Below are 45,969 nucleotides of genomic sequence, written 5' to 3'. Positions count from 1 at the left end.
CGAGCGCAGCGCCTCGTAGGCCATCGCGGGGCCCAGGTCGGAGCCGCCGATGCCGATGTTCACCACGTTCTTGATGCGCTTGCCGGTGTGACCGGTCCATTCGCCCGAACGGACCCGCTCGGCGAAGCCGGCCATCTTGTCCAGGACCGCGTGCACGGCGGGCACCACGTTCTCACCGTCGACCTCGACGACCGCGTCCCGCGGGGCACGCAGCGCGGTGTGCAGCACCGCCCGCCCCTCCGTCACGTTGATCTTCTCGCCCCGGAACATGGCGTCCCGCAGCCCGAACACGTCCGTCGCGGTGGCGAGTTCCTGGAGCAGGGCCAGGGTCTCGTCGGTGACGAGGTGCTTGGAGTAGTCGATGCGCAGATCGCCGACCTGCACGACGTACCGTTCCGCGCGACCGGGGTCGGCGGCGAACAGCTCTCGCAGCCGCGGGTGCAGCAGAGCGCCCGCGCGATGGTCCTCCAGGGCCACCCACTCGGGGCGCCGGGTGAGCTTGGGGTGGTCAGACATGACGGGAGGTCTCCTTGGTGCCCTCGCCCCGCAGGGCGACGGCGTACATCTCGTCCGCGTCGAGGCGGCGCAGCTCCTCCGCGATCAGCTGAGCGGTGGAGCGCACCTTCAGCGCGAGGGTGCGCGAGGGCTGGCCCGGCAGGGTGAGCGTGGCCAGCGGGCCCTCGGGGCGGTCGATGACGATCTCGCCGTTCTCGGTGCCCAGCCGTACGGCGGTGACCACGGGCCCCGCGGTGACGACGCGTTCGACGGGGACGTCGAGGCGCGCCTCCAGCCAGCGGGACAGCAGTTCGGCGCTCGGGTTCTCCGCCTCGCTCTCGACGGCCGCCGAGATCACCTTGGTGCGGGCCTGGTCGAGCGCGGCGGCCAGCATGGACCGCCAGGGCGTCAGCCGGGTCCAGGCGAGGTCGGTGTCACCGGGCGCGTACGAGGCGGCGCGGGCCTCCAGGGCCTGGAGCGGGGCCTCGACGGCGTACATGTCGGTGATCCGGCGCTGGGCGAGCGCGCCCAGCGGGTCCTTGGCGGGGACTTCGGGCGCGTCCACCGGCCACCAGACGACGACGGGCGCGTCGGGCAGCAGCAGCGGCAGGACCACGGAGTCGGCGTGGTCGGACACCTCGCCGTACGTCCGCAGGACGACCGTCTCCCCGGTGCCCGCGTCCGAGCCGACGCGCACCTCCGCGTCCAGCCGTGAGTTGGTCCGGTCGCGCGGTGTGCGGGCGACGCGCTTGATGACGACCAGGGTGCGCGAGGGGTGCTCGCGCGAGGCCTCCTCGGCCGCCTTGATCGAGTCGTAGGCGTTCTCCTCGTCGGTCACGATGACCATCGTCAGGACCATGCCCACGGCGGGGGTGCCGATGGCCCGGCGCCCCTGCACGAGCGCCTTGTTGATCTTGCTTGCCGTGGTGTCGGTCAGATCGATCTTCATGGCCTGCGCCAGCTCCGTCCGTCTCGTGCGAGCATCTCGTCGGCTTCCTCGGGTCCCCAGCTTCCCGAGGGGTACTGCGCGGGCTTGCCGTGCTCGTCCCAGTACCCCTCGATCGGGTCGAGGATCTTCCAGGACTCTTCCACCTCCTGGTGACGGGGGAAGAGATTGGCGTCGCCGAGCAGGACATCCAGGATCAGCCGTTCGTACGCCTCCGGGCTGGACTCGGTGAACGACTCGCCGTACGCGAAGTCCATGGTGACGTCCCGGATCTCCATCGACGTACCCGGCACCTTGGAACCGAAGCGCACGGTCATGCCCTCGTCGGGCTGGACCCGGATGACGATCGCGTTCGCGCCGAGTTCCTCGGTGGCGGTGGAGTCGAAGGGGGAGTGCGGGGCGCGCTGGAAGACCACCGCGATCTCGGTGACCCGGCGGCCCAGACGCTTGCCGGTGCGCAGGTAGAAGGGGACGCCCGCCCAACGGCGGTTGTCGACCTCGAGCTTGACGGCCGCGTAGGTGTCGGTCGTCGACGCGGGGTCGATGCCGTCCTCCTGGAGGTAGCCGCGCACCTTCTCGCCGCCCTGCCAGCTCGCCGCGTACTGGCCGCGCACGGTGTGCTCGCCCAGGTTCTCCGGCAGCTTCACGGCCTTGAGGACCTTGAGCTTCTCGGTGAGCAGCGACTCGGCGTCGAAGGCGGCGGGCTCCTCCATGGCGGTCAGCGCCATCAGCTGGAGCAGATGGTTCTGGATGACGTCACGGGCGGAGCCGATGCCGTCGTAGTAGCCCGCACGGCCCCCGATACCGATGTCCTCGGCCATCGTGATCTGGACGTGGTCGACGTACGACCGGTTCCAGATCGGCTCGTACATCTGGTTCGCGAAGCGGAGCGCCAGGATGTTCTGGACGGTCTCCTTGCCGAGGTAGTGGTCGATGCGGAACACCTGGTCCGGGTCGAACACCTCGTGCACGATCTTGTTCAGCTCGCGCGCGCTCGCCAGGTCGTGACCGAAGGGCTTCTCGATGACCGCGCGCCGCCAGGAACCCTCCGGCGCGTCCGCGAGCCCGTGCTTCTTGAGCTGCTGGACGACCTTCGGGAAGAACTTCGGCGGCACGGACAGGTAGAAGGCGTAATTGCCGCTGGTGCCCCGTGAGGCGTCCAACTCGTCGACGGCGGAGCGCAGTTGCTTGAACGCGGTGTCGTCGTCGAAGTCGCCCGGGATGAACCGCATGCCCTCGGCGAGCTGCTGCCAGACCTCTTCGCGGAACTCGGTGCGCGCGTGTTCGCGCACCGAGTCGTGGACGACCTGCGCGAAGTCCTGGTCCGCCCACTCGCGGCGGGCGAAGCCGACGAGCGAGAAGCCCGGCGGCAGCAGCCCGCGGTTGGCGAGGTCGTAGACGGCCGGCATCAGCTTCTTGCGGGACAGGTCGCCGGTGACGCCGAAGATGACCAGTCCGGACGGTCCCGCGATGCGCGGGAGACGGCGGTCGCGCGGGTCGCGCAGCGGGTTGTCCCAGTCGGCGCCCGCGAGACCGAGCGCCTCGGCGACGTCCTGGTGCGCCGCGTCGCCCGTGCCCGCGGCGGCCGTGCCCGGCTCCGCGGCCGGGCCTGCCTGTGCCGTCGTCACGTCACCCGGTTCCACGGTCTGGTCAACGGATCCCTCCGGCGCGGCGGCCGCATCCGCCGTCCTGTCCTCGGCACGCTGTCGACTCCTGGTCATTCCCCTTCAACTCCCTTGCCGCGCAGCGACTTTGTCACCGCTTCGAGCAGGTCCTCCCAGGCCGCCTCGAACTTCGAGACGCCCTCGTCCTCCAGCTGCCCCACGACCTCGTCGTAGGAGATCCCGAGCCTCTCGACGGCCGCGAGGTCGGCCCGGGCCTGGGCGTAGCCGCCGGTCACCGTGTCGCCGCGGATGTCGCCGTGGGCGGCGGTGGCGTCCAGTGTCGCCTCCGGCATGGTGTTGACCGTGCCCGGCGCGACCAGCTCGTCGACGTACAGCGTGGCCTTGTACGCGGGGTCCTTGACGCCCGTCGAGGCCCACAGGGGGCGCTGCTTGTGGGCGCCGGACGGGGCGAGCGCGGTCCAGCGGGCACCGCCGAAGACCTCCTCGTACGCCTCGTAGGCGAGCCGCGCGTTGGCGAGCGCCGCCCTGCCCTTGAGCGCGAGCGCCTCGTCCGTGCCGACCTTCGCCAGCCGCTTGTCGATCTCGCTGTCGACGCGGGAGACGAAGAAGGACGCCACGGAGTGGATCTCCGACAGGTCCAGACCCCGCTCGCGGGCCTTCTCCAGACCGGCGATGTAGGCGTCCATCACCTCGCGGTAGCGCTCCAGCGAGAAGATCAGCGTGACGTTGACGCTGATGCCGAGGCCGATGACCTCGGTGATGGCGGGGAGGCCCGCCTTCGTCGCCGGGATCTTGATCATCACGTTCGGGCGGTCGACCAGCCAGGCGAGCTGCTTGGCCTCGGCGATCGTCGCGGCGGTGCGGTGGGCCAGCCGGGGGTCGACCTCGATCGAGACCCGGCCGTCCCGGCCGCCGGTCGCGTCGTACACCGGGCGCAGCACGTCGGCCGCGGCGCGCACGTCGGCGGTCGTCATCATGCGGACGGCCTCGTCGACCGTCACGCCGCGCTCGGCGAGGTCGGCCAGCTGCTCCTCGTATCCCTCTCCGGAGCCGATGGCGGCCTGGAAGATGGACGGGTTGGTCGTGACACCCACCACGTGCCTGGACGCGATGAGTTCGGCGAGGTTGCCGGACGCGATGCGCTTGCGCGAGAGGTCGTCCAGCCAGATGGAGACGCCTTCGCCGGAGAGGCGCTCGAGGGTTGCCGCGGTCGCGGTTGCTTCGGTCACAGTGATCATCTTCCTTCGTGCGAACGGATCAACCGCGGAGGGCGGCAAGGGATTCCCGCGCGGCGGCGGCGACGTTCTCGGCCGTGAAGCCGAACTCGGTGAACAGGGTCCTGGCGTCGGCGGAGGCACCGAAGTGCTCCAGCGAGACGATGCGTCCGGCATCACCGACGTACCGGTACCAGGTCAGACCGATGCCCGCCTCGACCGCCACGCGGGCCTTCACCGACGGCGGAAGCACCTGCTCCCGGTACTCTGCGGGCTGCTCCTCGAACCACTCGACCGACGGCATCGACACGACACGGGTGCCGACGCCCTCGGCCTCCAGCAGCTGCCGTGCCTCGACGGCCGGCGCGACCTCGGAGCCGGTGGCGACGAGGACGACGTCGGGCGTTTCGGTGGAGGAGTCGGCGAGCACGTAACCGCCGCGCGCCGCGTCCGGGTTGACGGGGTAGGTCGGTACACCCTGACGGGTGAGCGCCAGGCCGTGCGGCGCCGGGTTCGTGGCATGCCGCTTGAGGATCTCGGCCCAGGCCACGGCGGTCTCGTTGGCGTCCGCGGGACGGACGATGTTCAGGCCCGGGATGGCGCGCAGCGAGGCGAGGTGCTCGACCGGCTGGTGGGTGGGGCCGTCCTCACCGAGGCCGATGGAGTCGTGCGTCCACACGTACGTCACCGGCAGCTGCATCAGGGCCGACATGCGGACGGCGTTGCGCATGTAGTCGGAGAAGACCAGGAAGGTGCCGCCGTAGACGCGGGTGTTGCCGTGCAGGGCGATCCCGTTCATCTCCGCGGCCATGGAGAACTCGCGGATGCCGAAGTGGACCGTACGGCCGTACGGGTCGGCCTCCGGCAGAGGGTTGTCCGCCGGCAGGAACGACGACGTCCTGTCGATGGTCGTGTTGTTGGAGCCGGCCAGGTCGGCGGAGCCGCCCCACAGCTCGGGGATGACGGCGCCGAGCGCCTGGAGGACCTTGCCGGAGGCGGCACGGGTCGCCACGGACGTGCCCTCCTCGAAGACGGGAAGGTGTGCCTCCCAGCCCTCGGGGAGCTGGCCGGCCACGATCCGGTCGAACAGCTTCGCGCGCTCCGGGGAGGCCGTGCGCCACTCGGCGATCCGCTTGTCCCAGGCCGCGTGTGCTTCGGCTCCCCGGTCCAGCGCGGTGCGGGCGTGCGCCAGCACCTCCGGCTCGACCTGGAAGGTCTGCTCCGGGTCGAAGCCCAGGAGCCGCTTGGTGGCGGCGATCTCCTCGGCGCCGAGCGCCGAGCCGTGGGAGGCCTCGGTGTTCTGCGCGTTCGGGGCGGGCCAGGCGATGATCGTGCGCATCGCGATGATCGAGGGGCGCCCGGTCTCGGCCTGCGCCGCCCTGAGCGCCGCGTACAGCGCGTGCACGTCGACGTCGCCGTCGGCGGACGGCTCGATCCGCTGGACGTGCCAGCCGTAGGCCTCGTACCGCTTCAGGACGTCCTCGGAGAACGCGGTCGCGGTGTCGCCCTCGATGGAGATGTGGTTGTCGTCGTAGACGAAGACGAGGTTGCCGAGCTTCTGGTGGCCCGCGAGGGAGGAGGCCTCGGCGGAGACGCCCTCCTCCAGGTCGCCGTCGGAGACGATCGCCCAGACGGTGTGGTCGAAGGGGGACTCGCCCGCGGGGGCCTCCGGGTCGAACAGGCCGCGCTCGTAGCGGGCGGCCATCGCCATGCCCACGGCGTTCGCGACACCCTGGCCGAGCGGTCCGGTCGTCGTCTCCACACCGGCGGTGTGTCCGTACTCGGGGTGCCCCGGGGTCTTCGAACCGTGCGTGCGGAACGCCTTCAGGTCGTCCAGTTCGAGTTCGTAGCCCGAGAGGAAGAGCTGGGTGTACAGGGTCAGCGAGGTGTGGCCGGGGGAGAGGACGAAGCGGTCGCGGCCGGTCCACTCGGGGTCCGCGGGGTCGTGTCGCATCACCTTTTGAAAGAGCGTGTACGCGGCCGGGGCGAGCGCCATGGCGGTGCCCGGGTGACCGTTCCCGGCCTGCTGGACGGCGTCGGCGGCCAGGAGACGTGCGGTGTCGACGGCACGCCGGTCGAGCTCGGTCCACTCCGGACCGTCCGTGGAGCCGTCAGGTGTCGGGGTGCTCTGCTGCGTGCTCATCTTCAAGAAATCCTCGATCGAAGCGTCGTAAGTGCCCGGACGCGTTCAAACCTAAAAGTCTGACTTTTGCTGGGGAAGGTGCCCGTGTGTCAGCCTTCGGTGAAAGTGGGACACGCAGGGCCGCACAGAACCGCACCGAGCCGTCGCGAGAAGGACATGCCAGACAGAACCACCCAAGGCGCTGCCGGGGGCGCCGACGGGTCCCGGGACGGGATCAAGACCTTCCCCTTCCCGGTCGACCTGAGCCTTTCCGGCGTCGGAATGCAGATCGGCTCGATGGGGCCGGGACGCACCTGGCACGTGGACGCGCCGCTGGAGCGCGTGCACCGCATCGACTTCCACGTCGTGATGCTCTTCGACTCCGGCGCCGTCCGGCACATGGTCGACTTCGCCGAGTACGAGGCCGTCGCGGGCGACGTCCTGTGGATCCGGCCCGGCCAGGTGCACCGTTTCTCCTCGACGGACCGCTACCGCGGCACCGTCCTGACCATGCAGCCCGGCTTCCTGCCGCGGGCGATCGTCGAGGCCACTGGTCTCTACCGCTACGACCTGCCTCCGCTGCTGCACCCCGACGCCGCCCAGCTGGCCGCCCTGAAGCACGCGCTGGCCCAGCTGGAACGCGAGTACGTCGACACGACCACCCTTCCGCTCAGCCTGCACACCTCGGTGCTCCGGCACTCCCTCACCGCGTTCCTGCTGCGTCTCGCCCATCTCGCCGCGAGCTCCGCCGAGGCGGCCCGAGAGCAGACCGACACCACCTTCACCCGTTTCCGCGACGCGGTCGAGAAGAGGTTCGCCACCGTTCACAGCGTCAGCGCGTACGCCGACGCCCTCGGTTATTCGCGCCGCACCCTCGTCCGCGCGGTGCGCGCCGCCACCGGCGAGACGCCCAAGGGGTTCATCGACAAGCGCGTGATCCTGGAGGCCAAGCGTCTCCTCGCGCACACGGAGATGCCCATCGGCCGCATCGGCGTCGCCGTGGGCTTCCCCGACTCCGCCAACTTCTCCAAGTTCTTCCATCAGCACACCGGGACGACACCGGTGGCCTTCCGGGCCGAACTGCGCTGAGAGGGGCGGGCCGCACGGCCCGCCCCTCCCCGAGCCGGGCATCCGCCGGCGACGGATGCCGTGGTGCGCCGGACACCGAACGACCGTGTGGTCGGTCCCCGGAGGGCCGTCGTGCGTCAGTGACCGAAGTCGAACCAGTTGACGTTCACGAAGTCGGCCGGCTGGCCGCTGGTGAAGGTCAGATAGACGTCGTGGGTGCCCGTGACGGCACCGATGTTCGCGGGCACCGTCCTCCAGGACTGCCAGCCGCCCGTGTTGGCCAGCGCGAAGCTGCCGATCGGTGCGCTCGTACGGCTGTCGAGGCGCACCTCGACCAGACCGCTCACCCCGCCGGCCGCGCCGCTCGACACCCGGCCGTAGAACTGGTGCGCGGCGGAGGAACCGAAGTCGACGCCCTTGTAGAGCGCCCAGTCGCCGTTCGCCAGCGCGCCGATGTTCTGCCCGCCCCCGGTGTCCGTGGTGCTCTCGGTGATGGTGCCCGACTGGCTGTCGTAGGACTCGGCCTGGATGGCCGCGTAGGCGTCACGGTTGCCGGTCGGAGGAGGCGTGGTACCGCTCCCACTGGACTGGAGCACCTGGACGTAGTCCACGACCATGGGGTGGCCGGGCTCCGTGCCGCTGTCGGGTCCGCCGCCGAAGGCCGCCGGGAAGCCGCCGCCCATGGCGACGTTCAGGATCACGAAGTAGCCGTGGTTGGTGGCGTTCGCCCAGGTCGTCGCGTCGACCTGGTTCGCCCGCACCGTGTGGAAGTTGACGCCGTCGAGGTAGAACCGGATCTCCTCGGGGCTGGTCGACCTGTCCCACTCCATCGCGTAGGTGTGGAACCCCGCCTGGCACGTCGTCCCGGTGCACGGGGTGTTGCCGCCGATCCCGGACGTCTCGTTGCACGGGCCGCCCGGGTTGGTGCCGCAGTGCATCGTCGCCCATTCGGTGTTGAGCCCCTGGACGTTCTCCATGATGTCCAGCTCGCCGACGCCCGGCCAGTTCTGGTAGTTGCCGCGGTACGGCGCGCCCAGCATCCAGAACGCGGGCCAGTAGCCCTTGGCCGCCGCACCGGTCACGTTCGGCATCTGGATCCGTGACTCGACGCGCAGTCTGCCGCCCGCGGGCGGCTGGAAGTCGGTGCGGTTCGTCTCGATCCGGCCCGAGGTCCAGTTGCCGGAGGCGTCGCGCCGTGGCGTGATCAGCAGATTGCCGTTGCCGTCGAGAGCGACGTTGCTGGTGCTGGAGGTCATGGTCTCGACCTCGCCGGTGCCCCAGTTGGCGGCGCCGCCCGGGTAGCTGGTGCCGGTGTCGTACTGCCAGTTGGCGGTGTTGACGCCGGTCCCGGCGGAGCCGTTGAAGTCGTCGAGGAAGACCTGGGACCAGCCGGAGGGGGGAGTGGGGGCGGAGGCGTTCGCGGGGAGGGTGGCGGCCGTGGCGGCGGCGGCCGCCAGGGCGAGTGTGCTGAACACGGCGACGAGCACGCGCCTGAGGGGGCGAGGTCTGCCGGGCGTTTCTCTCATGGGGGGCCTCTTCGGGTACTGAGTGGGGTGTGCGAGTGTTTGTGAGAGCGCTCTCAGATCAGGTGCGCGGCCAATGTGCTCTCTGTCACTCCGGTCGGTCAAGAGGTAAAGCCCAGAAACTCCTTTCCACGCAAGGGAGTTCATGAGGTGAAGGGGGTACTTCGCCGGACCCGTCGGCGCAGGGCGCTGCCCTCCTTCCATTCCGTCCACGGCAGGTACCTGCCGCGCGGGCCGTTGGCCTGGTCCGCCGTCCGCTCGCCCGAGTTCCGCACCATGACCACGTCGCCGAGCGTCGAACTCGCGTGGAACTCGTAGCCCGGCACGGAGGGGGGCTGTACGCCGCGTTCGCACCCGCGGGCAAGGTGCAGGCCGATGAAACCTCCCAGTCCCTCGCCATGCGGCCGGCCGCACCCTCGACGTCCTTCAGGCGCAGGCGCGGTGTGACCGTCGTGTCCACGGCCCGGTACTCCTCGGGCCGGAAGCCGGGCCGGGTGTCGCCGAACCGGTGGCCGACCACCTCGGCCGCGGGCTCGGCCGTGACCGTGAACTCCCGCTCGACGGCGGCCCGGTCCGTGCGGCGCGGGTGAAGTCGGGGGACACGGGCACGCCGACCCCGCAGGTCGAGTTCACCTCGGGGGTGAAGGACCCCACGAAGGTCCCGCCGGCGCCCTGGTGACGAAGCCTGCCGTGTGTGTGCCGGCACCCCGGACCTCCGCGGCGACCGTGTACTTGGTGCCCGAGCAAGGGGTTTGGTCGGACGTCCCCTTCGTTCGGGCGTCGTCGAACGATCCGCCCGGCGTGCCGCCGTCGTTCCCGGCGACCTCCACGCCCGGCGACGTGCCGTCCGCCACGGTGACCTCGACCGGGCCGGTGAAGGCGGGCTTCCTCGTCCCGTCGGCCGGGGTGACGGTGACGGTCGGCGCCCGGGCCTCGGTGCCGCCGCCCGCCTTCGTCGTCGGTGAGCCGCCGCTCTCCTGCGACGCGTCGGCCGCGCCGGCACACCCTGTCGGCGCGACGGCCGGTACGGCGGCACCGAGCGCTGCCAGGACCCCGCGCCGCGACCATGCGTCCGACCCGGCGGTTCGATGTCTGAGCGACGCTCACGGCACGTTTTCCCCGGGTGCTTCGATCACCGCCACGACACGTGCATCCTGCGCCCCTTACCTGGGTTGATTCTTTGAATCCGAGGGCCGCCCCCTGAGATTCCTGTGAAGGCACGGCAACAGACGGCCGGAAACCCCGGTTGTCCGGCCACCCCCGAAGGTGAACACAGTATGAGCAGCCGGCCGGCCCCCTGAGTTTCCGTTGAGATCCCCGACCCGGAAGCCTCCCCCACACCCTTCCGGCCGGACGGTGAAGAAGGAGAACCGCACACCGAGCCCGCCGCAGAACCCGCCGGAGGTATCCGTGAACCCAGCCCGCAAGCGGCACACCGTGGCCATCGTCGGAGCGGGCGCCGCCGGCGCGCTGACCGCCGTGCACCTGTGCGAGACGGCCGCCCGCCGGCGGTCGCCGGTCGACCTCGTGCTGGTCGACCCGGCCCCGGAGGCGGGGCGGGGCACCGCGTACGCGACCCCCGACCCGCGGCACCGCCTGAACGTGCCCGCGAGCGGCATGAGCTGCTACCCCGACGATCCCGGCCACTTCACCCGGTGGCTGTGCCGCCACGGCGAACCCGACGTCAGAGGAACCGACTTCGCCACCCGCTACCGCTACGGCGCCTATCTGGCCGACACCCTGGCCGGGGCGATCGTCCGCGCCCACGGCACGGTCGCCGTGCGCCGGCTGCGGACCCGGGCGGACGCCTGCACCGGCGCGCCCGGAGACGCGGTCGTGCTGCACCTCGCCGACGGGAGCCTGCTGCGGGCCGACAGCGCCGTGCTCGCCACCGGGCCCGCGCCCGCGGGCGGCGAACGGGTCCCGCCCGCACTGCGCGGCAGCGCACGCTTCGTGCCGTCGCCGTGGGCGCCGGGCGCACTCGACGGACCGCTCGCCGACCGCGCCGACGTCCTGCTGGTCGGCACCGGGCTCACCGCCGTCGACCTCGCCCTGAGCCTCGACCGGCCGGGCCGTACCGTGCACGCCGCGTCCCGCAACGGCCTGCTGCCCCAGCCGCACGCGCTCAGCCCCGCCCCGGCCATGCCCGCGCCGGACGACCTCGACACGCCCTCGCTGGCCGCGCTGCGCAGGACCGTCTACCGCCACATCGGCCGCGCGGTGCGCACCCGGGGCGACTGGCGTCCCGCCCTCGACAGCCTGCGGCCGCACACCGCCCGGCTGTGGCGCAGCCTGACGCCCGACGAGCGTGCCGCGTTCCTGGAGCGCGAGGGCGCGCTGTGGAACACCCACCGTCACCGGATGGCACCCGTGACCGCCGAGTCGGTGGCCCGCGCCCGTACCGCCCGGCGGCTGCGCGTGCACTCCGGCGCGGTCACCGGCGCCGTGGTCGGGGACGAAGACGTGCTGGTCGTGCTCTCCGACGGCCGGCGGATCCGGGTGGGCTGGGTCGTTGACTGCACCGGACCCGGGCCCCGTCCCGAAGACCCCCTGTGGCGTTCGCTGTTCGACTCCGGCGCGGCGGTCCCCGGCCCGCTCGGCATGGGGGTGGCGACCCGCGACGGCCGCCTCCTCGACTCCGAAGGCCGCGCCGAGCGACCGCTGTTCACCCTCGGCGCCCCACGCCGCGGGGAGCTGTGGGAGACCACCGCCGTCCCGGAGATCCGCGCCCAGGCGGCCGCGCTGGCCGGGCAGCTCCTCGCCCCCGTCCCCCGGCCGCGCCGCGGCGCCCGCCGGCGGCCCGTCGACGCGCACGGGCTCGCGCTGTCCACCCACGCCGAGGCCGCCGCCGCCTACCGCACCGGACTCGACCGGGTCGTCAGAGTCAGGGCCGGTGCCGAGGACGCCTTCGAGCGCGCGGTCGCCCTCGACCCGGGCTTCGCGCTCGGACACGCGGCGCTCGCCCTGCTCGGCCACGAGTGCGGTGCCGCCGTCGACGTGCCGCGGGAACTGGCCGACGCCCAGCGGTCCGCCCGCGAACGGGCCGACGAACGGGAGCGCTCCTTCGTCGACGTCGTCACACGCCGCATCCACGGCGACGACGCGGACCACGGCGCCGGCGCCCTGCTCGGACACCTCGACGCGCACCCCGCCGACGCGCTCGCGCTGTCCACCGCCGTGCCCACCATCGCCTTCTCCGGCCTGCACGACCTCGACGACGGATACGCGCTGCGCCTGGTCGAGCGGACGGCACCCGCCTACGGCGGACACTGGTTCCCCGCCTCCCTCCTCGCCTTCCTGCGCCAGGGTCAGGGCCGCTACGACGAGGCCGCCGAACTGGCCCACCGGGCCCTGGCCGCCGAACCCGCCTCCGGGCACGCCGTGCACGCGCTCGCCCACGTCCACTACGAGTCCGGCGCCCACGAGACGGGCCGCGACTGGCTCGACGCCTGGGTGTCCGGACAGGGCCGGGGCGCCGTCCACCGGGCACACTTCTCCTGGCACGTCGCGCTGCACGAACTGGCCCTCGACGACAGCGCGGCCGTCCGCAGACGCTGGTACGCGCAGCTCGCCCCGGGCCGGGTGACCGGGATCCGGGCGCTGGTCGACTCGGGTTCCCTGCTGTGGCGGGCCCGGCTCAGCGACAGCTGGCGGGGCCGGGTGCCCGCCGAGGACGTCCTCGGCACGGTCGGCCGGGAGATCGTGGAGCGGCCCGCGACCGCCTTCACCGCGCTGCACGCGGCGGTCGCCCTCGCCGCGGCCGGGGACCTCGCCGCGCTGCGCCGGCTGCGTGACCACGCCGCGGGCGCGGACCCGGTGCAGCGCGAGGTCGTCGTCCCGCTGTGCGAGGCCTTCGCCGCCCTCGTCGAGGAGCGGTTCCACGAGGCCGTGCGCGGACTCGACGCGCTCCTGCCGGCGCTGCGCAGGGTCGGCGGCAGCGCGGCACAGCGCGAGGTCGTCGAGGAGACCCTGCTGTACGCCCTTGTCGCGGCGGGCCGTTGTGACGCCGCCCGGCGGCTCCTGGACGCCCGCCTCGACCGCGGCTCGGCGCCGCGCGATCGCCGTCTGCTCGCCGCGCTGCCCGGCTGAGCTGTCGTCTCGTGGCGGGCCCTGTTCGATCACGTGTGGGACACGAGGGCCCTCGCGGGAGCACGGGCCGGGCAGTCTGCGGGCATGGCGAGACGCGGGGGATGCATGCTGAACGGCTGTCTGGCCGTGCTGACGACGGCGCTGGTCCTGGTGCTGTTCGGGGTCTGGCGGCTCAGTACGGCGCCCGGACGCGCCGACGACCGGGCCCGGCACACGATGGAGGAGAGCGTGGACCGGTCCCGCGACCGGTTGTCCCGGGCTGCGGGGGACGGAGCCCTTCTCGGGACCGAGATCGACCGGTCGGTGGGCACCGGCAACGGCAGGGCGGGCATGCCCGAGGTCCGGCGGCGGGGCGGGCGGATCACGGTCACCGCGAGGTTCGCGCAGCAGGGGTCCGGCTGGTTCGCCGGCTCGACGCGCGGCTGCTACCGCTTCGATGTCGTCCCGGCGTCCGCGCCGCCGCCCGTCTCCGTGCACGAACTGCCGTACACGGCCTGCCGGGAGCCGGTGTCGCCCCCGGCACCGCGCAGTCCCGCTGCGGTCGCCGCGGACGTCGTGGTGGAACTGCGCGCCGCCCTGGCCCGAGGCGGCTTCATGGCCGTCCAGACGGCGGAGGTCTGGCAGACGTACGGCGTCCATCTCGCGGACCAGAAGGTGACGGACAGTCAACTGACCGATCTCGTCCTGCTGTCCGCGGGCACGAACGAGCAGGTCTGCTACGAGTTCCGGGCGCGCCGGGAGACGGACACCGTGACCGCCGAGCAGTCGACCATGGACGACTGCCGGCGCTTTGAGCGCGAACGCGAGAAGCAGGCCGAGAAAGAAGAACGAGCCCTGCTCGACGCGAGCTCCGCCGCGATCGCCAGCCGGCTCGACCGCGCGATCGCCGACGGGAGGCTCCCGGACGCCGAGTTGAGACGGGCCTTCGCGATGCAGCAGACGGACGAGGAGAAGGAGCTCTGGCACGACTCACCGGTCGCCGTGCCCGTCAGCGTGGAGCGCTCGCCCTCCGAGGTCATCGTGTACGCCTCGGTCAACCCGCTGGATTCGATGCATACGGCCCTCGGCTGCTACGAGTTCCGCGCGCATCTCACGAAGCATTCCGTCACCCGCCGCAGGACGGCGGGGACGGAATGCTTCGCTTAGGGCCCCTTTGGCCGTACGGGGGGAGACGGCCGGACGGGCCCGCGGGGGATGGTCCTCAGACGCCCGTCAGCTGGGGGCGGGGGGCCGGTGCCTCCTCGCTCACCCCGAACCGGTCGTGCGCCCGCCGCAGCGCGGCCGGCGCCCACCAGGCGCGCTTGCCGAGCAGCGCCATCGTGGCCGGTACGAGGAGCATGCGGACGACGGTGGCGTCGATCAGGACCGCCAGGGTCAGCCCGAGACCGATCTGCAGGATGGGCGAGAAGCCGCCCGTCATGAAGGCTCCGAAGACGATCGCCAGGAGCAGCGCGGCACAGCTGACCACACGGCCCGAGCGGCGTAGACCGGTGACGACGGCGTCGTGCTCGTCACCGGTGCGCAGCCATGTCTCGCGCATCCGGGCCAGGATGAACAGCTCGTAGTCCATGGCGAGTCCGAAGGCGATCGCGATGATCAGCGGCGGGGCCGTCAGACTGAGCGAGCCCAGGCCGTCGGCGCCCAGCAGCCCGGCCAGATGCCCGTCCTGGAAGACCCAGACCACCGCGCCGAGGGCGGCACCCAGGCTGAGCAGGGTGGTCACGATCGTCCGCAGCGGGATGAGCACGGAACCGGTGAACGCGAACAGCAGGGCGAAGATGCCGAGGAGCACCGTGGCAGCCGCCCAGGGCGCCCGCTCCGCCAGCATCGAGCGGAAGTCGACGAGCCGGGCCGCGACGCCCGTGACCTCGACCGGTTCGCTGCCGCGCACGTCCCGTACGCGCTCGACCAGGTCGGTCGCCGCCGTGCCGTCGACGCTCCCGCCCGGCCGCAGGTGCACCAGGGTGGAGCCGTCCGGCAGGGCGCGCGCGTCGCTCGTGTCCGACAGGGCGCGGATGCGGGGCACCGTGTCCGGGCCCGCGCCGGGCCGCACCAGGACGGTGACCGGTGAGACCCCGGTGCCCGGCGGGAAGTGCGCCTCCAGCGTGTCGTACATCTGCCGCGCCTCGGTGCCGGCGGGCAGCTGCCTGGCGTCTCCGATGCCGATCCTCATCCCGGCCGCGGGAAGGGCCACGACGAGCAGGGCCGGGACGAGGACGGCCAGTACGGCGAGGGGACGGCGGGACGCGAAGCGGGCGAGGCGGGCGAAGACGCGGCCCTCCTCGGCGGAGCCACCCGCCGGGGAACCCTCCGGGGCGGCCGCTGCGTCGCCCCTTCCGGCCGCTGCCCTGCCCTTGCTCCCGGCCGGTGCGATCCGTGCGCCGAAACGCGCCAGGAGCGCGGGCAGCAGGGTGACCGCGGCGAGCATGTCGACGACGACCACGGCGGCGACGGCGAGCCCCATGCTGCGCAGGAACGGGCTGGGGAACACCAGGAGGCCGGAAAGGCTGACGGCCACCGTGAGCCCGGAGAACAGCACGGTCCGCCCGGCTCCCGCGACCGTGCGGTGCACCGCGTCGAGGACGTCGTCCGTGTGCCGTCGCTCCTCGCGGAACCGGACCACCATCAACAGCGCGTAGTCCACGGCGAGTCCGAGACCCAGCATGGTGGTGATCTGGATCGCGTACACCGAGATGTCGGTGACCTGGCTGAAGAGGAAGAGCGCCAGGAACGCGCCCGCGACCCCGCTGACCGCGATCAGCAGGGGCAGCCCGGCGGCCCGCAGCCCGCCGAAGACGACGAGCAGCAGCGCGAGGACGACCGGCAGGGAGATCAACTCGGCACGCTGCACGTCCTCCTGGGCGCGCCCGCCCATCTGCTGCCCGAGCAGCGGGCCGCCGCTGACGTGTACCTCGGGCGCGTCGATCTGCCGGATGCGGTCGGCCGCCGCGTCCACGGCCCTCTTCTCGTCCTTGAACTTCATGTCGCCCTTGAGCGTCACCGGGATGACCAGGGCCCTGCCGTCCTCGGCGGTGAGACCGCGGGTGGTGTAGGGGTCGGGCACGGAGGCGACCCCCGTGACCGTGCGGAGGTCGGCGACGGCACGGCCCACCTGGGAGCGCAGCGCCGGATCGGAGACCGTCGTGCCGGAGACGACGGCGGTGATCGACTCACCGCTGGTGTCGACGCGGTCGAGGTACGCGGCGGCCCGGTCCGACTCGGTGCCCGGGACGTCGGGCACCGAGTCGACGAGCCGGCCGAAGACGCCCGTGCCGAGGCCGAAGCCGACCAGCAGCATGAGGAGCCAGACGAGGATCACGGTGAGTGGGCGGCGGGTCGCCGCCCGGGAGATCGTGGCGAGCACGGTACGCCTCCCGGCGGTCGGTACGGTGAATGACATCGCCACTCAGCGTCGTGCCCGAGGAGGGGTCGGCGGATCGCCGGGGGGAGCGGTATCGGGGGCTCCCCCGTACGACGGATACGGGACGCCGGCTCACTCCGGGGAGGGAGTGCGGGAGGGCGCGGCCGGTCCGCGCGCGGTCACTTCTCGACCTGCGGCACCGACATCGTCCCCGCGTCCTCGTGGTCGAGGGCGTGACCGTGCAGGACCGTCCTGCCCGGACGGTCGAGGGACCGGATGCGGACGACCGTGTTTCCCTGGGGCGGGACGTCGCTGTGTCCTGCGGGCCGTAGGTGGTCTGCGGCTCTCACGGCGGCCTGCGGCGGGCCGGACACAGCGTGGTCGTCGGGCCGTGGGGGACCGTCCCCGGCGAGGCCCGCGCCGGGGAGGAGACGGCGACCGTGGACGTCGGTATGGCCGATGGGGCCCGGATCCGCTCCGAACTCCCCCTCCCGCGCGACCGCGTCCTCACGATCCAGGCACCCCGACAGCGGTGACCCCGGCGCGACACCGCCCACGACGGCAGGGTAGGGGGCCCGGCCGGGGCCGGGGCCGGGGCCGGCGCGGCGCTACGGGGTGGAGCCGGGCGTCACCAGGCCCGTCTCGTACGCGCAGATCACCGCCTGCACCCGGTCCCGCAGCCCCAGCTTGCTCAGCACGTTGCTGACATGGGTCTTGACGGTGTGTTCGCTCACGAACAGCGTCGTCGCGATCTCCGCGTTGGACAGCCCGCGGGCGAGCAGCCGGAGGGTCTCCTCCTCGCGGGCGGTGAGCACGGCAAGCCGGGCCGGCGCCGGCCCGGGGACGGACTCGGCGCGGCGCCGCCGGATCATGTCGGCGACGAGACGACGCGTCACCGAGGGCGCGAGGAGCGAGTCGCCCGCCGCGACGACACGGACCGCGTGGACGAGGTCGTCGCGCCGGACGTCCTTGAGCAGGAAGCCGCTCGCCCCCGCGTAGAGGGCCTCGTACACGTACTCGTCGAGATCGAAGGTGGTCAGCATGACGACCTTGCAGCCGGACTCCGCGCAAACCAGGCGGGCCGCCTCCAGGCCGTCCATGCGCGGCATACGGATGTCCAGGAGCAGCACGTCGGGCGTGTGCAGCCGCACGGCATCCACCGCCTCGACGCCGTCCCCGGCCTCCGCCACCACCTCGATGTCCCGCTGCGCCTCCAGGATCATGCTGAAGCCGCTGCGGACCAGTTCCTGGTCGTCGGCGACCACCACGCGGATGCTCACCCCAGGGCCGCCTGCCGGTCGCCGGCGGCGGGCAGCCGTACGGCGACACGGAAGCCGCCGTCGGGCCCGCCGCCGGTGTCGGCGCTGCCCCCACAGGCCACGGCCCGCTCCCTGATGCCGATCAGCCCGTGACCGCCGGCCGGGGCCGCCGGACCCCGTACGCCCGGGGAACGCACCGGCCCCCGCCCGTCGTCCGTCACCGTGAGCGTCAACGCGTCCTCCGTCCAGTCGAGTTCGACCCGCGCCGTGGAAGCGTACGCATGCTTCACGGTGTTCGTGAGCGCCTCCTGCACCACGCGGTAGGCGGCGACCTCGGTGTCCGGATGCAGCGGGCGGGGACTGCCGGTCGTGCGCAGGTCGACCCGCAGCCCGGTGGACTCCGTGACCTGGCGGACCAGTTCGGGGAGGGCGGCGGTGCCGGGCTGCGGCACCCGGGCAGAGGTCCCGTCCGCCGGTTCCTCCTTGAGGACCCCGAGGATCCTCCGGAGCTGTGTCATTGCGTCCCGTCCGCTCGTGGCGATCGCGTCGAAGGCGGCTTCGGCGCGCTCCGGGTCGCTGCGCACCACCACCGGACCGGCCTCGGCCTGGACGACCATCAGGCTCACCGCATGGGCCAGGATGTCGTGCATGTCCCGGGCGATCCGTGCGCGTTCCTGCGCCGTCGCACGCGCCGTGTCGGAGGCGCGTTCCCGTTCGAGACGACGGGCCCGGTCCTCCAGTTCGGCGGTGTAGGCGCGTTGGACGCGGGTGAGGACGCCCAGCGCGTAGGCACTCAGGAAGCTCGTGAGGTGGAACGCGTACTCGAACGGCTGCGCGTGCTCCTTCGCCATCATCGTGAGCGAGGCACCGACCAGCCAGGTCACCAGCGTGAGGCGGCGCTGCGCGGGCGGGCAGAGCGTGGCGACCGTGTAGAGGATCACCAGTCCGCCGTAGGCGACGTTCGGCGGCGGCGCGTGGTAGAGCGCCATCGCGGGCGTGCACACCGACACCGCGCAGGCGGACAGGAAGGGCGCGCGGCGCCGCCAGACCAGTGGTGCCGCCGTGCCGGCCGCCAGCAGGAAGCCCTGCCAGGTGAGCCGGTCGTCGCCCTCGTCGGGGAACATCCACTGGAGCGAGGCCGCGAACAGCACGAGCGCGGCGAGCGCGGTGTCGACGACGTACGGATGCGTCGTGCGCAGGCGCGAGCGGACCGACCGCCATCGGGAGACGGCGGGGGCGAACCAGGACTGGGCGGGCATACGCGGCTCCTCCGGACACGGGCCGTCCCAGTATTCCGACCCCGCGATGCCGAAGTCCTCACCGACGAGAGGGATATCCGGAGCTCCGGCTCCCCGCACGGCACGCTCAGCGGTTCGCGTCCAGGCGTGCCTCGGGCTGCCAGCCGAGCGCCCGGGAGATGCCGCGCGCGGCCAGCCGGACCGCCGGGACCAACACCGGCACCTGCGCGTCGGCTTCGGGCACCACGACCGAGACGGCCGCCACGACCGCGCCGCCCGCGCCGCGCACCGGGGCCGCCACCGACAGGGCGTCCGCCGTGACCTGACGGCTGCTCACCGCGACCCCCGTGCGGCGCACTTCGGCCAGCTCACGGCGGAGCACGGCTGCGTCCGTCACGGTGTACGGGGTGAAGGAGGTCAACGGTCCCTCGCAGTACGCCTTCTGGAGACCCGGCTCGCCGTGCGCGAGCAGCACGAGCCCCACACCGGTCGCGTGCAGCGGCCAGCGCGCACCGACCTGGATGCGGACGCCGACCGCGGAGCGCCCCGAGATCCATTCGATGTAGACGACCTCGGAGCCGTCGCGGACCGCCAACTGCACGTTCTCGTGGGTGGCTTCGTACAGGTCCTCCAGGTACGGCAACGCCGTCTGCCGGAGCCCGAGGCCGCGCGGGGCGAGCGCCGCGACCTCCCACAGACGCAGTCCCACGTGGTACACCCCGTGCTCGTCGCGCTCCAGAGCGCCCCAGTCCGTGAGGGCGCCCACCAGCCGGTGAGCCGTGGTGAGGGTCAGTCCGGCCCGGCGGCCGATCGCCGTGAGGGACAGCGCCGTGTGCTCGTGGTCGAAGGCGGCGAGCACGGCGAGCAGACGGCCGGGCGCGGACTGAGCGGACATGAGGAGGTCCCGCTACCTGAGCTCGTACGAGTGGACCGTGGTGGCGACGACACACGCACCGGGCTGGACGACCTCGGCGCGCAGCGTGCCGCGCGCGGTGTCGTAGTCGACGCCCTCCGCCTCGTACGTCCCCGTGCACAGGCTGCGCTGCGGCAGGGCGAACAGGCTCTTCACCCGCCCGGTGACCGGCCCGCCGTCCAGCGGGTGCTCCAGATCCACCTGGAGCAGCGGCCGGTCCTCGGGGAAGAGCGTGCGGGAGCCGTCGTCCGAAGCGCACAGCAGCCGTGTGGAGTTCACGAAGTCGCAGCCCTGGATGTCGCGGGCCGGCTTGTCGAGGGTGATCTGCGGGACTTCGGGCAGATCGCCGCCCGTGCGCGGGGTCGACGGGTTGAGCAGGGGAGCGGGGAAGACCTGGAGGCGGTTCTGGTCGCCCCACTCGCCCGACACCAACCACTGCCCGTCGGGGGACACGGTGGCGAAGGAGTTGTTGAGCTGCTCGCCCGGGTCGAGCCGGTGGACGTACTCGTAGCGCTTCCCGGCCGGGGTGGTGACGGCGAACATCTTGGACGTCGCCGTGTCCGGTCCCTGGTAGGCGTCGAACACGTGGCCCTGGGCGATGTCCGGGTCGCCGACATGGTTCCAGCCCTTGATCCGCAGGGCGAGCGGGACCGACGCGAGGCCGCGGTGCAGCAGCGAGCCGTCGGCGCGGCTCGCGAGCCCCTGCCCGGCGCCGAGCGTCCCCACGTACGCCGTGCCGGTCTCGGTCCAGCGCGGTTCGGCGGCCACGGCGGGCGTGGTGCCCGCCACGACGGCCACCACGCCCGACAGCGATGCCAGTGCGAGAAGCTGACGTCTCATCAATCACCTGCCACATCGACGAACACCGGGTTGGCATAGAACCACGGATCGGCCCGGGCGGGCAGCCGCTGCTCGGCCATCGGCGGGGGTCCTTCGGGTCAGCGGTTCACGAACGGCGGTCCGGGAAGGGCACGTTCGGCGGTCCGCACGCCGCCGTGCCGGCCCTGCGGGAGGGCGACGCGGGCGGCGCGGGACGGACGAGGCCGCGTCAGAGCATGCGCAGCGTCCATGACCATCGGTGCGTGCCCGCCCGGACGAGATAAGCGGCGGACGTGTCGGGCCCGCACGAGGCGGTGCCCAGGCCCCGGTGCGCGGCGTCGATGTGCACGACGCAGCTCGCCCGCGGCACCAACTCGTCGTGGTGGGCGGCGGCCAGGTCCCCGGCGCCGAAGCGGGTCACGGACACCTGGCGCGGTGCGTCCAGGGCGACGGCGAGGCCGGTGGCGTCCGGCCCCGACAGCCTGAAGTTCCGTACGCCGTGCCGCCCGCCGCTCTCCTGGGGCCGCAGATACGGGGTGAACAGGTCGTCGACGCGGGCCCGGTGGTGGCCCACGGGCGCGCCCGCGCTGCGGTCCGGATACGACTCCCAGGGGCCCTGCCCGAACCACTCCAGGACGTCGAGCCCCGCGACGGTCTCGAACACCGACCCGACGCGTGCCACGTCGTCGAGCCCGCCCGGCAGTTCGGCCGACTCCTCGACCCGCACCCCGCCAAGGACACGGGTGAACACCTGCTCATGACGCACGACACCCGCCGGTGTGCCGTGCTCGGCGAGCACGGTGACGCCCCGGCCCGCACGGCGCACCGACACGACCTCACGTGTCAGCCGGTCGAGGCCCCACGCGCGCCAGCGCGCCGCCGCCCCGCCGAGTTCGTCGTTGTCGGTCGGTGCCCGCCACAGGGAGAGAACCGGGGCCGCGGCCAGCAGCGGATGGACGAGCATCCCGTCGTCGTCGACCTCGACGGGCGGGCCGTCCACGCCGGCGTCCGGCGCCGCGGCGGCAGGGCGCAGCCGGACCTGCGGCACGCACACCTCGGTGCCGCGCGGCGCCCACGGCTCGTCCACCGCCGTGGTCACACGCAGCGTCAGCCAGGCCTCGCCTCCGTCCTCGGGCAGGTCGAAGGGGACCGGCAACGAGGCGGACCCGCCCGGAGGTACGTCGGGCAGCTCGGTTGGAGCGGTCAGGGTGCCGCCGTCCGCGAGCGCGAGGCGCCACTCGGCGGCCAGCCGGTCGAGGCCGCGGAAGTGCCGGCGGTTGCTGATCCGCAGCCCGTCGCCCGCGCGTTCCAGCCGCACCGGCGCGGCGATCTCGCGGTGCTCGTACATCACCGGTTTCGGCGTGCGGTCGGGGAAGACGATCCCGTCGGCGATGAAGGCGCCGTCGTGGATCGCCTCGCCGAAGTCGCCGCCGTACGCCCAGCGGTGGCCGGGCGCGGCGACACCGTCGGCGTACTGCCCGGCACCACCGCGCCCGGCCGGTCGTCCGTCGTGCACGCGCTGCAGGATGCCGTGGTCCCAGAACTCCCAGATGAAACCGCCCTGAAGCCCCGGGGTGGACTCGATGGCCGCCCAGTGGTCCGCGAGGGTGCCGTTGCTGTTGCCCATGGCGTGGGAGTACTCGCACTGGATGAGCGGCTTCGTCTGCTCGCCCGACAGCGCGTGCGCGACGCACTCCTCGACGGGCGCGTACATGGGGCACGCGATGTCGGAGGCGACCGTGGGGTCGGCCCAGCCCTGCTTGGCCGCACCCTCGTACTGGACCGGCCGGGTCGGGTCGTGGCGGCGCAGCCGGCCCGCCGCGGCGTCGTGGTTGGCGCCGTAGTCGGACTCGTTGCCGAGCGACCAGACGACGACGCTCGGGTGGTTCCGGTCGCGCAGCACCATGCGCGTGACACGGTCCACGTAGGCGGCCGTCCAGCGCGGGTCGTCGGCGAGTTCGTGGGCGTGGTCGTGGGCCTCGATGTTCGCCTCGTCGACCACGTAGAAGCCGAGTTCGTCGGTGAGGTCGAGCAGGGAGGGGTCGTTCGGGTAGTGCGCGGTGCGGATCGCGTTGAAGCCGAAGCGCTTCAGCACCGCCAGGTCCGCGCGCATCTCCGCGTACGTCACGGTGCGTCCGGTCAACGGGTGGAAGTCGTGCCGGTTCACGCCCCGGATGTAGACCCGCTCGCCGTTGACGAGCAGGTCCCGGCCGCGGACCTCGACCTCGCGGAAGCCCACCCGGTGGTGCGTGGAGTCGGCGACCGAGCCGTCGGCGCGGTGCAGCCGCACGGTCAGGCCGTACAGCTCGGGCGTCTCCGCGCTCCAGAGGCGGACGCCGGGGACGACCGTGCCGAGGCGCGCCTCGCCGAGGAAGCCGGAGACGCGGCCATCCTCCGCGTTGGCGCGGTCGAAGGCGGTGTCCGGCGTGAGGGGCCGGCCGTCGAGTTCGCCGGACACGGACCAGCCCTCGGGCAGCGTGCCGGCCGCGTGCCGCACCTGGCAGTCCACCCGCAGCGCCCCGTCGAGCCCGCTCCGCACCGTCACGTCGGCCAGGTACAGCGGGTCGGTGGCGTACAGCAGGACGGAGCGGGTGATCCCGCCGTGCCACCACTGGTCCTGGTCCTCGATGTGCGAGGCGTCCGACCACTTGACGACGGTGAGCCGCACGGTGGACCGCCGCCCGGGACGCACCACCCGCGAGAGGTCGAACTCGGCGGCGAGGTGCGAGTCCTTGGAGATTCCCACCGGCCGCCCGTCCACATGGACGAGCAGCACGCTCTCGGCGGCACCGACATGGAGGACGATCCGGCGGCCGGCCCACTCGGCGGGCACGTCCACCTCGCGCTCGTACACGCCCGTCGGGTTCGCGGCGGGGGACGCGGGCGGGACATCGCCCCACGGCATCCGGAAGTTGGTGTACTGCGGCAGGTCGTCGGTGTCCTGGAGGGTCCAGGCCCCCGGGACCTCGGTCCGGGCCCACACGCCGTCGGGCGCGCCGGGGGCCGGCAGCAGCTGGAAGCGCCAGTCGCCGTCGAGCGACAGGGCACCCGCCCTCCGGTCCACGGCGTTCATCGGCAACCGCCCCCACGAGGTCACCTCGGGTTCTTCCCAGGGGCGCAGGGCGATCAGGGGATCGAGGGCGTGCGCGCCGTCGGTCGTCGGACCGGGCATCAACGGACGGCCCCCTTGCCGAGGTCGCCGATGATCTGCTTGGCGCCGATCGCGAAGAGGGCCAGCAGCGGGAGGAGGGCGAGCAGCGCGCCCGTCATGACCATCCCGTAGTCGGTCGTGCCGTGGACGCCGTTGAGCTGGGACAGGGCGACCTGGAGGGTCACGTTGTGCGGGTCGGTCAGCGCGATCAGCGGCCAGGCGTAGTCGTTCCACTGGCCCATGAAGGTGAAGATGCCGAGGAAGGCGAGGCCGGGCCGGACGACCGGGAGCGCCACGTGCCAGTACTGGCGCAGGAACCCGGCGCCGTCGAGCTTCGAGGCGTCGAGCAGTTCGTCGTGGATGGCGCTCCGCATGTACTGGCGCATCCAGAAGATGCCGAACGCGTTGGCGGCGGCCGGCACGACCAGCGCGGTCATCGAGCCGATCCAGCCCAGCTTCGCCATGATCACGAACTGCGGGATCGCCTGGAGCTGCGCCGGCACCATGAAGATCGCCATCATCAGCGCGAACAGGAACCGGCGGCCGGGGAACCGGAACTTGGCGAAGACGAAGGCCGCCAGGGAGTCGAAGAAGAGCACCAGGACGGTCACCGTGCCCGCCACCAGCAGCGAGTTGGCCATCGACCCGAAGAAGTCGACGTTGTCGAAGAGGTGGCGGACGTTCTCCGCGAAGTGCGAGCCCGGCAGCAGCTTCGGCGGGTAGGAGAAGATCTCCGTCGAGGCGTGCGTCGACATGATCACGGCCCAGTAGAACGGGAAGACCGAGATCAGCAGGCCGGCGACCAGGACCAGATGGAGCGCGACGCCCCGCTTCCGTGAACCCTTGATGGATGCCATGGTGGCGGGCTCCTATTCTTCGCCCCGGCGCTGCACCAGGCGCCAGTTGACGATCGAGAAGAGGACGACGACGAGGAAGATGCCCCAGGCGACGGCGGCACCGTACCCGAAGTCGTTGTTGTCGAAGGTCTGCTGGAAGAAGTAGAGGACCATGGTCTGGCCCGCGTGTCCGGGGCCGCCCGCGAAGGACGAGTTGTTGTCCGTGGTCTGGAGCAGCACCTGTGGTTCGGAGAAGCTCTGCAGCCCGGTGACCGTCGAGATGACGAGCACGAAGAGCAGCACCGGGCGCAGCAGCGGCAGCGTGATCCGGAAGAAGGTCTGCACGGGTCCGGCGCCGTCCATCCGCGCCGCCTCGTACAGCTCGCTCGGGATCGTCTGCAGACCGGCGAGGAAGATGATCGCGTTGTAGCCGGTCCACTGCCAGGTCATCAGCGTGGCGATGGCGACCTTGATGCCCCAGGGCGTGTTCAGCCAGGCCACCTGGTCGAGACCGACGGCCTGCAGAAGGGCGTTCACCAGGCCGAAGTTGGTGGAGAAGACCGAACCGAAGATGATCGCGACCGCCACGATCGACGTGACGTTCGGCAGGAAGAAGGCGAAGCGGTACACGTTCTTGAAGCGGACCGCGGAGTTGAGCATCACGGCCGTGACCATCGCCAGGAAGATCATGGGGAAGGTGGCCAGCGCCCAGATGACGACGGTGTTCCCGATCGAGCTCCAGAACTGGCCGTCCGACAGCAGGTACCGGTACTGCGACAGCCCCGCGTACTCCATCGCGCCCAGCCCGTCCCAGCGGTGGAACGACAGATAGAGCGAGAAGCCGACCGGGATCAGACCGAAGGCGAGGAAGAGCAGATAGAAGGGGGAGATCGCGACGTACAGCCGCCAGTGGCTCAGCACGCCCTTCCTGGGGTGCGGAGCGGGTGCGGCGGCCACGGGTGCCGGACGCGTCTCCACGACGGGTGCGGTAGCCATGTCAGTAGCTCACCCCCACGTGGTCCGCGATGCGCCGGCAGCTGCTCATGGCGTCCTTCCAGGCCTTGTCCGGGTCCTTGCCGAGAACGGAGAAGTTCCGCAGTTCGTCGCTGATCGGGGTGCCGAGCGCGATGTCGTAGGGGCTGTTGAAGGCGACGGGGATCCTCCGCGCGGCCGGGCCGAAGACGTCCATCGTGATCTGGCCGCCGAAGAACGCGTCGGGTTCGCGCAACTCGCTCATGCCGTACGACGCAGGGGTCGACGGGAAGAGCACCGAGTCGACGAAGCCCTGGGCCTGGTTCTCGGCGTCGAGCATCCAGGTGATCAGCTCGAAGGCGCGCTCCGGCTCCCGGCAGGCCTTGGTGATCGACAGGAAGGAACCGCCGATGTTCGACGGTCCGCCCGGGCACTGGGCCACCCGCCACTTTCCCTTGGTCCGCGGTGTGTTGAGCTTGATGTCGCCGGCCGCCCAGGAGGCGTTGAGCTGGCTGGGCAGCAGCCCCCGCTCGGTGGCGGATATGTTGTCCGGCGTCCCGTTGACGATCTTCGAGACCAGTCCGCGGCGGGTGGCCTCGACCGCCCGGTCCCAGGCGGTGCGCACATGCTCCTGGTCCCCGATGAAGTGCCGGTCCTCGTCGACGTACCGGCGGGTCGACTGGTTGACGGAGATGCCGAGGACGCTGAGCGCGTCGGTGAGGATGAACGTGCCGGGCAGACGCTTCTTGAGCTGCTCGCCCGCGGCGAAGAACTTCTCCCAGGTGTCCAGTTCCGCGGAGACGTCCGCCGGCTCGTGGGGCAGCCCCGCCTTCTCGAAGACGGCCGGCTGGTAGTAGTGGGCGACCGGGCCGCAGTCGATGGGGAAACCCACCATCGAGCCGTCCGGGGCGATGCCCTGATCCCACTTCCAGGGGAGGTAGCGGTCCCGGTACCGCGCCGCGCCCAGCGTGCGCAGGTCCACGAACTGGTCGGAGTTCGGCAGGTACGAGGCCATGTCCTCGCCCTTGAGCCCGGCGATGTCCGGGATGCGGGCGCGCCCGGTCATCGTGGTCATCAGCTTCGAGCGGTAGTAACCGCCGATCTGGATGGCCTGGAGGTTCATCGAGTCGCCGTAGCGCTCCTCGGCGTTCTGGACGACCTTCGGACTCAGCCCGCCGCTCCAGTACCACAGGACCATGTTCCGGCCGGTCGAGCCGGTCGGAACGGCACAGCCGGTCGCCAGGCCGCCGAGCGCCGTGGCGGCCGTACCGGCCAGGCCCGCGCGCAGCAGGCCTCTTCGTGAGAGCCGCACAGCTCCCACCGCCTTTCGGATCTGTTCGGGTCTTCGCATGAGAGGTCAGTGCCGCCGGGCGGGGCCGGGCGGGCTCACGGGCGCGTACGGGACGGGCGGGCCCGGGTCGGCAGGGATCCGGTCCGCCAGGAAGCCGTACGCGCGCCGCAGTGCGGGGTCGTCGACGGAGCGCCACCAGCGGTCGACGCCGTACCAGCCGGGCGCGGCCAGGGCGCCGCCGTGCCGTCGCAGGGAGAGCCCGGCGCCGAGTACGGCGAAGCGCAGCCGTTCCTCCAGCGGCCAGCCGCCGAGCGACGCCGCGACGAAGCTTGCGCCGAAGACGTCTCCGGCGCCCGTCGGGTCGACGACATCGATGTCGAGGGCCGGCACCTCGGCGTACTCGCCGGTCGTCTGGTCCACGGCGATCGCGCCGTCGCCGCCGCGGGTGACGACCGCGACCGGCACCGAGTCGGCCAGCCGGCTCAGGGCGGCGGCCGCGCTGCCGGTGCGCGTGTAGGCCGTCGCCTCGGCCTCGTTGGGGAGGAAGGCGTGGCACAGTGCGAGCTGGTCCAGGAGGTCGTGCGACCACTGCTGGGTGGGGTCCCAGCCGACGTCGGCGTAGATCTGCGTGCCGTTCGCCGCCGCCTTGGCGAGCCAGGCGCGCGGCTCCGCCTCGATGTGCACGAGCGCGGTGCGCGCGGCCGGCGGGTCGCTCATCAGCGCGTCCTGCGAGTGGGGCGGTTCCTGGCCGTGGGTGACCAGGGCGCGGTCGTGGACGGGGGCGTGTCCCGCTGGGGCGGGAGGCCCCGTCCGGGGGAGCGCCAGGGAGACGGTGACCGGGGTGTGCCAGCCGTCCGCGGTACGGGAGAGCGCGAGGTCGACGCCCTCCTGGCCGGCGAGGACGTCATGGCAGTACGCGCCGTAGGCGTCGTCGCCGAAGACGGTGGCCAGCGAGGTGCGCAGGCCGTAACGCGCCGCCGCCACGGCCAGGTTGGCGATGCCCCCGGGGCTGACGCCCATGCCCTCGGTCCAGATCTCCTCGCCCGGCGTCGGCGGCTTGCCCAGTCCGGTCAGGACGAGGTCGTAGAAGAGCAGACCGGTCAGCAGGACATCGGGCCGTTCGTCGCCCACGGATGCGTCCTCTCGTCAAAAGTCTGCAAGCGGTGCACAGGATCGTGCGCGCCGCCAAGGAATTTGGCAAGAGTCGAGCAGAACAGAGCATGGAAATGAAGAAAGATGACGACTATTGTTCAGGGCGTGCTGGCAGAGCGACGACATCAACTCATCCTGCGGGCCCTGCGTTCCGGCGGTCCCGCGGCCGTGACCGACCTGTCCGAACAGCTGGGCGTGAGCCCCGCCACGGTCCGCCGCGACCTGGTGAAGCTGGAGGAGGAGGGCCTGCTGACGCGGGTGCACGGCGGCGCGGTCGTGGACGAGGGCGACCAGCCCTTCGCCGAGGTGGCCGAGGTCCGCGTGCCCGAGAAGGACGCGATAGCCGTGCAGGCCGCGTCGATGATCCAGGACGGCGAGTCCGTGCTGCTCGACATCGGCACCACCGCCTACCGGCTGGCCCGGCAGCTGCACGGCCGCCGGATCACCGTCATCACCAGCAATTTGGTGGTCTACGAGGAACTCGCGGACGACGAGGACATAGAACTGGTGCTGCTCGGAGGCATGGTCCGACGCGAGTACCGCTCGCTCGTCGGCTTCCTCACCGAGGACAACCTGCGACAGCTGCACGCCGACTGGCTCTTCCTCGGCACCAGCGGAGTGCGGCCCGGCGGCCAGGTGATGGACACGACCGTCGTCGAGGTGCCCGTCAAGCGCGCCATGATCAGGGCGGGCGAGCGGGTGGTCCTGCTCGCCGACCGGGCCAAGTTCCCGGGCACGGGCATGGCCAAGGTCTGCGGGCCCGAGGAACTGGACATGGTGGTGACCGACGCGCCGGTGGACGCGGCGACACGTTCGGCGCTGGAGGAGGCGGGCGTGCGGGTGGTCGTGGCATGAGCCCCGGCCACGGACCCGCCGCGCGGGGCCGGCCGTGAACGCCCGCCTCGGGCACGCGCGGCGGCCCGCGCGTACGGCGCCGGGCATGCCCGACGCGCACGACGCGCCCGGCGCGGGCGAGGCGCACGACGCGCCCGGCATACAGCCCGCACCGAACGTGTCGTACCGGCAGCGAGGCGCGCGGCATGCCGAGCGTGCCCGGCGCGCACAACCAGCAGAACTCGCAAAGGTGGTAATCGCGTGAGGCTGACCATTCTCGGCGGCGGAGGATTCCGTGTGCCGCTCGTGTACGGGGCGCTCCTCGGAGACCGTGCCGAGGGACGCGTCACCCGGGTCGTGCTGCACGACCTGGACCCGGCACGGCTGTCCGCAGTCGCGCGGGTGCTCGCCGAACAGGCGGCGGGCGTACCGGACGCGCCCGAGGTGACGGTCACCACCGACCTCGACGAAGCCCTGAGCGGCGCCGACTTCGTCTTCTCCGCGATCCGTGTCGGCGGCCTGGAGGGACGCGCGGAGGACGAACGCGTGGCGCTCGCCGAGGGCGTCCTCGGCCAGGAGACGGTCGGCGCGGGCGGCATCGCCTACGGACTGCGCACCGTGCCCGTCGCCGACGACATCGCACGCCGCGTCGCACGGCTGGCCCCCGACGCCTGGGTCATCAACTTCACCAACCCGGCCGGCCTCGTCACCGAGGCCATGGCCCGGCACCTCGGCGACCGCGTCATCGGCATCTGCGACTCGCCGGTCGGCCTCGGCCGCCGGATCGCGAAGGTGCTCGGCGCCGACCCGCGCGAGGCGTGGATCGACTACGTCGGGCTCAACCACCTCGGCTGGGTGCGGGGTCTGCGGATCGCGGGCCGGGACGAACTCCCGCGCCTGCTCGCCGACCCGCAGCTGCTCGGTTCCTTCGAGGAGGGGCGGCTCTTCGGCCCGGACTGGCTCCGGTCCCTGGGCGCCGTCCCCAACGAGTACCTGCACTACTACTACTTCAACCGCGAGACCGTCCGCGCCTACCAGCAGGCGGACCGGACGCGCGGCGCCTTCCTTCGCGACCAGCAGGCGGGGTTCTACGAGGAGATGACGCACCCCGACGCCGCCGCGCTGAGCGCCTGGAACCGTACGCGCGCCGAACGCGAGGCCACCTACATGGCGGAGAACCGGGACGCGGCCGGCGCGGGCGAACGCGACGCCGACGACCTCTCCGGCGGCTACGAGAAGGTCGCGCTCGCCCTCATGCGGGCCATCGCCCGCGACGAGCGCACCACGCTGATCCTCAACGTCCGCAACCGCGGCACCCTGGCGGTCCTCGACGACGCGGCCGTCATCGAGGTGCCCTGCCTGGTGGACGCCAACGGCGCGCATCCGGTCGCCGTCGACCCGCTGCCGGACCACGCCACCGGCCTGGTGTGCGCGGTGAAGGCGGTGGAGCGGGAGGTGCTGTCGGCGGCCGAGTCCGGGTCCCGCACGACGGCGGTGAAGGCCTTCGCGCTGCACCCCCTCGTGGACTCCGTGAACGTGGCACACCGGCTGGTCGACGGCTACACCGCCGCGCACCCCGGCCTGGGTTACCTGAAGTAGAGACCGAGCGAGGAGACGTACGGCCATGCATGACGAACGCCGCCGCATCGAGGAGCGCGTCGAGCGCATCCACGACCAGCGCATCAAGCCCGCGACCTACGCCGCCACCGTCCCCCTCGTGGTGGAGGCCTGGCAGGCCCCGGGGGAGCCGGTCCCCTTCGAGGAGGCCGCGGCCGCCCCGTACGAACCCTTCGCCATGGACACTCCGTGGGGCCCGCCGTGGGGGACGACCTGGTTCCGGATGCGCGGACGGGTGCCGGCCGCGTACGCGGGCAGGCGCGTCGAGGCCGTCATCGACCTCGGGTTCGTGGGCGACTGGCCCGGCAACCAGGCCGAGGCCCTCGTCCACCTCGCCGACGGCACACCGCTGAAGGCGGTCAACCCGCTCAACCAGTACGTCCCCATCGCCCGTCCGGCGGTCGGCGGGGAGCCGGTCGAGTACCTCGTCGAGGCCGCCTCCAACCCCGACATCCTCGCCGGCGACTTCGCCGGCCCGACCCCGCTCGGCGACGTGCTCACCGCGGGCGACACACCGCTGTACACCTTCAGGCGCGCCGACATCGCCGTGCTCGACGAAGACGTCTGGCACCTGGACCTCGACATCCAGGTGCTCCGCGAACTGATGCTGGAGCTCGGCGAGCACGACCCGCGCCGGCACGAGATCATGCACGCGCTCGACAGGGCCCTCGACCTGCTGGACCTGGACGACATCTCCGGCTCGGCGCCCGCCGTGCGCGCGGCCCTGGAGCCGGTGCTGTCGAAGCCCGCCCACGCCAGCGCCCACATCGTCTCCGGCGTCGGCCACGCGCACATCGACTCTGCCTGGCTGTGGCCGATCCGCGAGACCAAGCGCAAGACGTCACGCACCTTCTCCAACGTCACGTCGCTGGCCGACGAGTACGAGGAGTTCGTGTTCGCCTGCTCGCAGGCCCAGCAGTACGAATGGGTGCGCGACAACCAGCCGCACGTGTGGGCCCGCATCCAGGAGTCCGTGAAGAAGGGCCAGTGGGCACCGGTCGGCGGCATGTGGGTCGAGGCCGACGGCAACCTGCCCGGCGGCGAGGCCCTCGCCCGCCAGCTCGTGCACGGCAAGCGGTTCTTCATCGAGCACTTCGGCGTCGAGACCAAGGGCGTGTGGCTGCCGGACTCCTTCGGCTACAACGCCGCCTACCCGCAGCTCGCCAAGCTCGCCGGCAACGAATGGTTCCTCACCCAGAAGATCTCCTGGAACCAGACGAACAAGTTCCCCCACCACACGTTCTGGTGGGAGGGCATCGACGGCACCCGCATCTTCACCCACTTCCCGCCCATCGACACCTACAACGCCCGTTTCAGCGGCGAGGAGATGGCCCTCGCGGTGCGCAACTACCGCGAGAAGGGCGGCGCCACCCGCTCGCTGGCCCCCTTCGGCTGGGGCGACGGCGGTGGCGGCCCCACCCGCGAGATCATGGAGCGGGCCCGCCGGCTGAAGGACCTGGAGGGCTCCGCGAAGGTCGAGGTCGAACACCCCGACGCGTTCTTCGCGAAGGCACGCGCGGAGTACCCGGACGCCCCGGTGTGGGCCGGCGAGCTCTATCTCGAACTGCACCGCGCCACCTACACCTCCCAGGCCCGCACCAAGCAGGGCAACCGGCGCAGCGAGCACCGGCTGCGCGAGGCGGAGCTGTGGGCCACCACGGCCGCCCTGCACGCGCCGGGCTACGCGTACCCGTACGAGGCGTTCGACCGCCTGTGGAAGACGGTGCTGCTGCACCAGTTCCACGACATCCTGCCCGGGTCGTCGATCGCCTGGGTGCACCGCGAGGCCGAGGCCGAGTACGCCCGCGTCGGGCGGGAACTGGAGGAGCTGACGACCGCCGCGATCGCCGCCCTCGGCTCCGGTGGGACGCGCTTCTTCAACACCAGCCCGTACGACCGCGCCGAGGTGGTCCGCACGACGTACGGTGCGCCGGCCTACGTACGGGTGCCGGCCAACGGCAGCGCGCCCCTGGCCGACGCCCGGCCCCCGCAGCCGGTGACGGTGTCCGACCGCGTCCTGGACAACGGGCTGGTCCGGGTCCGGATGGCGGAGGACGGCACACTGTCGTCCGTGCGCGACCTGCGGGCGGACCGCGAGGTCCTCGCGGACCGGGGCAACCTGCTCCGTCTGCACACCGACCTGCCCAACTACTGGGACGCCTGGGACATCGACAAGCACTACAAGAACCGGTACACGGACCTCCTGGAGCCCGACTCGGTCACGGTCGTCGAGGACGACCCGCTGGCCGGGGCGATCCGTGTCACCCGCTCCTTCGGCAAGGGCTCGACGATCACCCAGACGGTCACCGTCCGGGCCGGCAGCCCTCGTGTCGACTTCGAGACGGACATCGACTGGCACGAGAGCGAGAAGATCCTCAAGGCCGCCTTCCCGGTCGACATCCGCGCCCCGCACTCCTCGGCCGAGATCCAGTTCGGCCACGTCCAGCGCCCCACGCACACCAACACGAGCTGGGAGGCAGCCCGCTTCGAGGTGTACGGCCACCGCTGGGTGCACATCGGCGAACCCGGCTACGGCGTCGCGGTCATCAACGACTCGACGTACGGCCACGACGTGTCCCGCACGGTCCGCGAGGACGGGGGCACGACCACCACGGTCCGGCTCAGCCTGGTGCGCGCGCCGCGCGTCCCGGACCCGGGGGCCGACCAGGGCCGCCACCGCTTCACGTACTCCCTGCTGCCCGGGGCGAGCATCGAGGACGCGGTCGCCGAGGGCTACGCCCTCAACCTGCCGCTGCGGCCGGCCGAGGCGCACGGCCCGGCCGAACCCGTCGTCTCCGTCGACGGGGAAGGAGTCACCGTCGAGGCGGTCAAGCTCGCCGACGACGCCTCCGGTGATGTCGTCGTGCGTCTCTACGAGTCCCGGGGCGGCCGCGCCACCGGCACCCTGCGCACCGGGTTCCCGCTCGCCGCGGCCCAGGTGACCGACCTGCTGGAGCGTCCGCTCTCACGCGCGGACACCGACGAGAACGCGGTCCCGCTCACCCTGCGGCCCTTCGAGGTGCTGACGCTGCGGCTGGCCGTGGAGACGAAGTGACGGCATGCGACAGGAATCCGGCCGCGCCGTCGTCACCTCGCTCACGAACCGGCGCACCGATCCCGAGCACGGGGGGGGGGATCACCGCCGAGGTCCTCGACCCCGGCGAGAAGCTGGAGGAGGGCGCGCCGGAACCTCGACGCCCACGTCATCACCTACGAGGCGCTCACCGCCGACCCGGAGGGCACCACCCGCGGCATCTGCGGCTGCCTGGGCGTCCCCTGGGAGCCCGCCATGCCCGACTACGGTGCCCAGGGCCGCGGCCCCTTGCGCCCTCAGCTCGGCGACTGGAGCGGGACCATCAGGTCCGGCCGAGTGCAGCCCGCCCGGGACCGCCGGTCCTTCGGTCGAGCTCCCGCCCGGGCTCAGGCGGTTTGCCGGGGGTCATCCGGAGAACCGAGCAGCGCGGCGCCCGCCCGGGCGAGCGTGGCGGGATGACCGAAGAGGCCGGGCAGCCCTCCGGTGTGCAGGAAGACGGTGCGCCGTCCCGGGGTGATGTCGCCGTCCGCGACGGCCGCGATCAGCCCCGCCATCGCCCGCCCGGTGTAGATCGGGTCGAGGACGATGCCCTCGGTGCGTGCGGCCAGGGTCAGGGCGTTCATCACCGGTTCGCCGGGCGTGTCGTATCCGTCGCCGACCTGGTCGAGCCGCAGCCGCGGGGCCTCGGTGACGCCCCGCGTCCCGGACAGCTCGCCGACCAGTCGCGTCACCGTCCCGGCGGGGTCGGCGACGGCGCCGCAGTGCACACCGAGGACGCGGGAGGACCCGAGGTGCGCGACCAGGCCGGCCATGGTGCCGCCCGAGCCGAGCGCCACCACGACGGTCGCCAGGTCCGGTGCCTGGTCGAGGAGTTCGCGTGCGCACTCGACGTAGCCGCGGGCACCGAGCGCGCTCGATCCGCCGAAGGGGATCAGCGCCGGGACCTCGCCGCGCGCCCGCTCCTGCTCCACCACCGTGCGAGCGCGGGAATCCAGGGGCTCGCCGTCCTCGGCCCAGACGACCGTGGCGCCGAAGAGCCCGTCGAGCGCCAGGTTGCCGGAGGCCGTCCCGCCGGGTGCTCCGGCCAGCACGAGGACGACCCGGAGCCCGAGCCGGGCACCGGCCGCCGCGGTCAGGCGCGCGTGGTTGCTCTGCGGCGCACCCGTGGTGACCAGGGTCGTCGCGCCCGCGGCCAGGGCCGCGCCGCACGTCCACTCCAGCTTGCGGATCTTGTTGCCACCGCCGCCGAGGCCGGTGAGGTCGTCGCGTTTGACCCACAGGTCCCCGGGCCCGAGGCCGAGCGCGCGGGCCAGCCGCGGCGCGGGTTCGAGCGGGGTGGGCCAAGTGCCCAGCGGGGCGCGTGGTGAGGTGTCGTCCTCGGTGTGTGTCGTCATCGCCACGAGCCTTTCCGTTCCGGTGTCGCGGCGAGAGTAACCCGTGACCTGCCCGGACCGTCGGCTCGGGCCGTCGTACGGACGGCGGTGGGCCGCCCGGATGTCCGGGCGGCCCACCTGTCTCTCCTGCTCGTTGTCCTGGCGGTCCGTCAGCCGGTGAAGCCCGCGGTGATGGAGGTGAACTGCCAGGTGCTCTGGCTGATGCCGGAGCAGTTGCTCACCACGCCGCCGCCGGGGCAGGGCCGGTCACGGTTGACCGCCCAGAAGGCGAGCCGGGCGATGTGGTGGGAGTTCGCCCAGTCGCGGATCTGCGTCCAGATCGCCGGGGTGGTGTTCTCCTGCTGGTCGGACAGGCCGTTCATGCCGGAGATGCCGATGTGCGAGTAGGCCGTCGCGTCGTCCCAGCCGAAGGTCGACTTCAGCTTGGCCTTCAGCCCCTCCGTGGCGTTCACCGTGTTCCCGTACATGTCGGAGCCGCCGCCGAAGTCGAACGGCATGATCGTGAAGACGTCGATGCCCGCGTTCAGGGACTGTGCCTGCTCGATGAGACGGTTGCCGTAGTACGTCGGGCCGGTCGTCGAGGTGCCGAAGGTGACGATGGTCTTCAGGCCGGGGTTGTTGGCCTTGACCGTCTTCAGCGCGGTCAGGATCTTCGCCTGCACGGCCTCGTTCTCGAACTCGTCCGTGTTCTCGATGTCCATGTCGATCGCCTTGAGGCTGTAGGCGTCGATCACCTTCTGCAGCGCTCCGGCCAGCGCGCTCGCCGAGGAGCAGTTGGCGCCGAGCTTGCTGCCCTGCCAGCCGCCGAACGAGGGGACTATGTCACCGCCCGCGGAGCGGATCTGGTTGATGGCGGTCTGGTCGACGCCGCCGGTCAGCGCTCGGTTGCCGTCCCAGGCGGGGTTGCAGCCGCCCGAGTCGAGCACGAACGCCATCGTGAACCACTTGACGCCGGTCGCGTTCATGACCGTGGTCGGGCTCGGCGGGTCGCCCCAGCCTTCGAACAGGTACGGTGCCGCCTGCTTGAAGCCGGTGCCGCCGCCACCGCCCGCGTTCGTCGTCACCGACACGGCGTTGGACGCCGGGGAGGTGTTGCCGGCCGCGTCCCGCGCCTTGACGGTGAAGGTGTAGGCGGTGCTCGGGGAGAGTCCGCCGACGGTGGCGCTGGTGCCGGACACGCTGAGTACCTGGTTCGAGCCGCTGTAGACGTCGTAGCCGCTCACGCCGACGTTGTCGCTCGACGCGCCCCACGACAGGGACACGCTCGACGAGGTCTTGCCGGTGGAGGTCAGGTTCGTGGGGGCGGTAGGAGCCTGGGTGTCGGAGCCACCGCCGCCGCCCGGCCCGTCCAGGCTGATGTCGTCGGCGTAGTAGGTGCCCTGCGCGTACCAGCCGTGCACGTAGATCTTGGCGCTGGTCTGCGAGGCGCCGGTCGTGAAGGACACGGTCAGCTTGCTGTAGGCCGAGGGGGACGTCGTCCAGGTGGAGGCGCCGCCGTCCACGCCGAGGTACACATAGCTCCCGCGCACCCAGCCCGAGAGGCTGTACGTCGTGTTCGGCTGGACCGACACGGTCTGGGTGCACTGGGCGTTGTCACTGGCGCTCACCGCTCCCGCGAGGGCCTTGGTGCCGCCGTGCACGGGGCTGGAGACGACGGAGCCCAGGTTGCCGGAGCAGGTCCAGGGGGAGAGGCTTCCGGTCTCGAAGCCCGGGTTGGACAGGATGTTGGCGGCCTGCGCCGTGCCGGGGAGGGCGACCGCCCCGGCCAGGGCCAGCGCGGCGGTGCCGAGCAGGGCCAGGAAGCGATGTCTGGAACGTCTGAGGTTTGCGATGCGCACGCGATCTCCCTGAAGAAATGGGGGTGTTCGGGAGTGCCGAGAGGTGCGCAACCAAGTTGGTATGGACCAATCTCGCTGTCAAGACGCTGCGCGAGAATTGGTCCAGACCGGCAGGTGCGAAGGGGTGTGACGGGGAGGGAGGAGGGAGGCTAGGCGGGCTGGATGGCCGCCGTCGCGGGCGCGGCGGCCGACGCGGACGGGCCGCCGGGGGAGGGAGCCGCAGGCTCCGTGGCCGGCGCCGGCATGGCGGGCAGCGACGCCGCGGACGACTCGGTCCGCTGCTGTGGCAGCGACACCGGACGCACCGCACGGGGCCCCGAGACCACCGTGTAGTCCTTCCCGAGGGACGCCGGAACCACCTCGCCCGTCTCCTCGCCGAGGGCCAGCCGCACCGCGGCCCAGGGAGCGTTGATCCCGCACAGCGCCAGCTGGTGCAGACCCCCCGCCGGGCGCGTGTTCACGTCCATCAGGACCGGCTGGTCCCCCAACATGCGGAACTGGATGTTCGACAGGTAGTGCAGTCCGAACGCCTCCGCGAGCAGCCGCGCGGGCTCGGTCCACGACGGGTGCAGCGTGAAGCCGCGGCGCCGACCGTTCTTGGTGCGGCCCACCGCCATACGGACCCGCCCGTCCGGTGCGGTCAGACAGTCGACGGACACCTCGGGCTGCTCCAGCCGCGGCATCACCAGCCAGTCCACGGGCTCCTCCGCCTCGCGCAGCGCCGCCACGACCAGGTCCAGCGGCACGAAGGGGCCCGGGAAACCATTGAGGTGCATGAGCGAGAAGGGAGCCCGCGTGATGACGCGGAAGCCCACTCCGCCCGCTCCGACCGCCGGCTTGAAACAGGCCTTGTGCCCCGCGGCCTCCAGCGTCTCGACGGCCGTGAGGAGCTCCTCCTCGGTGCGCACCCGCCACCACGGCGGCACCGGCACACCCACCGCCTGCACGGCCTGGTAGGCGGTGGCCTTGTCCTGGAAGACGGCCACCGCCTCGGGTGGCGGGGCCAGCAGAGCCGTACCGAGCGCGGCGAACTCGGCGCGCTGGGCCACGATCGCGGCCTGGTGCAGCACCGGCACGAACACGTCTATGGAGTGACGCGCGCACTGGTTCAGGGCGTACTCGACGTAGGCGCGCGGGGACAGGCCCTCGGGCTCCAGTTCGGCGGTGTCGGCGGCGGCCAGCACGGGGGAGTCCGGGTCGCCGTGGGTGGCATGGATCTCGACCGGGCGGCCCTGCGGATTACTGCGCAGCTGATCCATGAAGAACACGTTCTCCGCGTACGTGCGGTTGAGCCAGACGCGTACGCGGAAACCCATGCAGGCCGCCTTTCGGGGGTTCGCGGGCACGGCGGAGCGGGCCGTGCCCGGCCAGGGGAGAGGGAGGAACACCAAGCCGCCGTACGCCAAGAATGGTTCGTGGCAGCCGTGTTGGGGCGATCATAGGGGGCGTGCACCCCCCGTACGGCTACGGGCGTGTTACGGATTTCCCGGGTGTCGTGTCCGGGCATCCTTGTCCCGTGCCGGGCGTATGTGTTCTTGTGTTGCCATTCGTCTTCTACGGGGGTGCGGAGAGTGCGGTCGATGGACGCCGGGCACGGGAATCTGCTGGCCATCAGCGATCTGCACATCGGATATCCCGAGAACCGCGCCCTGGTCGAGAAGATGCACCCGGAGAGCGACGAGGACTGGCTGCTGGTCGCCGGTGACGTCGGAGAGATCGTCGGCGACATCCGGTGGGCCCTTCAGACCCTCGCCGCCCGCTTCTCCAAGGTGATCTGGGTGCCCGGCAACCACGAGCTGTGGACCCATCCGAAGGATCCCGTACAGCTGCGCGGCGTCGCCCGCTACAACCATCTGGTCGCCGTCTGCCGGGAGTTGGGCGTCATCACCCCCGAGGACCCCTACCCGGTCTGGGAGGGGCCCGGCGGCCCCGTGGTCGTCGCTCCGCTCTTCCTGCTCTACGACTACTCGTTCCTGCCGCAGGGCTGCGTGACCAAGGCGCAGGGACTGGCCTACGCCGAGGGAACGGGCGTGATCTGCACCGACGAGCACGTGCTCCACCCCGACCCCTACCCCAGCCGCGACGCCTGGTGCCACGCCCGGGTCGCCGAGACCGAGCGCAGACTCGGCGAACTGCCCGACGACCTGCCGATCGTCCCGGTCAACCACTACCCGCTGGACCGCCATCCGACGGACATCCTGCGCTACCCCGAGTTCGCCATGTGGTGCGGCACCCGGCGGACCGCCGACTGGCACCGCAGGTTCCGTGTGGAGGCCATGGTCTACGGTCATCTCCACATCCCCCGGACCACCTGGCACGAGGGCGTGCGCTTCGAAGAGGTGTCCGTGGGTTATCCCCGAGAATGGCGCAAGCGCCCCGGACAGCCGGGCACGCTGCGCCGCATTCTGCCGATGGAGGTCGGAGCCGGTGATGGAGGAGCTGCTCCCGGAGTCGGCCGTGGCAGTGGAGAGCTACGGTGACGACTGGGCCGAGGGCGCGAGCCTGTACCCCGAGGAGCAGGCGCTGCTGACACGGGCCGTGCAGAAGCGGCGACGGGAGTTCACCGCCGTGCGCGCCTGCGCCCGCCGTGCCATGGAGAAGCTCGGGGTGCCCCCCGCCCCCGTCCTGCCCGGCGAGCGTGGAGCACCCCAGTGGCCCGCCGGCCTGATCGGCAGCATGACCCACTGCGAGGGCTATCGCGCCGCCGCACTCGCCCGCGCCACCGACCTGGCCTCCCTCGGCATAGACGCCGAACCCCATCAGCCGCTCCCGGAGGGCGTCCTGGAGGCAGTGGCCCTGCCCGCGGAGACGGGCCGCCTCGACCGGCTCGCCGGCGAGCACCCCGCGGTCCACTGGGACCGGCTGCTGTTCAGCGCCAAGGAGTCGGTCTACAAGGCGTGGTTCCCGCTCACCGGGAAGTGGCTGGACTTCTCCGAGGCCGACATCGACCTCCTCCCGTACCCCGGCTCGCCGGGCCAGGGCCCCTCGGGCCGCCTGCGCGCCAGGCTGCTGGTCCCCGGCCCCCTGCTGGACGGCCGGCGCGTCGAGGTCTTCGACGGACGCTGGACCGTCCAACGGGGCCTGGTGGGCACGGTCGTCACCGTGCCTCACGCCTGAGCGGGCTCCGGGCACCAGGTCTGCAACAGCCGGAAGAACGCCTCCTCATTGCCCGCGAGACCTGCCGCCGCCAGGGCCCTCTCCGCCTCCGCGAGCACGGCGGGGGGCACCACGGCCGGCCGGCGCCCGTCCGGCGGGCCGTCGAAGGCGGCTCGTACGGTCTGGAGGAGGCGGAGGTAGGCCTGCACGGCGGCGCGTTCGTGATCGGTCAGTACGGCGGTCGGCATCGGACGGCTCTCCCCGGGTCGGCTGGTCGTGTCAGGTGCTGCCTGACTCCAGCTTGCCGTCCGCCACTGACAATCCCGTTTCGGTACGTGGAGGTTCGCCCGCTTAGCGGAGGCGAAACATCACGGAAATCCCTTGTGGGGCGGGGGCCCTGGGCTGGAGAGGAGAGCCCCGGGACCGCCCTCGCGACGGCCGGACGGCGCACCGATCTCGGCCAGGACGCCCCCGAGTTGCTGACCCTGGTGGACGCGCTGCCCGACGCGCCCTCCCGCAGCGCCTTCATCCGCGCCCTGCGGGCCGTCGTCGACCGGCGCGGCCGGGCGGTCACCATGCTCGACCGCTGCTACCTCACGGAGGGCATGCCCACGATGCTGCTCTGGGGCGACCGGGACAGCGTGGTGCCCGTCAGACACGCCCACGGCGCGCACCGGGCCATGCCGGGCAGCCGGCTGGAGGTGTTCGAAGGCGCGGGCCACTTCCCCTTCCACAGCGACCCGGCGCGCTTCCTGGCCCTGATCGAGGAGTTCACCACCACCACGGCCCCCGCGGACTGGAGCCGTGAGCACTGGCGCGAGCTGCTGCGCGCGGGCCGTTCCGGCACGAGTGCGGGCCGGCCGGACACGCCCCGCAACCGCGCGGAGGAGCGGGACCTGCGCGAGGCGAGCGAACGCAGCGCCACGTGAGGTTCCGCCGCCCTGTCCGGCAGTTCCCGCCTGCCCGGCGACGCCGGGAATCGCCGGACGCGCCCTAGCCGGTGCGCTCCCGGACATCGCGCCCCGGACGCCTGGCGGTCCGCCCGCGGGCGGCCGCCACGACCGGGGACTCGCGCAGGGCGATGGACATGCCCACCAGGTCGCGAGGCCCGTCGGTGGACGCGACCTGCGCGGCCGGCCCTCCGGCGGCCTCCGCCGAGTCGATGACCCTGCCCTCCGGATCGGCGGCCCTGGCCCGCACCGCGGCCGTCACCATCACCGCGTCCGCCTCCGCCTGCGCCCGGGCGGGCGGCGATCCCGCCGCCACGGCCGCGGCGTAGGCGTCGGAGCGCACCTCGGAGTCGAAGTAGGGGTACAGGCTCAGCATGCCGTCGTGGATGTCGGACTCCCGCTGTGTGACCTGGAGTTCGGCGGGGGACCACCAGGAGATGCGCACCGCCCGGTCCTCGTCCACGGCGACCGGCTTCAGTTCGCGCCACAGCGGGCCCAGCCTGCGGTACGTCGACCAGGTGTTCCAGCTGTCCCCGATGCGCTGGCAGGCCAGCGGGAGGCAGAAGCCGACCGCGGTGATCTGGGCTCCGGCGGAGGCCAGCACCGGCGCCACGTTGGTGCTCAGGCCGTCCAGGTCGCCGCCGTTCCAGCGGGCGACCACGGCGATGAACTTGGCCGCCGAGTAGGGGATGTTGCACAGCGAGCCGAACGCGATGATCACCAGTCCGGCCCGTAGCCAGCCGTGCACCTGGAGCGCCCAGCGCCAGCACATGACGTTCATCGCGATGCCCGCGGCGGACAGCGCCACGAGGTACAGCACGATCATCTCGCGCAGGAACGGCGTGTTCGCGTAGTAGGTGTCGAAGTCGCGCAGCCGCTCCTGCGGAGCCTCTCCGAGGGCGAAGAGCACGATCAGCGCCGCGCCCACCGTGCTGTATCCGGCGATCCAGCGGCGAGAGAGGCGGCGGGTCACCTCGGGCCGGCCCCCACGCCAGTTGATGATCAGCACCAGACAGGAGGCGCTGAAGGCACTCAGCAGGCAGTAGACCAGTGGCGCCGAGACGTTCGGGATCCCGGTGACCTCGTTGACCTTGCCGATGGTGGGCGGGGCCGCGAAGAGGAACACCAGGCCCGCGAGCGCCAGGAGCACACCGACGGAGCGCAGCAGCGGATCGCGCCAGCCGCGCAGGAGCGCCGGGCCCTTGAAGGCGATGGCGGCACCCATGGCGGCGGCGGGGATGTAGTAGCTGGATCCGTCCATGTTCCGGGACCTTCAGCCCTGCGGTCCGCGATAGCCCAGCGACGCTTCGATGCGGCCGGCCAGACCGTCACGCTGCACGGGCCCGCGCAGGGGTGAACCGGCGAGCCAGGTACGGCACTTGCTGGCAAGAAGGAGGCCGAAACTCTCGGCCTCCTTCTCGTCGTCCATGTCGAAGCGGGTGCGCGCGGCCACCTTCAGGACGGTCTCCTGGAGGTCGGCGCCGTCGGTCAGCAGACGGGCTGCGACGGCCGCGCCCTCGACGTGGTGGCTGCAGTGCCCGGCCTTCATGTGCCACAGCTCGTGGCCCAGGATGACCAGCTGGTGGTCCGGCGCGGTGCGCTCCTCGATGACGACGAGGTCCTGTTCGGCCATGTCGAGCCAGAGCCCGCTCGCGGTGCCGGGCGGAAAGGCGGCCGTGCGGAACTGGACGGGGCGGCCCCGGCGTCTGCTCATCGCGCCGCACAGCGCCGCGTACAGCTCGGCGGGTTCCGCCGGTGCCGGGAGCGACAGCTCCGCTACCAACTCGCCGCACAGGCGGCGCATTTCCCTTCCGATGCCCACAGCTCTCCCCCGGCTCACGACTCTGGCCGTTTGACGCTCTCCAGGAGCATGTCCAGCCACTCGGCGACCTTGTCCCGGTGCTGGTCGGTGGGCAACTGCGCGGCCCGCCAGGCGATTCCGCGGACGCCGTGGTCCAGGAGCAGCCGCTCCAGCGGGTCGGCGGCGGCCGCCGCGCGTTCGCGGTCGGCGAGTCTTTGCAGGAGCTCCTGCTCCGAGCGCTGCAGGGCGCCCACGAGGGCCTCGGAGTCCTCGGCCGTGAGGAATCCGGCGTGGACCCGGAAGAAGCGCTGGATGGCGTCGCAGTGCTCCATGGTGGGACGCCGGTCGCCGTTGATGAGGGCACCGGCCTGCTGGCGCGACATGCCGGCGCCGTCGGCGATCTCCTGCTGGGTGTAGCGGCGTCCGTTGGGCTTCAGGCGGGTTCGGCGCAGCAGGTCGAGCCGTTGCAGGAAGCGGGCCTGTAGGTCGGGTTCTCCGGCGTGGCGGCCGCTCAGCAGGGCCTTCACCACGGGTTCGGGAACGCCGGAACCGGCGGACAGGCGCTGGATGTCGAAGACCTCGGAGAGCTGCACGCCGAGCCTGTTGGCCAGGTCGCTGACCCGGGTCACGACGGCCTGCAGCAGAACCGTCGCCGTGGCGCCCGGAACCTCGAAGCCATCCGTCACCGACAGATCTCCTACGTCTCTCTACAGGTCGCTCTCAAGAAGGTCAGGAACCATCGGGAGACTAGCTCCTCGGTCGAACTCACATCCAGGTCTCGCCACAACTGTGGCGAGATTCAGCCGTCAACGGTCGCCAAATGCCACGATAGTTGACACGCCTGTGCCCTGGGCAGCAGGATCGGGGCGCCGCGTGAAGGCCGCAGAGGCAAGAGGGGTGACCTCCCGATGGCGTACCAGGCAGGAAGTCAGCGGTCCCAGCCGCGACCTGTCCCCGAGACCGTCGAGGCTCAGGCGTACCTCCAGGACTACGCAGCCCTGCTCGAAGCCGTTCAGTTCCCCTCCGTCGTCTTCGACCACCGCTGGGACGTCGTCCTGTCGAACGCCGCGTTCGAGACACTTTTCGGCGGCGTGGGAGCCCATCCGACGGCCATGCCGGGCGACAACTTCCTCCGTTTCGTGCTGTTCCACCCGGACGCCGGCACTGTTCTCGGCGAGCACGAGTCGAGCTGGTGCCTGCCGATGCTGGCCCACTTCGCCGCCGCCGTGGAGCGGCACGGCCAGGACCGTGGTCTCCAGTCGATCCGCCGGGAGATCGCCCAGGACCCCATCATGGACGCCGCCTTCCGGCACGGGCTGCCCCACTGGATCCGCGCGGTCGGCCCGGACGCCGTCGAGCACGACGGCGCCGTACGTCCCCTGGTGCACCCCGATCCCCGCTGGGGCCGCACGGACTGCCGGATCGTCGACGACACCCCCAAGACCCTCCGGGACATGGGGTACACGCGGATGACCCTGGTCCTGCGGGACGCGGCCCGGTCCATGCCGGGCGGCGGACCGCGCAAGTCCCGCACCACGCGCAACGGCGCGGCGGAACTGCGGGCGGTCTGAGCGCTCAGTCGGCCGGTGTCACGAGCACCAGCGGTACGCCGTCGCACGGCACCAGCCGCAGCCGCTCGAAGTGCGCACTCCGTCCCGCCGCGAGGACGGCCGCGAAGTCCGGTCCCCGGGTGAGGGAGCCGGCGAGGTGGTCGGGGTCGGCGGAGGCGGCGACCCGGCCGCGGGCGTTCACCAAGTGGGCGGGACCCGGGAGCCGTTGGAGCAGCGGCACGACCGCCGCCTCGAAGTGCCGCAGATACACGTCGGCCGCGGCCACCCCCGTGAACCGGCCCTCCACGTGCACGGGGGCGGACAGCGTCAGGCTGTACTCGTCGGAGCACAGGTAGTCGACGTAGGGCCCGGCGACGGCTCGCTGTCCGGTGTCGCGGGGGAGGGCGAACCAGTCCCAGTGCGTGTAGTCGGAGTACGCCGAGTGCCGCGGGTCGAGGTCGAGCAGCAGCGGTCGTACGTCGCCGTCGGGGCCCGTCTGCCACCATTCCAGCCACGCCGGTACGTCGGCGAGCAGCCCGGGCGCCGCGACGAACCCGGCGCCCGACACCAACTCCTGCCGGGCGAGGCGCAGATGGAGGCCCGGGCGCAGTGCCGCCAGGTCGACGGTGGCGGGCCGGTCGCCCCGCGCGGCGACCCGGGTGAGCAGGGCCGCGGTGTCGGCGCGGGTCTCGGCGACCGCCTCGAAGACGGCCTCCAGTGTGGAGCGGACCTGCGCGGCGACGGCCGCCCGCGGTGTCGCGTCAAGCGTCGCCGTGGCGCCGACCTGGCCGGGGCTCCTGCTCATGGGTGCCCTCCAGCGGACGGGGACCGGACGCGGTGCGCGGCATCGCGAGGCGGAGGGCGATGAGCCGCGCCGTCGAGTCCTGGACGCACCGCTCGGCCAGCGCTCTGGCCGATTCGTGGGCCCCATCTTGCACCGCCGAGATTACGGAGCGGTGACGGTCGGCGACTTCTTCACGATATTCGTCGTCCCCGAGCACGAGACAGAGCAGTGCGCCCACATCCGTCTGGAGCGCGACCTGTTCGCGGGTGAGCCGGGCGGACTGCGCGGCGGCGGCGAGCTCGACGTGGAAGCGGCCGTAGACGCGGCTGCGCGCGGCGGCGTCCTCGGCGGACGCGAGCTCCTCCAGGGTGCGCCGCAGCGGCTGGAGGTCGGCCGGTTCGGTGCGCTGCGCGGCGAGCCGGGCCGCCGCCCCCGTCACGGCCGCCCAGTGGTCACCGAGATCGCGCAGCTCCTCGGTGCTCCAGCCGGCCAGCCGGGCCAGCAGCCGCTCCTCGCCGGGGACCTCGGGCAGGGACACGAAGCTGCCGCCGCCGCGGCCCCGGCGCGTGGTGACCAGTCCCTGCTGCCGCAGCGCCATCAGCGCCTCACGCAGGGTGACCGTGGACACGCCGAGCTGTCCGGCCAGCTCCATCTCGCCGGGCAGCTGTTCCCCGTCGGCGAGCAGTCCGAGCTCGATGGCGTCGCCGAGCCTGCGGACCACCGTCTCGACCCGGGCGCGGTTGTCCACGGGTGTGAAGACGGCTCTGCGGACACCGTCGCCCATGTGTTGCTTCACGGCCACCACCTTGTGCGTTGACTCAACCTTTACTCTAAGGGGGTCTTGAGCTTTGAACTATGACTTCATATCTTTCCGGTCAGTGTTTGAACGTGGACATGGACCAGAAAGGTTCCCCACCCATGCAGGGATTGGCGATCCGGCTCCAGGGCCTGCGGAAGGCGTTCGGAGAGACGACCGCCGTGGCCGGAGTCGATCTGG

The 45,969-nt window shown here is 72.1% G+C and carries 38 protein-coding genes and 3 pseudogenes (1 of these 41 running past the window's edge); 12 read left to right on the top strand and 29 right to left on the bottom strand.

The annotated features are described in order from the left end of the window. The 5 genes and pseudogenes from H305_RS0102500 to tkt all read right to left on the bottom strand — a co-directional run. Window positions 1-516 (bottom strand): annotated as a pseudogene (locus tag H305_RS0102500) (glucose-6-phosphate isomerase); the annotation flags it as partial. After that, window positions 509-1,444 carry a glucose-6-phosphate dehydrogenase assembly protein OpcA gene (gene opcA / locus H305_RS0102495; RefSeq protein WP_028799014.1) on the bottom strand — a complete coding sequence of 312 codons (936 nt, stop codon included), beginning with the start codon at window positions 1,442-1,444 and terminating at the stop codon, window positions 509-511. The gene opcA and the pseudogene H305_RS0102500, both read right to left, overlap by 8 nt. Further along, window positions 1,441-3,162 carry a glucose-6-phosphate dehydrogenase gene (gene zwf / locus H305_RS0102490; RefSeq protein ID WP_078628833.1) on the bottom strand — a complete coding sequence of 574 codons (1,722 nt, stop codon included), beginning with the start codon at window positions 3,160-3,162 and terminating at the stop codon, window positions 1,441-1,443. The genes opcA and zwf overlap by 4 nt, the downstream gene beginning before the upstream one ends. Further along, window positions 3,159-4,304 (bottom strand): transaldolase, encoded by a 1,146-nt coding sequence (tal, locus tag H305_RS0102485; protein WP_028799012.1) that lies wholly within the window; start codon window positions 4,302-4,304, stop codon window positions 3,159-3,161. The genes zwf and tal overlap by 4 nt, the downstream gene beginning before the upstream one ends. A gap of 19 nt (window positions 4,305-4,323) precedes the next feature. After that, window positions 4,324-6,423 carry a transketolase gene (tkt, locus tag H305_RS0102480; protein WP_028799011.1) on the bottom strand — a complete coding sequence of 700 codons (2,100 nt, stop codon included), beginning with the start codon at window positions 6,421-6,423 and terminating at the stop codon, window positions 4,324-4,326. Between the two features lie 156 nt (window positions 6,424-6,579). Between tkt and H305_RS0102475 the strand changes: the two genes are divergently transcribed. Then, complete coding sequence (locus H305_RS0102475) at window positions 6,580-7,491, top strand: helix-turn-helix domain-containing protein (RefSeq protein ID WP_028799010.1); 912 nt, start codon at window positions 6,580-6,582, stop codon at window positions 7,489-7,491. Window positions 7,492-7,607: 116 nt separating this feature from the next. Here the strand turns inward: H305_RS0102475 and H305_RS0102470 are convergent, their stop codons facing one another. The 3 genes and pseudogenes from H305_RS0102470 to H305_RS55670 form a co-directional block, all read right to left on the bottom strand. Beyond that, window positions 7,608-8,996: a glycoside hydrolase family 16 protein gene (locus H305_RS0102470; protein ID WP_028799009.1), complete on the bottom strand. Its 1,389-nt coding sequence runs from the start codon at window positions 8,994-8,996 to the stop codon at window positions 7,608-7,610. A gap of 140 nt (window positions 8,997-9,136) precedes the next feature. Continuing rightward, on the bottom strand, window positions 9,137-9,319 hold the full coding sequence (locus H305_RS54345) for a hypothetical protein (protein ID WP_028799008.1): 183 nt from the start codon (window positions 9,317-9,319) through the stop codon (window positions 9,137-9,139). A 149-nt stretch (window positions 9,320-9,468) separates the two neighbouring features. Beyond that, window positions 9,469-9,513, bottom strand: a pseudogene (locus H305_RS55670) (hypothetical protein); the annotation flags it as partial. On the opposite strand from H305_RS55670, the gene H305_RS55665 reads away from it, so the two are divergent. Then, complete coding sequence (locus H305_RS55665) at window positions 9,502-9,672, top strand: hypothetical protein (RefSeq protein WP_267880779.1); 171 nt, start codon at window positions 9,502-9,504, stop codon at window positions 9,670-9,672. The pseudogene H305_RS55670 and the gene H305_RS55665 overlap by 12 nt on opposite strands. Here H305_RS55665 and H305_RS55660 read toward each other — a convergent pair. After that, entirely contained in the window at window positions 9,623-9,823 is a 201-nt protein-coding gene (locus H305_RS55660; protein WP_267880778.1) for a hypothetical protein, read from the bottom strand. The two genes, H305_RS55665 and H305_RS55660, sit on opposite strands and share 50 nt — an antisense overlap. Before the next feature lie 580 nt (window positions 9,824-10,403). Here H305_RS55660 and H305_RS0102450 point away from each other — a divergent pair. Both H305_RS0102450 and H305_RS0102445 read left to right on the top strand, forming a co-directional pair. Beyond that, entirely contained in the window at window positions 10,404-13,082 is a 2,679-nt protein-coding gene (locus H305_RS0102450) for an FAD/NAD(P)-binding protein (RefSeq protein ID WP_199791322.1), read from the top strand. 84 nt (window positions 13,083-13,166) lie between these two features. After that, the gene (locus H305_RS0102445) at window positions 13,167-14,228 is read left to right on the top strand and encodes a hypothetical protein (protein ID WP_158690465.1); all 1,062 of its coding nucleotides are present in this window, start codon (window positions 13,167-13,169) and stop codon (window positions 14,226-14,228) included. 55 nt (window positions 14,229-14,283) lie between these two features. Here the strand turns inward: H305_RS0102445 and H305_RS0102440 are convergent, their stop codons facing one another. The 11 genes from H305_RS0102440 to H305_RS0102380 form a co-directional block, all read right to left on the bottom strand. Beyond that, a complete protein-coding gene (locus tag H305_RS0102440; RefSeq protein WP_028799004.1) occupies window positions 14,284-16,446 on the bottom strand; it encodes an MMPL family transporter in 2,163 nt (720 codons plus the stop codon). Window positions 16,447-16,622: 176 nt separating this feature from the next. Further along, the gene (locus H305_RS0102435; protein WP_199791321.1) at window positions 16,623-17,000 is read right to left on the bottom strand and encodes a multicopper oxidase domain-containing protein; all 378 of its coding nucleotides are present in this window, start codon (window positions 16,998-17,000) and stop codon (window positions 16,623-16,625) included. A gap of 51 nt (window positions 17,001-17,051) precedes the next feature. Beyond that, complete coding sequence (locus H305_RS0102425) at window positions 17,052-17,723, bottom strand: response regulator (RefSeq protein WP_028799002.1); 672 nt, start codon at window positions 17,721-17,723, stop codon at window positions 17,052-17,054. Next, complete coding sequence (locus H305_RS0102420) at window positions 17,720-18,961, bottom strand: sensor histidine kinase (RefSeq protein WP_028799001.1); 1,242 nt, start codon at window positions 18,959-18,961, stop codon at window positions 17,720-17,722. The genes H305_RS0102425 and H305_RS0102420 overlap by 4 nt, the downstream gene beginning before the upstream one ends. A gap of 106 nt (window positions 18,962-19,067) precedes the next feature. After that, complete coding sequence (locus H305_RS0102415; RefSeq protein WP_028799000.1) at window positions 19,068-19,835, bottom strand: IclR family transcriptional regulator; 768 nt, start codon at window positions 19,833-19,835, stop codon at window positions 19,068-19,070. Between the two features lie 12 nt (window positions 19,836-19,847). Next, window positions 19,848-20,693, bottom strand: a complete 846-nt coding sequence (locus H305_RS0102410; protein WP_028798999.1) for a hypothetical protein — start codon at window positions 20,691-20,693, stop codon at window positions 19,848-19,850. Window positions 20,694-20,901: 208 nt separating this feature from the next. Continuing rightward, window positions 20,902-23,844 (bottom strand): glycoside hydrolase family 2 TIM barrel-domain containing protein, encoded by a 2,943-nt coding sequence (locus H305_RS0102400; protein ID WP_051370325.1) that lies wholly within the window; start codon window positions 23,842-23,844, stop codon window positions 20,902-20,904. Beyond that, entirely contained in the window at window positions 23,844-24,680 is an 837-nt protein-coding gene (locus H305_RS0102395) for a carbohydrate ABC transporter permease (RefSeq protein WP_028798997.1), read from the bottom strand. Before H305_RS0102395 ends, H305_RS0102400 begins: the two co-directional genes overlap by 1 nt. Window positions 24,681-24,692: 12 nt before the next feature. Next, window positions 24,693-25,655 carry a carbohydrate ABC transporter permease gene (locus H305_RS0102390; RefSeq protein ID WP_028798996.1) on the bottom strand — a complete coding sequence of 321 codons (963 nt, stop codon included), beginning with the start codon at window positions 25,653-25,655 and terminating at the stop codon, window positions 24,693-24,695. Between the two features lies 1 nt (window position 25,656). Continuing rightward, window positions 25,657-26,943, bottom strand: a complete 1,287-nt coding sequence (locus H305_RS0102385; RefSeq protein WP_028798995.1) for an ABC transporter substrate-binding protein — start codon at window positions 26,941-26,943, stop codon at window positions 25,657-25,659. A 45-nt stretch (window positions 26,944-26,988) separates the two neighbouring features. Next, a complete protein-coding gene (locus tag H305_RS0102380) occupies window positions 26,989-28,053 on the bottom strand; it encodes a carbohydrate kinase family protein (RefSeq protein WP_028798994.1) in 1,065 nt (354 codons plus the stop codon). Between the two features lie 126 nt (window positions 28,054-28,179). Between H305_RS0102380 and H305_RS0102375 the strand changes: the two genes are divergently transcribed. The 3 genes from H305_RS0102375 (at window position 28,180) to H305_RS0102365 (ending at window position 33,580) form a co-directional block, all read left to right on the top strand. Beyond that, on the top strand, window positions 28,180-28,929 hold the full coding sequence (locus tag H305_RS0102375; RefSeq protein WP_028798993.1) for a DeoR/GlpR family DNA-binding transcription regulator: 750 nt from the start codon (window positions 28,180-28,182) through the stop codon (window positions 28,927-28,929). 240 nt (window positions 28,930-29,169) lie between these two features. After that, window positions 29,170-30,507 (top strand): 6-phospho-beta-glucosidase, encoded by a 1,338-nt coding sequence (locus H305_RS0102370; RefSeq protein WP_028798992.1) that lies wholly within the window; start codon window positions 29,170-29,172, stop codon window positions 30,505-30,507. 25 nt (window positions 30,508-30,532) lie between these two features. Next, window positions 30,533-33,580: an alpha-mannosidase gene (locus H305_RS0102365; RefSeq protein ID WP_028798991.1), complete on the top strand. Its 3,048-nt coding sequence runs from the start codon at window positions 30,533-30,535 to the stop codon at window positions 33,578-33,580. Window positions 33,581-33,945: 365 nt separating this feature from the next. On the opposite strand, the gene H305_RS44250 is transcribed toward H305_RS0102365, so the two are convergent. From H305_RS44250 to H305_RS0102350, 3 genes are all read right to left on the bottom strand, one after another. Further along, window positions 33,946-34,953 carry a D-cysteine desulfhydrase family protein gene (locus tag H305_RS44250; protein ID WP_051370337.1) on the bottom strand — a complete coding sequence of 336 codons (1,008 nt, stop codon included), beginning with the start codon at window positions 34,951-34,953 and terminating at the stop codon, window positions 33,946-33,948. 149 nt (window positions 34,954-35,102) lie between these two features. Then, window positions 35,103-36,791 (bottom strand): carbohydrate binding domain-containing protein, encoded by a 1,689-nt coding sequence (locus tag H305_RS0102355; protein WP_420708001.1) that lies wholly within the window; start codon window positions 36,789-36,791, stop codon window positions 35,103-35,105. A 149-nt stretch (window positions 36,792-36,940) separates the two neighbouring features. Further along, complete coding sequence (locus H305_RS0102350) at window positions 36,941-38,107, bottom strand: ATP-grasp domain-containing protein (RefSeq protein ID WP_028798989.1); 1,167 nt, start codon at window positions 38,105-38,107, stop codon at window positions 36,941-36,943. A gap of 264 nt (window positions 38,108-38,371) precedes the next feature. On the opposite strand from H305_RS0102350, the gene H305_RS0102345 reads away from it, so the two are divergent. Together H305_RS0102345 and H305_RS0102340 are read left to right on the top strand one after the other, a co-directional pair. Next, entirely contained in the window at window positions 38,372-39,271 is a 900-nt protein-coding gene (locus tag H305_RS0102345; protein WP_037762013.1) for a metallophosphoesterase family protein, read from the top strand. Beyond that, on the top strand, window positions 39,219-39,908 hold the full coding sequence (locus H305_RS0102340; RefSeq protein WP_028798987.1) for a 4'-phosphopantetheinyl transferase family protein: 690 nt from the start codon (window positions 39,219-39,221) through the stop codon (window positions 39,906-39,908). Before H305_RS0102345 ends, H305_RS0102340 begins: the two co-directional genes overlap by 53 nt. Here the strand turns inward: H305_RS0102340 and H305_RS0102335 are convergent. Further along, a complete protein-coding gene (locus H305_RS0102335) occupies window positions 39,899-40,135 on the bottom strand; it encodes a hypothetical protein (RefSeq protein WP_028799016.1) in 237 nt (78 codons plus the stop codon). The two genes, H305_RS0102340 and H305_RS0102335, sit on opposite strands and share 10 nt — an antisense overlap. A gap of 201 nt (window positions 40,136-40,336) precedes the next feature. Here H305_RS0102335 and H305_RS44245 point away from each other — a divergent pair. Next, window positions 40,337-40,816 (top strand): annotated as a pseudogene (locus H305_RS44245) (alpha/beta fold hydrolase); the annotation flags it as partial. A gap of 64 nt (window positions 40,817-40,880) precedes the next feature. Here the strand turns inward: H305_RS44245 and H305_RS0102325 are convergent. The 3 genes from H305_RS0102325 to H305_RS0102315 are packed head-to-tail and all read right to left on the bottom strand — an operon-like array spanning window position 40,881 to window position 43,324. Further along, on the bottom strand, window positions 40,881-42,098 hold the full coding sequence (locus H305_RS0102325; protein ID WP_028798986.1) for an MAB_1171c family putative transporter: 1,218 nt from the start codon (window positions 42,096-42,098) through the stop codon (window positions 40,881-40,883). Between the two features lie 12 nt (window positions 42,099-42,110). Further along, on the bottom strand, window positions 42,111-42,641 hold the full coding sequence (locus H305_RS0102320) for a hypothetical protein (protein WP_028798985.1): 531 nt from the start codon (window positions 42,639-42,641) through the stop codon (window positions 42,111-42,113). Between the two features lie 32 nt (window positions 42,642-42,673). Further along, window positions 42,674-43,324, bottom strand: a complete 651-nt coding sequence (locus tag H305_RS0102315; protein ID WP_028798984.1) for a helix-turn-helix domain-containing protein — start codon at window positions 43,322-43,324, stop codon at window positions 42,674-42,676. Between the two features lie 222 nt (window positions 43,325-43,546). Between H305_RS0102315 and H305_RS0102310 the strand changes: the two genes are divergently transcribed. Further along, complete coding sequence (locus H305_RS0102310; protein ID WP_028798983.1) at window positions 43,547-44,209, top strand: hypothetical protein; 663 nt, start codon at window positions 43,547-43,549, stop codon at window positions 44,207-44,209. Between the two features lie 4 nt (window positions 44,210-44,213). Here the strand turns inward: H305_RS0102310 and H305_RS0102305 are convergent, their stop codons facing one another. After that, the gene (locus tag H305_RS0102305; RefSeq protein ID WP_028798982.1) at window positions 44,214-44,993 is read right to left on the bottom strand and encodes a cache domain-containing protein; all 780 of its coding nucleotides are present in this window, start codon (window positions 44,991-44,993) and stop codon (window positions 44,214-44,216) included. Beyond that, complete coding sequence (locus H305_RS44240; RefSeq protein ID WP_051370324.1) at window positions 44,950-45,756, bottom strand: FadR/GntR family transcriptional regulator; 807 nt, start codon at window positions 45,754-45,756, stop codon at window positions 44,950-44,952. Before H305_RS44240 ends, H305_RS0102305 begins: the two co-directional genes overlap by 44 nt. Before the next feature lie 134 nt (window positions 45,757-45,890). Here H305_RS44240 and H305_RS0102295 point away from each other — a divergent pair, with 134 nt between their 5' ends. Continuing rightward, window positions 45,891-45,969, top strand: the start of a protein-coding gene (locus tag H305_RS0102295) for an ABC transporter ATP-binding protein (RefSeq protein ID WP_028798981.1). The gene runs 959 nt beyond the window's last position; the window shows 79 of its 1,038 coding nt (coding positions 1-79); the start codon lies at window positions 45,891-45,893; its stop codon lies beyond the right edge, outside the window.

The sequence above is a fragment of the Streptomyces sp. 142MFCol3.1 genome, from assembly GCF_000424945.1.
Lineage (GTDB): Bacteria > Actinomycetota > Actinomycetes > Streptomycetales > Streptomycetaceae > Streptomyces > Streptomyces siamensis.
The sequence above is the reverse complement of the archived record's forward strand: the minus strand, read 5'-3'. Positions and strand labels throughout refer to the sequence as shown.

What these genes read in the sequence shown, in the direction of transcription:
- H305_RS0102400 (WP_051370325.1), bottom strand. Translation starts at nt 23,844, where the DNA reads ATGCCCGGTCCGACGACCGACGGCGCGCACGCCCTCGATCCCCTGATC.
- H305_RS0102365 (WP_028798991.1), top strand. Translation starts at nt 30,533, where the DNA reads ATGCATGACGAACGCCGCCGCATCGAGGAGCGCGTCGAGCGCATCCAC.
- zwf (WP_078628833.1), bottom strand. Translation starts at nt 3,162, where the DNA reads ATGACCAGGAGTCGACAGCGTGCCGAGGACAGGACGGCGGATGCGGCC.
- H305_RS0102345 (WP_037762013.1), top strand. Translation starts at nt 38,372, where the DNA reads ATGGACGCCGGGCACGGGAATCTGCTGGCCATCAGCGATCTGCACATC.
- H305_RS0102410 (WP_028798999.1), bottom strand. Translation starts at nt 20,693, where the DNA reads ATGAGACGTCAGCTTCTCGCACTGGCATCGCTGTCGGGCGTGGTGGCC.
- H305_RS0102395 (WP_028798997.1), bottom strand. Translation starts at nt 24,680, where the DNA reads ATGGCATCCATCAAGGGTTCACGGAAGCGGGGCGTCGCGCTCCATCTG.
- H305_RS0102390 (WP_028798996.1), bottom strand. Translation starts at nt 25,655, where the DNA reads ATGGCTACCGCACCCGTCGTGGAGACGCGTCCGGCACCCGTGGCCGCC.
- opcA (WP_028799014.1), bottom strand. Translation starts at nt 1,444, where the DNA reads ATGAAGATCGATCTGACCGACACCACGGCAAGCAAGATCAACAAGGCG.
- H305_RS44250 (WP_051370337.1), bottom strand. Translation starts at nt 34,953, where the DNA reads ATGACGACACACACCGAGGACGACACCTCACCACGCGCCCCGCTGGGC.
- H305_RS0102445 (WP_158690465.1), top strand. Translation starts at nt 13,167, where the DNA reads ATGGCGAGACGCGGGGGATGCATGCTGAACGGCTGTCTGGCCGTGCTG.
- H305_RS0102470 (WP_028799009.1), bottom strand. Translation starts at nt 8,996, where the DNA reads ATGAGAGAAACGCCCGGCAGACCTCGCCCCCTCAGGCGCGTGCTCGTC.
- H305_RS0102475 (WP_028799010.1), top strand. Translation starts at nt 6,580, where the DNA reads ATGCCAGACAGAACCACCCAAGGCGCTGCCGGGGGCGCCGACGGGTCC.
- H305_RS0102335 (WP_028799016.1), bottom strand. Translation starts at nt 40,135, where the DNA reads ATGCCGACCGCCGTACTGACCGATCACGAACGCGCCGCCGTGCAGGCC.
- H305_RS44240 (WP_051370324.1), bottom strand. Translation starts at nt 45,756, where the DNA reads ATGGGCGACGGTGTCCGCAGAGCCGTCTTCACACCCGTGGACAACCGC.
- H305_RS0102415 (WP_028799000.1), bottom strand. Translation starts at nt 19,835, where the DNA reads ATGTCCGCTCAGTCCGCGCCCGGCCGTCTGCTCGCCGTGCTCGCCGCC.
- H305_RS0102325 (WP_028798986.1), bottom strand. Translation starts at nt 42,098, where the DNA reads ATGGACGGATCCAGCTACTACATCCCCGCCGCCGCCATGGGTGCCGCC.
- H305_RS0102310 (WP_028798983.1), top strand. Translation starts at nt 43,547, where the DNA reads ATGGCGTACCAGGCAGGAAGTCAGCGGTCCCAGCCGCGACCTGTCCCC.
- tal (WP_028799012.1), bottom strand. Translation starts at nt 4,304, where the DNA reads ATGATCACTGTGACCGAAGCAACCGCGACCGCGGCAACCCTCGAGCGC.
- tkt (WP_028799011.1), bottom strand. Translation starts at nt 6,423, where the DNA reads ATGAGCACGCAGCAGAGCACCCCGACACCTGACGGCTCCACGGACGGT.
- H305_RS0102305 (WP_028798982.1), bottom strand. Translation starts at nt 44,993, where the DNA reads ATGAGCAGGAGCCCCGGCCAGGTCGGCGCCACGGCGACGCTTGACGCG.
- H305_RS0102350 (WP_028798989.1), bottom strand. Translation starts at nt 38,107, where the DNA reads ATGGGTTTCCGCGTACGCGTCTGGCTCAACCGCACGTACGCGGAGAAC.
- H305_RS0102320 (WP_028798985.1), bottom strand. Translation starts at nt 42,641, where the DNA reads ATGCGCCGCCTGTGCGGCGAGTTGGTAGCGGAGCTGTCGCTCCCGGCA.
- H305_RS0102420 (WP_028799001.1), bottom strand. Translation starts at nt 18,961, where the DNA reads ATGCCCGCCCAGTCCTGGTTCGCCCCCGCCGTCTCCCGATGGCGGTCG.